This window comes from Streptomyces sp. cmx-4-9 (assembly GCF_046548835.1).
In the GTDB taxonomy this organism is placed as follows: Bacteria; Actinomycetota; Actinomycetes; order Streptomycetales; family Streptomycetaceae; genus Streptomyces.
In genome coordinates, this window is sequence record NZ_JAEBEE010000003.1 from 170,029 (window position 1) to 227,699 (window position 57,671).

Annotated in this window: 38 protein-coding genes, 1 rRNA gene and 1 pseudogene (1 of these 40 running past the window's edge); 20 read left to right on the plus strand and 20 right to left on the minus strand. The window is 72.6% G+C overall.

Features of this window, described 5'->3' with window-relative positions; all coding sequences use genetic code 11:
* From ACLJTM_RS11705 to ACLJTM_RS11725, 5 genes are all read left to right on the plus strand, one after another.
* On the plus strand, window positions 1–415 hold the end of the coding sequence (locus ACLJTM_RS11705) for an aKG-HExxH-type peptide beta-hydroxylase (protein ID WP_411103441.1). Its footprint begins 497 nt before the window's first position; 415 of the gene's 912 nt are visible here — the last part of the coding sequence; the start codon falls outside the window, past its left edge; it ends in the stop codon at window positions 413–415.
* Window positions 412–1,707, plus strand: coding sequence for a serine hydrolase domain-containing protein (locus ACLJTM_RS11710; RefSeq protein ID WP_411103442.1), 1,296 nt, complete (start codon window positions 412–414; stop codon window positions 1,705–1,707). The genes ACLJTM_RS11705 and ACLJTM_RS11710 overlap by 4 nt, the downstream gene beginning before the upstream one ends.
* Window positions 1,708–2,202: 495 nt before the next feature.
* Window positions 2,203–2,907, plus strand: a complete 705-nt coding sequence (locus ACLJTM_RS11715; RefSeq protein ID WP_411103785.1) for a creatininase family protein — start codon at window positions 2,203–2,205, stop codon at window positions 2,905–2,907.
* A 75-nt stretch (window positions 2,908–2,982) separates the two neighbouring features.
* Entirely contained in the window at window positions 2,983–4,542 is a 1,560-nt protein-coding gene (locus tag ACLJTM_RS11720; protein WP_411103443.1) for an Eco57I restriction-modification methylase domain-containing protein, read from the plus strand.
* A 154-nt stretch (window positions 4,543–4,696) separates the two neighbouring features.
* A complete protein-coding gene (locus tag ACLJTM_RS11725; RefSeq protein WP_411103444.1) occupies window positions 4,697–5,686 on the plus strand; it encodes a BsuBI/PstI family type II restriction endonuclease in 990 nt (329 codons plus the stop codon).
* Window positions 5,687–5,730: 44 nt separating this feature from the next.
* On the opposite strand, the gene rrf is transcribed toward ACLJTM_RS11725, so the two are convergent.
* Window positions 5,731–5,847: ribosomal RNA gene (gene rrf, locus ACLJTM_RS11730) — 5S ribosomal RNA — on the minus strand.
* 388 nt (window positions 5,848–6,235) lie between these two features.
* On the opposite strand from rrf, the gene ACLJTM_RS11735 reads away from it, so the two are divergent.
* The 9 genes and pseudogenes from ACLJTM_RS11735 (at window position 6,236) to ACLJTM_RS11775 (ending at window position 17,229) form a co-directional block, all read left to right on the plus strand.
* Window positions 6,236–8,302 (plus strand): sensor histidine kinase, encoded by a 2,067-nt coding sequence (locus tag ACLJTM_RS11735; RefSeq protein ID WP_411103445.1) that lies wholly within the window; start codon window positions 6,236–6,238, stop codon window positions 8,300–8,302.
* Between the two features lie 222 nt (window positions 8,303–8,524).
* Window positions 8,525–8,647, plus strand: a complete 123-nt coding sequence (locus ACLJTM_RS11740) for a hypothetical protein (protein WP_411103446.1) — start codon at window positions 8,525–8,527, stop codon at window positions 8,645–8,647.
* A 300-nt stretch (window positions 8,648–8,947) separates the two neighbouring features.
* Window positions 8,948–10,915, plus strand: coding sequence for an ATP-dependent nuclease (locus ACLJTM_RS11745; protein ID WP_411103447.1), 1,968 nt, complete (start codon window positions 8,948–8,950; stop codon window positions 10,913–10,915).
* 330 nt (window positions 10,916–11,245) lie between these two features.
* Window positions 11,246–11,995: a siderophore-interacting protein gene (locus ACLJTM_RS11750; protein ID WP_411103448.1), complete on the plus strand. Its 750-nt coding sequence runs from the start codon at window positions 11,246–11,248 to the stop codon at window positions 11,993–11,995.
* Window positions 11,996–12,068: 73 nt separating this feature from the next.
* On the plus strand, window positions 12,069–12,737 hold the full coding sequence (locus tag ACLJTM_RS11755) for an isochorismatase family protein (RefSeq protein WP_411103449.1): 669 nt from the start codon (window positions 12,069–12,071) through the stop codon (window positions 12,735–12,737).
* Window positions 12,738–12,812: 75 nt separating this feature from the next.
* On the plus strand, window positions 12,813–13,853 hold the full coding sequence (gene argC / locus ACLJTM_RS11760) for an N-acetyl-gamma-glutamyl-phosphate reductase (protein ID WP_411103450.1): 1,041 nt from the start codon (window positions 12,813–12,815) through the stop codon (window positions 13,851–13,853).
* Window positions 13,850–15,001 carry a bifunctional glutamate N-acetyltransferase/amino-acid acetyltransferase ArgJ gene (gene argJ, locus ACLJTM_RS11765; protein WP_411103451.1) on the plus strand — a complete coding sequence of 384 codons (1,152 nt, stop codon included), beginning with the start codon at window positions 13,850–13,852 and terminating at the stop codon, window positions 14,999–15,001. The genes argC and argJ overlap by 4 nt, the downstream gene beginning before the upstream one ends.
* A 32-nt stretch (window positions 15,002–15,033) precedes the next feature.
* Window positions 15,034–15,855, plus strand: a pseudogene (gene argB / locus ACLJTM_RS11770) (acetylglutamate kinase); the annotation flags it as partial.
* Between the two features lie 243 nt (window positions 15,856–16,098).
* Window positions 16,099–17,229, plus strand: coding sequence for an acetylornithine transaminase (locus tag ACLJTM_RS11775; RefSeq protein ID WP_411103786.1), 1,131 nt, complete (start codon window positions 16,099–16,101; stop codon window positions 17,227–17,229).
* 80 nt (window positions 17,230–17,309) lie between these two features.
* On the opposite strand, the gene ACLJTM_RS11780 is transcribed toward ACLJTM_RS11775, so the two are convergent.
* The 6 genes from ACLJTM_RS11780 to ACLJTM_RS11805 all read right to left on the minus strand — a co-directional run bounded on the left by ACLJTM_RS11780 (window position 17,310) and on the right by ACLJTM_RS11805 (window position 22,927).
* Window positions 17,310–17,744, minus strand: a complete 435-nt coding sequence (locus ACLJTM_RS11780; protein ID WP_411103452.1) for a GNAT family N-acetyltransferase — start codon at window positions 17,742–17,744, stop codon at window positions 17,310–17,312.
* Window positions 17,745–18,002: 258 nt separating this feature from the next.
* Window positions 18,003–18,275, minus strand: coding sequence for a hypothetical protein (locus ACLJTM_RS11785; RefSeq protein ID WP_411103453.1), 273 nt, complete (start codon window positions 18,273–18,275; stop codon window positions 18,003–18,005).
* Complete coding sequence (locus ACLJTM_RS11790) at window positions 18,272–19,849, minus strand: amidohydrolase (RefSeq protein ID WP_411103454.1); 1,578 nt, start codon at window positions 19,847–19,849, stop codon at window positions 18,272–18,274. The genes ACLJTM_RS11785 and ACLJTM_RS11790 overlap by 4 nt, the downstream gene beginning before the upstream one ends.
* A gap of 32 nt (window positions 19,850–19,881) precedes the next feature.
* Complete coding sequence (locus ACLJTM_RS11795; protein ID WP_411103455.1) at window positions 19,882–20,748, minus strand: ABC transporter ATP-binding protein; 867 nt, start codon at window positions 20,746–20,748, stop codon at window positions 19,882–19,884.
* Window positions 20,745–21,854, minus strand: a complete 1,110-nt coding sequence (locus tag ACLJTM_RS11800) for a FecCD family ABC transporter permease (RefSeq protein WP_411103456.1) — start codon at window positions 21,852–21,854, stop codon at window positions 20,745–20,747. Before ACLJTM_RS11800 ends, ACLJTM_RS11795 begins: the two co-directional genes overlap by 4 nt.
* Window positions 21,851–22,927: a FecCD family ABC transporter permease gene (locus tag ACLJTM_RS11805; RefSeq protein ID WP_411103457.1), complete on the minus strand. Its 1,077-nt coding sequence runs from the start codon at window positions 22,925–22,927 to the stop codon at window positions 21,851–21,853. The genes ACLJTM_RS11800 and ACLJTM_RS11805 overlap by 4 nt, the downstream gene beginning before the upstream one ends.
* A gap of 267 nt (window positions 22,928–23,194) precedes the next feature.
* Here ACLJTM_RS11805 and ACLJTM_RS11810 point away from each other — a divergent pair, with 267 nt between their 5' ends.
* Together ACLJTM_RS11810 and ACLJTM_RS11815 are read left to right on the plus strand one after the other, a co-directional pair.
* Window positions 23,195–24,892, plus strand: coding sequence for an ABC transporter ATP-binding protein (locus ACLJTM_RS11810; RefSeq protein WP_411103458.1), 1,698 nt, complete (start codon window positions 23,195–23,197; stop codon window positions 24,890–24,892).
* Window positions 24,893–24,993: 101 nt separating this feature from the next.
* Window positions 24,994–26,784: an ABC transporter ATP-binding protein gene (locus ACLJTM_RS11815; RefSeq protein ID WP_411103787.1), complete on the plus strand. Its 1,791-nt coding sequence runs from the start codon at window positions 24,994–24,996 to the stop codon at window positions 26,782–26,784.
* Between the two features lie 201 nt (window positions 26,785–26,985).
* On the opposite strand, the gene ACLJTM_RS11820 is transcribed toward ACLJTM_RS11815, so the two are convergent.
* The 4 genes from ACLJTM_RS11820 to ACLJTM_RS11835 form a co-directional block, all read right to left on the minus strand.
* Window positions 26,986–27,195, minus strand: coding sequence for an MbtH family protein (locus tag ACLJTM_RS11820; protein ID WP_411103459.1), 210 nt, complete (start codon window positions 27,193–27,195; stop codon window positions 26,986–26,988).
* Between the two features lie 6 nt (window positions 27,196–27,201).
* Window positions 27,202–41,451: an amino acid adenylation domain-containing protein gene (locus ACLJTM_RS11825; RefSeq protein WP_411103460.1), complete on the minus strand. Its 14,250-nt coding sequence runs from the start codon at window positions 41,449–41,451 to the stop codon at window positions 27,202–27,204.
* Window positions 41,452–41,579: 128 nt separating this feature from the next.
* Window positions 41,580–42,635, minus strand: a complete 1,056-nt coding sequence (locus ACLJTM_RS11830; protein ID WP_411103461.1) for an iron-siderophore ABC transporter substrate-binding protein — start codon at window positions 42,633–42,635, stop codon at window positions 41,580–41,582.
* Window positions 42,636–42,744: 109 nt separating this feature from the next.
* Window positions 42,745–44,100, minus strand: coding sequence for a lysine N(6)-hydroxylase/L-ornithine N(5)-oxygenase family protein (locus ACLJTM_RS11835; protein WP_411103462.1), 1,356 nt, complete (start codon window positions 44,098–44,100; stop codon window positions 42,745–42,747).
* Between the two features lie 257 nt (window positions 44,101–44,357).
* Here ACLJTM_RS11835 and ACLJTM_RS11840 point away from each other — a divergent pair, with 257 nt between their 5' ends.
* The gene (locus ACLJTM_RS11840) at window positions 44,358–45,305 is read left to right on the plus strand and encodes a methionyl-tRNA formyltransferase (protein WP_411103463.1); all 948 of its coding nucleotides are present in this window, start codon (window positions 44,358–44,360) and stop codon (window positions 45,303–45,305) included.
* A gap of 186 nt (window positions 45,306–45,491) precedes the next feature.
* On the opposite strand, the gene ACLJTM_RS11845 is transcribed toward ACLJTM_RS11840, so the two are convergent.
* Both ACLJTM_RS11845 and codA read right to left on the minus strand, forming a co-directional pair.
* Window positions 45,492–46,034 (minus strand): DUF5956 family protein, encoded by a 543-nt coding sequence (locus ACLJTM_RS11845; RefSeq protein WP_411103464.1) that lies wholly within the window; start codon window positions 46,032–46,034, stop codon window positions 45,492–45,494.
* A gap of 86 nt (window positions 46,035–46,120) precedes the next feature.
* Window positions 46,121–47,443: a cytosine deaminase gene (gene codA / locus ACLJTM_RS11850; RefSeq protein ID WP_411103465.1), complete on the minus strand. Its 1,323-nt coding sequence runs from the start codon at window positions 47,441–47,443 to the stop codon at window positions 46,121–46,123.
* 245 nt (window positions 47,444–47,688) lie between these two features.
* Here codA and ACLJTM_RS11855 point away from each other — a divergent pair, with 245 nt between their 5' ends.
* Complete coding sequence (locus ACLJTM_RS11855; RefSeq protein WP_411103466.1) at window positions 47,689–49,515, plus strand: prolyl oligopeptidase family serine peptidase; 1,827 nt, start codon at window positions 47,689–47,691, stop codon at window positions 49,513–49,515.
* A 51-nt stretch (window positions 49,516–49,566) separates the two neighbouring features.
* Entirely contained in the window at window positions 49,567–50,415 is an 849-nt protein-coding gene (locus ACLJTM_RS11860) for an SURF1 family protein (RefSeq protein WP_411103467.1), read from the plus strand.
* A 56-nt stretch (window positions 50,416–50,471) separates the two neighbouring features.
* Here ACLJTM_RS11860 and ACLJTM_RS11865 read toward each other — a convergent pair whose 3' ends face one another.
* The 7 genes from ACLJTM_RS11865 to ACLJTM_RS11895 all read right to left on the minus strand — a co-directional run bounded on the left by ACLJTM_RS11865 (window position 50,472) and on the right by ACLJTM_RS11895 (window position 56,628).
* Window positions 50,472–51,557 (minus strand): hypothetical protein, encoded by a 1,086-nt coding sequence (locus tag ACLJTM_RS11865; RefSeq protein ID WP_411103468.1) that lies wholly within the window; start codon window positions 51,555–51,557, stop codon window positions 50,472–50,474.
* Window positions 51,554–52,333 carry a SigE family RNA polymerase sigma factor gene (locus tag ACLJTM_RS11870; RefSeq protein WP_411103469.1) on the minus strand — a complete coding sequence of 260 codons (780 nt, stop codon included), beginning with the start codon at window positions 52,331–52,333 and terminating at the stop codon, window positions 51,554–51,556. The genes ACLJTM_RS11865 and ACLJTM_RS11870 overlap by 4 nt, the downstream gene beginning before the upstream one ends.
* Before the next feature lie 169 nt (window positions 52,334–52,502).
* Window positions 52,503–53,576, minus strand: coding sequence for an aspartate-semialdehyde dehydrogenase (locus ACLJTM_RS11875; RefSeq protein WP_411103470.1), 1,074 nt, complete (start codon window positions 53,574–53,576; stop codon window positions 52,503–52,505).
* Window positions 53,573–54,847, minus strand: coding sequence for an aspartate kinase (locus ACLJTM_RS11880; protein ID WP_411103471.1), 1,275 nt, complete (start codon window positions 54,845–54,847; stop codon window positions 53,573–53,575). Before ACLJTM_RS11880 ends, ACLJTM_RS11875 begins: the two co-directional genes overlap by 4 nt.
* Before the next feature lie 152 nt (window positions 54,848–54,999).
* Window positions 55,000–55,656 (minus strand): DUF5063 domain-containing protein, encoded by a 657-nt coding sequence (locus ACLJTM_RS11885; RefSeq protein WP_411103472.1) that lies wholly within the window; start codon window positions 55,654–55,656, stop codon window positions 55,000–55,002.
* Window positions 55,649–56,248, minus strand: coding sequence for a recombination mediator RecR (gene recR / locus ACLJTM_RS11890; protein ID WP_267088502.1), 600 nt, complete (start codon window positions 56,246–56,248; stop codon window positions 55,649–55,651). The genes ACLJTM_RS11885 and recR overlap by 8 nt, the downstream gene beginning before the upstream one ends.
* Before the next feature lie 35 nt (window positions 56,249–56,283).
* The gene (locus tag ACLJTM_RS11895; protein ID WP_411103473.1) at window positions 56,284–56,628 is read right to left on the minus strand and encodes a YbaB/EbfC family nucleoid-associated protein; all 345 of its coding nucleotides are present in this window, start codon (window positions 56,626–56,628) and stop codon (window positions 56,284–56,286) included.
* 255 nt (window positions 56,629–56,883) lie between these two features.
* On the opposite strand from ACLJTM_RS11895, the gene ACLJTM_RS11900 reads away from it, so the two are divergent.
* A complete protein-coding gene (locus ACLJTM_RS11900; protein ID WP_411103474.1) occupies window positions 56,884–57,639 on the plus strand; it encodes an SLATT domain-containing protein in 756 nt (251 codons plus the stop codon).
* Window positions 57,640–57,671 lie beyond the last annotated feature (32 nt).

The following is a 57,671-nucleotide window of genomic DNA, read 5'->3' on the forward strand; positions in this document are numbered from 1 at the left end:
GACGATCAGCCGCCTGCCCGGCACCGTCTTCATGGACCACGTCGACGACCCGGTCGTCCTGGCCCGCGACCTCATCCACGAGGCCGGGCACAACTGGCTGAACGACGCGCTCACGGCCACGGGATGCAAGATCAGCGACACCGCGCACTTCTACTCCCCGTGGAAGCAGACGAAGCGGCCGGCGTTCGGCTTCCTCCACGCCTGCTGGGCGTTCCCGCTCACCATGCTGTTCACCACGAACGCGCTGACCAGCACCATGGGAGACCTGCACCGGTTCTTGGCCGCCTACCTCGACCAGCAGCGAAGCCTCCTCGCCGACACCGCGCCCGATCATTCCCGCGCTCTGGAGCTGATCAGCGATGATGGTCTCCGCGACCGCCTCGCTGCCGCCCACCACCAGGCCCTCGCCCTATGAACGCGGCCCGCGACGAGGAGCCCGGCCTGTCCCTGCTGGTCCACCGCCCAGACGAAGAACCCACCCCTCTGCACACCGGTCTGGCCAGCCTCGAACACGGACTGCCCATCGGACCGGACACCAGCTTCAACGTCGGCTCGGTCGCGAAGCAAATCACCGCCCACCTGATCCTGATCGCCGCGCATGACAATCTCCTGCACCTGGATCAGCAGGCCGCGGACCTGCTGCCCCGACTCAAGATCAGCGACGTCACCATCGCGGACCTGGTCACCCACCGGTCGGGCATACGCGATGCCGAGTCCCTGCTCTCCCTCGTCGGCTTCCGGGACCTCGACCACTACACGGCCGACGACCTGCGAACCCTCGCCTACCGGCAGGACCTGCGCGCCGTCCCCGAAGGCCACTTCCTCTACAGCAACACCAACTACCTCCTCCTGGCAGAGATCCTCGAAACGGTCTACCGCACCACACTGCCCGACCTCGCCCGGCACCGCGTTTTCGGCCCGCTCGGCATGCACTCCACCCGCTTCAAGGAGGACCCGTGCCAGGTCATCCCCGGAGCCGCATCCGCCTACCAGGCCACCCACCACGGCTGGCGGCACACAGAGGTGCCGGTCACCCTGCCCGGCCCCGGATCCCTATGGACCACAGTCGGCGACCTCGACCGCTGGCTCACCCACCTCCACCAGCGCTGGCAGCACCCCCACCAGCTCCCCTGGCAAGAAGCTGTCGACTACGAGCCCAGCGACCACGAGCCCTACCTCTACGGCCCTGGGCTCTACGCCGACGCCCGCCCCGGCCGCACTGCCGTCTTCCACTACGGCCACGAACAGGGCTTCTCCGCCGTTACCCACCTAGAGGCATCGGGGCTGCGCGTGATCGCCCTGTCCAACAACGCCAGGCTCTCGGCCGACCGCGTCACCGCCGCCATCCTCCGGGACCTCCACCAGCAGCCGACGCTGGCCCAGAAGGAGGCCCTCGTCCGCGCAGCAGCGCGGGAGCGAGCCCCAAGCACTGGCATACAAGATCAGCCCACACCCGACCACGTCGGCCAGCACACAGAGCTCGGCACCTTCGCCTGCGACCAGGCCCCCGGCAGCCTTCGCCTCACCCGCAGAGCCGACACTCTCCACCTGTGGCGCCGAGGGACATGCGACCAGCTCACCCCCACGGGCTCGGGCATCTACGCCGGCAACGGCTACACCCTCAGCGTGCCCAGCAGCACGGACCAGGTCGACCGCTTCACCCTCGACCTCGACCGCGCCCCCAACCTCACGTACATCCGGCAGTAGTCACCGCCGCAAGGCGCCATCTGACTTCCCCACCCACAACCAGTGAAGACGCGAACCGAACTGGAGACTCCTGATGCTCAACCACCTGGTGATTCCCGGGATCGCGGCGTACGCCCACGAAGGTTTGCCCACGCCCGCCCAAACCGATGACTCGAACGCGTGGGTCGACGGTGTCTGCTGGCTGTACTGCGGCCAACGCCGGACACGCGTCTTATGGATAGGGCCAGCGAGCGTCGCGGGCATGCAGGCGCCGATGTTCGCCTGTGACCCCTGCATCTCCGAACTCCACGAGCGGGTATGGCAGTCCATCCGCCTCAGAGACGAGCCGCACCGAACCAGCCACACGCGAATCGAGGTCGACGATCCGCGAACCCGCCAAGGCCGCCACCGAGCCCGCAGCAGCTCCCTGCGTGCATGAAGCACAACACCTGCCTGATCAGCGATGGCGGATGATGATGGCCGAGCGATAGCGACCCAGGGAGTGCCGTGAACCTGATGCCGACCGCCACAACCACGGACGTCCATGACCAGCAGCCACGCGTCGCCGTGCTCCCCGTCGGCTCCTTCGAGCAGCATGGCCGCTACCTCCCCCTGATCACCGACACGGCAATCGCCTGCATCATCGGCCGGGAGATAGCCAGCAGCTACCCCGTACACCTGCTGCCGCCCATCACCATGTCATGCAGCCACGAACACGCCGCCTTCCCCGGCACCGTCAGCATCAGTGCCAAGACCCTCTACGCCGTGATCGACGACATCCGCGCGTCCCTTGCCCGCTCCGGCATCCACAAGCTGGTGATCGTCAACGGCCACGGCGGAAACTACGTCCTGTCCAACGTCGTCCAGGAGGCCAACGTCGACGGGCCGACGGTCTCGCTGTTCCCCCTTGGGGCGGACTGGGATCGAGCCCGCGACCACGCAGCCCTCAGTTCCGACCGCCACGCCGACATGCATGCCGGCGAAATCGAGACCTCCATCCTTCTCCATGCGGCCCCCGAGCTGGTCCGCGACGGATACAACGAGGCAGACCACGATGGCGGCCCGCGCCCGTTTCTCTTGGTCCAGGGAATGGAGGCGTACACCGAATCGGGGGTGATCGGCTTTCCAGCCCTCGGCACAGCAGAGAAGGGGAAGGCTGTACTCGCCAGTTTGACGGAAAGCTTCGCGCTGCACGTCGCGGCTCTCGGCGGGAGCCGGTGATCCCATTGGAAGAGTTCACCGACAGCGTTTTCCACAGGCTCATCAGCTCGCGGGCAATCTGGCTACGCTGTGCCCATGGCAGCAGAGGTAGCAGCAGCGGTATCGGACCTTGTGGCGCGCACGGAAGTGCGGCGTCAGGAGTCGTCTTCGGCCCTTGACCCCAAGGAGCGCGCGAAGCGCGGCCAGTACTTCACGCCTGCCCCTGCCGCTGACTTCATTGCCTCCTTGGCGAGACTGGCCAGCACAGGCCCGATCCGGATCCTGGACCCCGGCGCTGGGGCCGGCTCTCTGACCGCCTCGCTCGTGTCGCGCATCCTCCAAGGCCAGCCAGAAGTGCACCTCAGCGTGACGGCCTGCGAGAACGACCCCCAGCTACACGAGACCCTGTCCGCGACCCTGGAGGACTGCGCGCGCACGGCCGAAGCGCTCGGCGGACGGGTGGAGACCACCCTGGTGAAGGACGACTTCATCGCTTGGGCAACACAGGCGGAAGGGCTGTTCGGCGAAGCACGTGGGCCGTTCGACATCGTGATCATGAACCCCCCGTACAAGAAGCTCGCCGCTGGCTCCCGCGAGCGCATGGCCGTCACAACGGCATGCACAGAAACTTCCAACCTGTACTCCGCGTTCATGGCACTTGGGATCCACCTTCTCGCCCCCGGTGGGCAGCTCGTCGCAATCACCCCGAGGAGCTTCGCGAACGGCCCTTACTTCCGACCGTTCCGCAAGTACCTCCTTGACCGGATGCATATCGACCGAGTGCACCTGTTCGAGGCGCGGAACAAGGTGTTCGCGGACACAGACGTCCTCCAGGAAAACGTGATCTTCTCCGCGACACGCACCGACGCTCCCGACCGAGGGCCAATCGTCATGTCCTCCAGCCACAGCTACGGCGGCGAAACACGCAGCCGTGCGGTGGAGTACCAGGAGATGGTGCAGCCAGAAGACAGAGAGCATTTCATCCACATCAGCGCCGACGAGGAAGACGCACAGCTCGCGGCGACTCATGCAAGCCTTCCGGCCACCCTCGCCACGATCGAGTGCCAGGTTTCGACCGGCCGAGTTGTGGACTTCCGCTCCAAGGAACACCTGCGGCCCGATCCGGAGGCAGGTGCAGTTCCGCTGATCTACCCGTTGCACATGCGCGATGGCGGAATCCGCTGGCCAGTTCCTGGCGCTAAGAAGAACAACGCAATCGCGCTTAACCCAGACACCGAAAAGATGACGTTCCCCTCTGGGTACTACGTCGTCGTGAAGCGTCTGTCCTCCAAAGAGGAAAAGCGTCGTGTGGTTGCCACTGTATTCGACCCCGATGTGACACCTTGCGCGCGAATCGGCTTCGAAAACCACGTCAACGTGTTCCACAGCGCAGGTGCCGGCCTCCCCAAGGAACTCGCCCGCGGCCTTTGCCTCTGGCTCAACTCTACGTTGCTGGACCGACTCATCCGACGATTCAGCGGCCACACCCAGGTCAACGCAACAGACCTGCGGAACCTGCGCTACCCAAGCAAGGACCAGCTTCAAGCCATTGGCGGCGAGTGGATAGAGGGTGGATGGCCCGACCAGGAGAAGCTCGATGACCTAGTCGAACGCCACCTGGAGTCGGCCGATCCCCCGTCGCCCGGCGAGGCATAGTTCGGCGAGCACGGCTGCCGACCGGCTGATTACCGACGTCCTGGCGGAAGCATCCCGTTAGAAGCCGCCGCCCAGCAGGGCAACAGCACCCGCTCGGACGCCCTGTAGCCTGACCCTCACTCACTGCATCGATGTGGCTGGGGAGGCCCAGGGAGTGACGAAGGCACAGCAAGAAAAGAAGCTCGACGAGGCGAAGGAAATTCTCGCTGCGATAGGGATGCCCCCGAGGCAGCAGAACACCCGGACCGCACTCGTGCTGCTCTCGATGTTCAACCTCGGCCCGACGCAGGAATGGGCGGAGGTGAGCTCGAACACCCTCGGGATCACCGAGTGCATGGATTGGATGGCCATCCACTACCCGGACATCCCAAAGGGAACGAAGGACCCGAGCAGGTACGCCCCGAACAGCCGCGAGTCCGTGCGTAAGGAGTCGGTCCACCAGCTCATCGACGCCGGAATCCTCGTCAAGAACTCTGACGCGCCAGGCCGAGCAACGAACGACAAGAATAATCGATACCACCCCAGCGAGTTGGCCATAAAGGCACTGGCGAACTTCGACACGTCGACGTGGCGGAATTCCCTGGACGAATTTCATGCCGAGTGGGAAAAATTGACCGAGGTATGGGCCGCCGAAAGGTCGGTCCATCGAGTCCCCGTCAAGCTTCCCGATGGGACCGAGGTCAAGCTCAGCCCTGGGGAACACAGCGAACTTATCGGAGCTGTCGTCGAGCGCTTCGCATCGCAGTTCACGCCCGGGGGCACCATCGTCTACCTGGGCGACACGGGCTCCAAGTGGATCGTGAACAAGCCGAAGTACCTCGCTGACCTCGGCGTCGTGGTAGATGCTCACGGCAAGATGCCTGACGTAGTGATCCACTACACCGAGCGGGACTGGCTTGTCCTCGTGGAGGCGGTCACGTCCACCGGACCGGTCAACGGCCTGCGGGTCGCCCAGCTGAAGGAACTCTTCGCGGGAGCGCGCCCGGGCCTGGTCTTCGTTACCGCCTTCCAGACAAAGAGGATGTTCCGGAAGTTCGCTTCCGAGATCGCCTGGGAGACGGAGGCTTGGGTCGCAGAAGAAGAGACGCACATGGTGCACTTCAACGGCGAGCGCTTCCTCGGGCCATACGACAAGGCCGAATAAGCAACGAGGGCCGCCCCACAAGGTGGGGCGGCCTTCAAAGAAGATATCGGCGACGACCTACTCTCCCACGAGGTCCCCCTCGCAGTACCATCGGCGCTGGCAGGCTTAGCTTCCGGGTTCGGAATGTTGCCGGGCGTTTCCCCACCGCTATGGTCACCGAAAACTGGTGAGCGCCTCCTAGCGGAGAAGCGCTTTCGAGAAGCAAGCATACAGGGTCAACGTTTGACCGAGCCCGCTGGTACGGAGAGCCACCCGCGATGCCCGCCCTCGTATCGGGCGGCGGGAGTCATGGTCACGGGAGCAAGGGCCACGAGCCACGAACTTGCTGCTCCGACACCTGTATGACCCACTTGCCGAGTCACCGGGCGCCACAGCAGGTCTCCCAGCCAAGCCACAGCACCGGCAGGTGCGTGGGTGCGAACCAGCCAAGATTGGCCCCCACGAAGGCAATCATCCAGCCACTGGCCATGTACCGCTCTTGCGCGTAGCTACGCTGGCGGACCTCCAGAGATCTTGTGACACAGGCGGATCTGACCCGAAGGAGGACGCTTGAGCACTCATCTGCGCTTTGCACCGGAGATCCTGATCCGCCTGGGTGAGGAGCTGATCCCCCATCCAGACCTCGGAGTGATCGAGCTGGTCCGCAACGCGTACGACGCGGACGCGACGAAGAGCATCGTCCGGCTACACAACGCCACACAGCCCGGTGGCACCCTCGTCGTCGAGGATGACGGTGACGGCATGACGGCTGAAGAGATCCGTGAGGGTTTCCTCCTCATCGGGAGGTCGTCGAAGCCGGGAACTCCGGATAGCACGTCCAACCGCCGTCGGATTGGAGAGAAGGGCCTGGGCCGGCTGGCGGCGCTACGCCTCGGACGCCGAGTAGAGGTGGTGTCGCGCCCTCGAAGCGAGCCTGGCGTAGAGCACACGCTCGTCATCGACTGGTCTGACTACGACACGGTTCGGTCCGTTGAGGAGGTCGAGCTCACGATTGTCAGCCGGCCAACCACAAAGGCCCCGGGTACGTCGTTGACTGTTCACCGCTTGAAGCAGGGCTTCGACAAGGACCAGATGGAGCGTCTCGCCCGAGCCATGCGACTGCTCACGGGCTTCTTCGACGACGAGGACACAGGTTTCACCGCGACCCTTGTCGCCCCGCAATTCGAGCAGGTTTCCGACGCGGTGAACCGGAGCTTCTTCGATGAGTACGAATACAGGCTCGAAGCCCACCTTGATGAACAGGGCTATGCGAGCGCGGTCCTCTACGACTGGAAGGGTCAGGTAATCACGCGCGGCGATCACATCGACGTAGCACCAGATGACCGCGGCGGTCGCTTGCAATCCCCTCTCCGATATCAGGCGCCGGCTGCATCCTTCGAGCTGTGCATGTTCCTACTGAACAAGCGTTCGTTCGAACTGCGCAAGTCGAAGCGGAGGTTTACTGACCTTCGGCCCTGGCTGCGCGTAGTCGGAGGAGTTCACCTGTTCCACCGGGGGTTGCGTGTGCATCCTTATGGGGACCAGGGTTTCGATTGGCTAGACCTGAACCTCCTCCGAGCACGGAGCCCGGAGCTGCGCCCTTCGACCAACACAAGCGTCGGGCGGGTGTCAGTCGAGGACCCGGAGGGCTTGCTCATCCCCAAGACCGACCGGATGGGGTTCCAGGAGAACGCTGCGTTCATCGAACTTCGAGAGTTTGCCCGAAGCGCCACAGACTGGGCGGCGAGGGAACGGAAGCGGATTCGCGACGGCGAGCGACTGGTCAAGCCTGCACCAACTCGGCGCATTGGACCCGTCCCTACCGTTGAACCCGCCAAGGCACCCAGGGACCCCGACCCCTCAGGCGACGATGGGGTCGTCGAGCTAGTGGCCCAGCCGGAACTGCCGACTTTGACAACTAGTTTGCCCGCCCAGCGCCATGAAGCCAGCTTGCCGCTGGTGCCGAAGGAGCGTCTTCTCTACCGGGCGCTCGCCACAACCGGGATCCTTGCCACCGCCTTCGCGTATGAGACAGCAGCCGTAGGCGAGGGCGGCGAGGCTGGTTTCAGGGCCGGCGAGCTTGCAGGAATCGCGGCTCGCGCCACCCAGGCAGAACGCTGCCTAGTTACGGTTCTGGATCTGAACGACGTGGTCGGGAGTGCCTTGAACGTCGTGCGGCCCCACCTAGAGCGGCGTGGCATCGCCCTCAATGAGGAGCTCTGGGGCGACCCGATCCGCGTAGCGGGTGCAGTTTCGGACCTGGAGGCGATCGTTTTCAACCTGGCTGCCAACGCCATGAGCTCGTTGGCAGATGCTGGTGACCTCTTGGGGGAGCGAGCGGTACTGGTTCGCACTCGGGTGAATGACGGCCACGCACTGGTCGACTTCTCGGACTCGGGCCCCGGAATCGTTGACGTCGACATCGTGCAGATGTGGCGTCCGGGCGTGAGTGGCGGAAGGTCCAGGGGCGCTGGGCTCGGGCTGACAGTTGTCCGGGATGCAGTGGCCGACATGCGCGAAATGCAGGCTGGCGTTGACGAGGGCGGCGTCTCAGTAGATGCCTACGGGGAGCTCGGAGGCGCTTCCTTCCACATCCGCCTGCCATTGCGGCACGCTGACGAGCAGGCGTTCGGATAACGTCGGCTGCTGGAGGCAATCTGGGAGCCGACCAGCTCCCAGAGCCCCTTCCGGACCACGCCGGCACGCCGTGGCTGGCACGCCGACCAAGGTTCTCCGGCGACCTGGGCGTCGGCGCCCACGACGCCTGCTCAGCAAGGTCGATCGGCCCCAACTCCGTCGCCTCGATGCCTTGACCGCCCACGGCGCCGGCTGACGTATCTCCCCCGCCAGGTCGCCGAAATGAAGGCGCTCCTCGACAACACGCAGTCCGAGCAGCGCAAGCAGGCCGCATGGCGCAGCTTGCGTACTGAGGCCAGCACCCTGCCCGGCTGCCCCGAAGAATGGCTCATCAACACCAGGTGAGCCCGAGCACCAGTGCCGACGGCGGGCTCCCCTTCACTTTCAGCTTCCGGGGTCTACGGGCGAGCGTGTCATGCACGGACTGCTCCCGGATCGACGCGGCCTCCACCAGCACCGCCACCTCCGGTCTCTGCAAGACGGCCAGCTCCTCCGGCACAGGCGACCGTAGATCGAAGGCCTTTCACGTGTGGCTGATACCGACCGCTGGGAAAATGCCCTGATGGGGAATCAGCACTACCGCTAGCATCGCCATCGTCACTTGGGGATCAGCACCCCCTTCCGAACCGCGTTTTCAGGACGACCGTGAAGATCAAGCGAGTACGCATCGAGAACTTCTGCTGTCTGCACAAAGTGGACGTCTCCTTCGAGGAGATAACCTCCTTCATCGGCCCGACTGGTGTCGGCAAGTCCACTGTGCTGCGCGCCCTCGACTGGTTCTTCAACGGCGAAAAGTCCCTCTCCCTGAGCGCCGACGACGTCCACTCGGCTACGGAGGGTGGCCGCATCTCTGTCGAGGTCGAGTTCGACGGCCTCACCAGCCATGACCGCGAGATCCTCGGCCGATACGCTCCAGACGGCGCTGAGAGCGTGAGCATCTGGCGGACCTGGCAGGACGGCGACGACAAGATCACCGGCAAGGCTCTCGCGTATGCCCCGTTCGAGGAGGTCCGCCGGCACCAGAAGGCAACTCCGCTACGGGCTGCCTACAAAGACCTCATGGAGAGCGACCCGAGCCTCGACCTTCCTCACGCTGGCAGCGCGCCTGCAGCACAGGAAGCGATGCGGAACTGGGAGCTGGCACACCGCGACAAGCTCACCAAATCTGAGGTCGAGGACACGCACTTCTTCGGCTTCGCCGGACAGAGCGTCCTGGCCCAGCTGATCGACTTCGTATTCATCTCCGCTGATTTGCGAGCCTACGAGGAGGCGGACGACCAGAAGGCGACGGCACTCGGCCGCATTCTCGACCACGCAGTGGACCGGACCGAGGCGAACGAGCAGCTTGATCAGGTCGAGGAGAACGCGCACCAAGCCCGCCAAGAGATCCACGCCAAGGTGTATGGTCCCCGGCTCGACGACATTGCCGCAGCGCTCTCCTCGGAAGTCGCCAAGTTCACGACCGGACGCCAGGTGGTGGTGACCCCCACAGTGCAGGCACCAAGGCCTGCCCGGACCGCGTTCCAGGTCAGCATCCGAGACGGTGCCGCCGAGACTTCGGTGTACCGGCAAGGGCACGGGTTTCAGCGTGCCCTCATCATCGCTGCGTTGAAGTACCTGGCAGATCGCCGACGCCCGGAGGATGGCACGCGGACCCTGTGTCTGGCGATCGAGGAGCCCGAGCTGTTTCAGCACCCTCCGCAGGCACGGACCTTCGCAAAGGTGCTGCGCGAGCTGGTGGCCACCTCCCCGGAGGGGCGCACCCAGGTTATGTACGCCACGCACAGTCCCGTCTTCATCGATCCCAGCGGCTACCACCAGATCCGACGTCTGTCCCGCGCTACTGATCAGGCGCATCCCGTTACCCAGGTCTGGCAAGCGACCGAGGACAAGCTGTGCGAGTCCCTTGAGGAGTTGATCAATGCAGACACAATCAAGCGGCGGACAGTCGGCAAGCTGACCAGCTCGTTCGCGGAGGGGTTCTTCGCCAATGCCGTAGTGCTGGTCGAGGGCGCAGGGGACGAGGCTGTCCTTGTGGGCTGCGCGGAGCGAGTGGGCATCAGCTTCGGCGCCGAGGGCATTTCCATTGTCGAGGTCAACGGGAAGGACAACCTGATGATCTCCCATGCGATCTTCAGCTGCTTGGGGGTGCCTTGCCACGTGGTGTTTGATGGTGACGCCCGCCAGGAGGACGCCAGGCTGCAATCGGTTCAGCACCTGCTCCCGGACCAGCGCCGGCAGCAAGAGCTGAAGTTCGAACGCGAGGCCCAACAGACTCGGAAGAAGAACGCTGATCTTCTCCGGTACCTCGGCGCCTCCGCCGTTCCCCAGCCCTCCGACGAGTCTTCTGCTTGGTACACGGTCTTCGAGGACAACCTGGAGGTCCACCTCGCCGAGCACTGGCCCGCCTGGGACGTACGCCGGCAGGAATTGATCGATGAAGGCCAGGGCACGGACGGCAAGAACGCAGCGACCTACCTGGAAGCGGCTCGCACCGCCGTCGCGGACCCGCCGTTCCTACTGCATGCCTTGCTAGAGAACGTGCTGGCCTTGACCGGACACCAGTGGGGACGCCCATCGCAGCACGTCCTCGCGCAGGGCACGATCAGCTGAGCAGCCTTCTCTCTTGGGAGCCAGCTGGGAGCCGCTCTGCTCCCCGAGGCGCCTTGAGACTGCCCCAGACCGTCCGAGGCCACGGCGCTGACCAGGAGAAACGTGCTTTGTGCTGGTGGGGATCTTGGGTGGACCTCGTTCGGGGCGAAGAGGTCGTGGGTTCAAATCCCGCCACCTCGACGCTGTGTAAGAGACCGGCCAGACCGCTCAGTGAGCGGTCTGGCCGGTCTTTTTTGTGCCCTGCCGGGATGGGGTGGCCTCGTCGGCCGGTGCGGGGGCCGCGACACTGGTGGTCCGCGGCGGGTTCGTATGCGACGACCAGGGGGGACCATGGGACACGGCTGGCACGGGGTCGCGCTCAGGCTTTTGCGTGGCAAGGACTTCACCTTCACCGTGCGGTCCAACGAGCGGGTGTCCCCGCAGCTGCACCGGCTGGGGTTCGCCGACGGGGGCATGCTGGAGGCGTCGGGGGTGCATCCGACGATGTGGGTGCGGCTCTGGTTCGAGCACCGGGGGCGCCCGCACCAGCGCGGGTACACGCTGGTGGACCCGGATCCGGGCGCGGGGACCTTCGCCATCGAGTTCGTGCTGCACCCCGGGGCGGCCAGCGACTGGGCGCGGACGGCGCGGCCCGGTGACACGATCGAGGCGACGCTCCAGGGAACGGGCTTCAGCCTGCCGCAGCCGCTGCCCTCGCGGCTGCTGATCGTCGGCGGTCCCGCCTCCCGACCGGCCGTCAACTCCCTGCTGGAGTCGATGCCCTCGGTGCCGGCGACCGTGTGGTTCGAAGGCGCGGACCCGGCGCAGGACGGCGGCGACCCGCGCCGCGCCGCCCCCGGGTACGAGGTCGTCCGCGTGCCGGGGCGGGGTGACGGGGCGCTGCTGGTCGAGGCGGTGCGCTCGGGGCTGCCCGGACTACTGGACGAGGGGGCGTACGTGTGGATCGCCTGTGACACCGCGACGACCCGGACGCTGGCGGCCTTCGTGCGCAAGGACCTCGGCGTTCCCAAGGAGCGGCTGCACGCGTTCGGGTACTGGCGGGTGGAGCAGGCGCAGCGTGCTGCTGCTGGCCGAACGTAGGCAACTTAGGTTAGGCTAAGCTAAATCCCGATCGGGATGCGGCGCACGGGCGTCTTCAGGGGGAGGGGACACCATGGGCATGCCGGCCATCGGCACCTACCCCATGCCCGACCGCACCGCCCTCCCCGACTCCTGGGCTTCCTGGTCCGTCGACCCCGGCCGCGCAGCCCTGCTGATCCACGACATGCAGAACCACTTCGTGGGCCCGCTCCCGGCCGGCCGCTCCCCGGTCACCGAACTCGTGGACAACGTCACCGCGTTGCGCGCCCTCGCCGGGACCCTGGGCATCCCGGTGGTCTTCAGCGCCGAGCCGGCCGCCCAACCGCCGGGCCAGCGCGGCCTGATGGCGGACGTCTGGGGCCCCGGCATCGCCGACGGGCCGGATGCCGCCGCCATCATCGCCCCGCTCGCCCCGCGTCCGGGCGAGCACCTGTTGGCGAACGTGCGGCACAACGCCTTCCTCCGCAGCCACCTCGGCCGGCTCCTGCGCTCCGAAGGGCGCGACCAGCTGATCGTCTGCGGGGTCCACGCCCACCTCGGCATCCTCCTGACCGCCGCCGACGCCTTCATGAACGACATCCAGCCCTTCGTCGTCGCCGACGCGGTCGCCGACTTCTCCGCGGAGGAGCACGTCATGGCCCTGCGCTGGGCGGCGCGCAGCGCCGTGGTGTGCACGACCGAAGCCATGCTGCGCGACCTGCTGCTCGCAAGGGCGGCGCGAGACGTTCACCGGGACGCCTGAGCGCGTACCCGGGACGGGAACCCCGGGGGCGGAGCATGATGCCGCCCCCGCACTGATCGAGAGAGACGGAAGAACATGACCGTACGGGTCGCGGTGGCCGGTGCCAGCGGCTACGCGGGCGGGGAGATCCTGCGCCTGCTGGCGGCGCATCCCGGTGTGGAGGTCGGCGCGGTGACGGCCCACACCCGTGCCGGCCTGCTGCTGGGCTCCGTACAGCCGCAGCTGTCGGCCTTCGCCGACCGGGAGCTGCTGGAGACCTCCGCGGCCTCCCTGGCCGGCCACGACGTGGTGTTCCTGGCCCTGCCGCACGGACAGTCGGCCGCGCTGGCGCGGGAGCTGGACCCCGGCACGCTGGTCGTGGACTGCGGCGCGGACTTCCGGCTGCGCGAGGCCGCCGAGTGGGAGCGGTTCTACGGGTCCCCGCACGCCGGGACCTGGCCCTACGGGCTGCCGGAGCTGCCGGGTGCCCGGGACGAGCTGAAGGGCGCCGCGCGGATCGCCGTCCCCGGCTGCTACCCGACCGCGGTCACCCTCGCGCTGTACCCCGCCTACGCGGCCGGCCTGGTCGAACCCGAGGCCGTGGTGGTGGCGGCCAGCGGCACCTCGGGCGCCGGGAAGGCCCTCCGGGCGAACCTGCTGGGCTCCGAGGTGATGGGCTCCATGAGTCCGTACGGGGTCGGCGGCGGCCACCGGCACACCCCCGAGCTGACCCAGAACCTGTCCCGGGTGGCGGGTGAGCGCGTGAGCGTCTCCTTCACCCCGACGCTGGCGCCCATGCCCCGCGGCATCCTGGCGACCTGCTCGGCGCGGCTGCGCCCGGAGCGGGCCGCGCCCGACGCGGAGCGGCAGGCGCGGGCCGCGTACGAGGAGGCGTACGGCGACGAGCCGTTCGTGCGGCTGCTGCCGCCCGGGCAGTGGCCCTCCACCGCCTCGGTGCTCGGCTCCAACACCGTCCACGTGCAGCTCGCCGTGGACCCCGGCGCCCGCAGGCTGATCTGCGTGAGCGCCGTCGACAACCTGACGAAGGGCACCGCCGGTGGTGCGGTGCAGAGCATGAACGTCGCCCTCGGCCTGCCGGAACGGCTGGGCCTGCCCATGAATGGAGTGGCTCCGTGAGCGTGACCGCCGCCCGGGGATTCCTGGCAGCCGGTGTGGCCGCCGGGATCAAGGAATCCGGTGATCCCGACCTGGCCCTGGTGGTGAACCGGGGGCCGTCCCGCGCCGCCGCCGGCGTCTTCACCTCGAACCGCGTGCAGGCGGCGCCCGTGCGCTGGTCCCGGCGGGTGCTGGCCGACGGCCGCATCACGGCCGTCGTCCTCAACTCCGGCGGCGCCAACGCCTGTACGGGACCTTCCGGAGCCGAGGACACCCGGCTGATGGCGCAACGCACCGCGCTGGCCGCGGACACCGTCCCGGACGAGGTCGCGGTCTGCTCCACCGGACTGATCGGCGTCCGGCTGCCGATGGACCGCGTCACCGCCGGCATCGGGGCCGCCGCCGGACGGCTGTCCGCCGAGGGCGGCGAGGACGCGGCCGTCGCGATCAAGACGACGGACTCCGTGCACAAGACCGCGACCCGCACCCGGCAGGGCTGGACCGTGGGCGGCATGGCCAAGGGCGCGGGCATGCTCGCCCCCGGGCTGGCCACCATGCTGGTCGTCCTGACCACGGACGCCGACGTGAGCGCCGGGGCCCTGGACGCGGCGCTGCGCGGCGCCGTGCGCACCACCTTCGACCGGGTGGACTCGGACGGCTGCATGTCCACCAACGACACGGTGCTGCTGCTGGCCTCCGGCGCCTCGGGCCGGACCCCGGAGAGCGGGGAGTTCGCCGAGGCGGTACGGGCCGTGTGCGCGGACCTGGCCCGGCAGCTGGTCGCCGACGCCGAGGGCGCGTCCAAGGAGATCGAGGTGGTGGTCACCGGCGCGGCCTCGGAGCAGGACGCGGTCGAGGTGGGCCGGTCGATCGCCCGCAACAACCTCCTCAAGTGCGCGCTGCACGGCGAGGACCCGAACTGGGGCCGGGTGCTGTCCGCGATCGGGACCACCTCCGCCGCCTTCGACCCCGACCGGCTGGACGTGGCGATCAACGGGGTCTGGGTCTGCCGCGACGGGGCCGGGGGCGAGGCCCGGGAGAAGGTGGACCTGTCGGGCCGCACCGTCGCCGTCACCGTGGACCTGCGCTCCGGCACGGAGACCGCGACGATCTGGACCAACGACCTCACGGCCGAGTACGTCCACGAGAACAGCGCGTACAGCTCGTGAACGGGCCGGGGAGGACGGGCACGGGGACGGTCGTGGGACCGCGCGGCACCGCCGGGGAGCCGGCGGCCGGCGCCGCTGCTGCCGCGGCGGCGGCCGGGCCCGCCGCGGCGGACCTGCCCTGGCGGGAGGAGCTCCAGGGGCGGACCGTCGTCGTCAAGTTCGGCGGCAACGCCATGGTGGACCCGGCCCTGCACCGGACCTTCGCCCAGGACGTCGTGGAGCTGTGGCAGGCGGGCCTGCGGCCCGTCGTGGTGCACGGCGGCGGCCCGCAGATCAGCGCCATGCTCGACCGGCTCGACCTGGAGGTGCGCTTCGAGGCGGGCCTGCGGGTGACCACCCCGGAGACCATGGACGTGGTCCGGATGGTGCTCACCGGACAGGTGCAGCGGGAGCTGGTGGGCGCGCTCAACGCGCACGGCCCCTTCGCGGTCGGCCTGTCGGGCGAGGACGCGCACACCATGACCGCCGTACGGCGCCCCGCGTGGGTGGACGGCCGGCCGGTGGACATCGGCCTCGTCGGGGAGGTCGTGGACGTGGACCCCGGCACGGTCCGCGCCCTGCTGGAGCAGGGCCGCATCCCGGTCGTCTCGCCGATCGCCCGGGGCGCGGACGGTGAGGTCTACAACGTCAACGCGGACCTCGCGGCCTCGGCGCTGGCCGTGGCCCTGGGCGCGGAGCGGCTGGTGGTGCTGACCGACGTGGAGGGGCTGTACGCGGACTGGCCGCGCAGCACCGAGGTGATCGGGCGCCTGACGGCAGGAGAACTGGACGGCCTGCTGCCGGACCTGGCCAGCGGCATGCTCCCCAAGATGGAGGGCTGCCTGCGGGCCGTCCGGGCGGGCGTGGGCCGGGCCCGGGTCATCGACGGCCGGGTCCCGCACGCCCTGCTGAGCGCGGTCCTCGCCGAGGACGGCCCGGGGACCACGGTGGTCCCGGACGGGGAGCACACCGCCGCGGACCCGGCCGGGCACGGCGCCCCGCCGGCTTCCGAGCATGCGCACGAGCAGCCGGAGCCCCGGCCGGAGCAGCGGCACGGCCGCCGGGCACAGCGGCCGGCGCGGACCGCCGCACGGCTCGCGGACCGCTGGCAGGCGGTGATGATGGACACCTACGGCACTCCCCCGCTGGCCCTGGTCAGGGGTGAGGGCTGCACGGTGTGGGACGAGTCCGGGCGGGCCTACACGGACTTCACCGGCGGGATCGCGGTGAACACCCTGGGCCACGCGCACCCGGCGTTCGCCGCGGCCGTCCGGGCACAGACCGCCACGCTCGGCCATGTGTCGAACCTGTTCGTCTCCGAGCCGCCCGTCGTCCTGGCCGAACGCCTGCTGGGACTGCTGGGACGGCCGGGGCGGGTGTTCTTCTCCAACTCGGGCGCGGAGGCCGTCGAGGCGGCCTTCAAGATCACCAGACGGACCGGCCGGACCCATCTGGTCGCCGCCGAGGGCGGGTTCCACGGGCGCACCCTGGGCGCGCTGGCGCTCACCGGCCAGCCGGCGAAACGCGACCCGTTCCTGCCGCTGCCGCCCGAGGTGACGCATGTGCCCTTCGGGGACGTGGAGGCGCTGCGCGCGGCCGTCACCGAGCGGACCGCGGCGGTCTTCCTGGAGCCGGTCCAGGGGGAGGCCGGGGTGGTCCCGGCGCCGGCGGGCTACCTGCGGGCCGCGCGGGAGCTGACCCGGGCCACGGGCACCCTGCTGGTGCTGGACGAGGTGCAGACCGGGATCGGCCGCACCGGCCGCTGGTTCGCGCACCAGGCGGAGCCGGGGATCGACCCCGACGTGGTGACGCTCGCCAAGGGGCTGGGCGGCGGACTGCCCATCGGCGCCACGGTGGCCTTCGGCCCCGCCGCCGATCTGCTGACGCCCGGGCAGCACGGCACCACCTTCGGCGGCAACCCGATCGCCTGCGCGGCCGGACTCGCCGTACTGGAGACCATCAGGGCCGAGGGGCTGCTCGCACACGTCGTACGGGTGGGCGAGCGGCTGCGGCGCGGCATAGAGGGCCTGCGGCACCCCCTGGTCCGTGAGGTGCGGGGGGCGGGGCTGCTGTGGGGGCTGGTCCTCGCCGAGCCGGTGGCGGCGCGGGTGCAACGCGCCGCGCAGGACGCCGGGTTCCTCGTCAACGCGGCGGGCCCGGCCGTCGTCCGGCTGGCGCCCTCGCTGACGCTGGCCGGCCGGCAGGCCGACGCACTGGTGGCGGCCCTGCCCGCGATCCTCGACGCCTGAACGGCCGGAGCCCGGAGAGGGGCGGATCCCGTACGGGGTCCGCCCTTCTCGCCGTGCGGACGGGCCGGTCCCGAGCGGGCCTACACGGTGCGGGACAGCACCCGTGCGCCGCGGCGGGGATCCAGCGAGTCCGCCCAGGCGGCCGGAGCCAGGCTCGGGGAGGCCGGGCGGAACCCGTGGCTCAGGAACAGCCGGCCGCTGCCGGTGGTCGCGGTGAACAGCGTGGTCAGGGAGCGGCTGCGGGCAGTGCAGAGGGCCGCCTGGAGCAGCCGGGCGCCCATGCCCGAGCCCTGGCGGTGCCGGGCCACGCAGAAGTTGTAGAGGACTCCGGCGGCGGGGTGCACGCGGATGCCGAGGCAGGCTTCCAGGGTGCCGTCAGGGGCCTGCGCGACGAGGAAGTCGGCGGCCTGGGCGAGGTAGAGGGACAGCGGGCGCTCGCGGAGCGCCCCCGCCAGGACGAACGGCCGGGAGAGCGCGGCGAGCGCGGCGCCGTCCTCGGGGCGGGCGGGGCGCACGGAGAAGGCGGGGACCGCGGGCGGTCGGACAGCGGGAGACCGGCCAGCCGGCGGTCGGCCAGCCGGCGGTCGGGGTGTGCGGGGCGCCGGCGTGGCGAGCGCGGCAGGGCGCGGCATGGCCGTGATCAAGGCGTTCCTTCCTCGGGTTCCGCCGGGCGGGCAGAACGGCTGGATCGCCGCGCACCCGGGAGAACAGTCGAAGTAAGGGTACCCTAACTCGACCAAGTCGGCGCTTTTGTCACCGGGTTCGGCCGCCCGTCAGCCCCCGCACGCCCGGCCCGGGTAGTCGGCGCTCTCCGGGGCGCCGGCCTCGCGCATCCGGCGCAGGACCTCCTCCAGGGCCGCGCCGTCGACGTCCACGGGGATGTTGTACGCGCGGTCGAAGACCATGACCTCGTCCTCGCCCGCCCGCCAGATGACCCATCGGGGCGGCAGTTCGGGCTCCTGCCACAGCGGAAGCAGCCGCTCCAGGGGGTCCTCCAGGGGGTCCTTCAACGGGTCCTTCAACGGGTCCCTCAGGGAGGTGCTCACAGCGTGCCGCCTTCCGTTGCAGGGCGACCGTCCACATAGGTCGCCACGACCTCGATGCCGCCGATCCGGGACGGGTCCACGCCGCACGGATCGTCCCCCAGCACGACGAAGTCGGCGCGTTTGCCCGGGGTGAGGCTGCCTGCGCTGTCGTCCCACCGGCAGGCGTACGCACCGGCGACCGTGTAGGCGTGCAGCGCCTCCTTCACGGTGACGGCCTCGTCCGGCCCGATCGGGGTGCCGCTGGAGGAGGCCCGCTCCACCATGAACTGGACGGCGCGCAGCGGCGCCCCGTCCGTGACGGGCCGGTCCGAACTGCCGACGAGGGTGACCCCGTGGTCCAGGAAGCCCCGGCCCCGGTACATCCAGGGCGCCCGCTCCGGGCCCATCACCCGCGCGTAGTCGTCGCCGAAGGAGTAGAGGAACGTCGGCTGGACCACGGCGCCGACCCCCAGCCGTGCGAAGCGCGGCAGCTGGTCGGGGCGGATGAGGCCCGCGTGCTCGATGCGGTGCCGGGCGTCCGGGCGGGGCCGCAGCGCCTGGGCCCGCTCCAGTGCGTCGAGCGCCAGGTCGGCGGCGCGGTCCCCGATGGCGTGCACCGCGAGCTGCCAGCCTGCGAGATGGCCGTCGACGATCAGTGCGGCCAGCTGCTCGGGGTCGTCCTGGAGCCGGCCGGTCCCGTCCGTGCCCGCGTACGGCTCGGTGAGCGCGGCGGTACGGGCCATCATGCCGCCGTCGGTGTAGATCTTCAGGGCGCCCAGGGACAGCCAGTCGTCGCCGAACCCGGTGCGCAGGCCCAGGTCCAGGGCTCGCGGGATGCCGTCGTCCGCGTGCCCGGCGAGCGGGCGCAGCGTGTCCCCGGCCGCCATCAGCTGGACCCGCAGGGGCAGCCGCCCCTGGTCGCGCAGCAGTTGGTAGGCGCCCAGCTCCACCGGGCTGTTGCCCAGCAGGCCTCCGCCGATGCCCGCCTCGGCGACCGCGGTCACGCCCTCGGACAGGCAGACGCGCGCCGTGTGCTCGACGGCGTCGGCGATCTCCGCCTGGGAGTACGGCAGGCGCAGCCGGCGCGCGGCGGCCATGGCTCCCTCGACCAGGAACCCGTCCTCGTGCGGGACTTCGGCGGGCAGCAGGTCCAGTACGGCGCTGCCCACGACGGCGCCGTGCCCCGAGTCGTGCATCAGGAAGACCTTGCGGCCGTGGCTGACGCGATCGAGTTCGGCGGCGGTCAGGTGGCGGCCCAGCGCCCGCTGGTCGTAGCCCATGACGTCCACCCAGGAGCCGGCGGGCCGGGCGAGGGCGGCGGCTTCGACGACCGCCAGCACCTCGGCGGCCCGCAGGCAGGGCGCGACGTCCGCACTGGCGGCCTTGAGCCCGGTCCAGGTGAGGTGGACGTGGCTGTCGATGAAGCCCGGCAGCACGGTGGCGCCCTGCAGGTCGATGACCTCGCGGGCCGGCAGGGCGGTCACGGCCTCGTCCAGGCCCACGATCCGGCCCCGCCAGATGCCCAGGTCGCGGGCGACCGGGTGGTCCGGGTCCATGGTCAGGATCCGGGCGTTCGTCAGCCTTGTGCACAGCATGGGGAGTCCGTCGTCAGGAGGGGTCCGGCCGGTCAGGCGCGTTCGGCGAGGACGGCGTCGTGGGGGACGGCCCGGGAGGGCTCGGGCGCGAACCGCTTCGGGGCGGCGGGGACCATCAGCGGGGTACCGGTCTCCGGGTCCTCGATGATCCGGCAGGGCAGCCCGAACACGTCCTCCACCAGCTCGGCGGTCATGATGCTCGCCGGGTCCCCCTCGGCGGCGATGGCGCCGCCGGGCCGCATCACGATGAGGTGGGTGGCGTAGCGGCAGGCCTGGTTGAGGTCGTGCAGGACCGCGACGACCGTGTGCCCCTTGCGGGCGTGCAGTTCGGCGCACAGGTCCAGCACCTCGACCTGGTGGGCGATGTCGAGGAAGGTGGTGGGCTCGTCCAGCAGCAGGATGGACGTCTGCTGGGCGAGGACCATCGACAGCCAGACGCGCTGGCGCTGGCCGCCGGAGAGGTCGTCCACGGGCCGGTCGGCGAGTTCGAGCACGCCGGTCTGGCGCATCGACTCGGTGACGGCCTCCTCGTCCTCGACGGACCACTGCTTGAGCAGCCGCTGGTGCGGGTAGCGGCCGCGCGCCACCAGGTCGCCCACGGTGATGCCGCCGGGGGCGTTCGAGGACTGCGGGAGCAGTCCGAGGCGGCGGGCCACCTCGCGGGAGCGGTACGAGGCGATGGCGGCCCCGTCCAGGTAGACCTGGCCCGCCTTCGGCTTCAGCATCCGCGCCAGGGCCGTGAGCAGCGTCGACTTGCCGCAGGCGTTCGGGCCGATGATCACCGTGAAGGACCGGTCGGGGATGTCGACGCTCAGTGACGCGGCCACCGTCCGCTGGTCGTAGGACAGCGTGAGGTCCTCGGCGCGCAGCCGGGGCTGCGGCGAGTGGGTTCCAGTCATGCGCGGCTCTTTCGCGATTCGGTGATCAGCAGCCAGATGAGGTACAGCCCGCCGATGGCGCCGGTCGCCGTGCCGACCGGGAGCAGCGCGGGCGCGAAGGCCCGCTGGACGACGAGGTCGCTCAGGAGCAGGAGGAAGGCGCCCATGAGGGCGGACGGCAGCAGGACGGGGCCGCAGGACCGGGTGAGCCTGCGGACCACCTGGGGCGCGGCGAGGGCGATGAACCAGATGGGGCCGGTGACGGCGGTGGCGAAGGCGGCGAGGGCGACGCTGATGACGAGGAGGACCGTACGGGTGCGCGCGACGTCGACGCCGAGCGCCCCGGCGGCGGTGTCGCCCATCTCGACCACGGCGAGGCGGCGGGAGAGCAGGAAGGCCGGCGGCAGCAGGACGGCGAGGGCGAGGCCGATGGCATTGGCGTGCGTCCACTGCCGGTTGCCCAGGCTGCCGATCAGCCAGGCCTGCGCTTCCAGCGCTTCCTGGAAGGTCGCCCGGGTGATCAGGTAGGAGTTGACGGCGAGCAGCAGCGCGCTGACGCCGATGCCGATGACGACCAGCCGGAAGCCCTGGATCCCGCGGCCGATCATGAGGAGGTGGACGGCGAGGGCCGTGGCGAGGCCGCCGGCCAGGGCGCCCAGCGCGGTCTGGGTCATGCTGCCGTGCATCACGATGATCACGACGAGCGCGCCGGCGGCGGAGCCGTTGGTGAAGCCGATGATGTCGGGGCTGCCCAGGGAGTTGCGGGTCAGGCTCTGCAGGATCGCCCCGCTGACCGCGAGGGCCGCGCCGACGAACACCGCGGTCAGGATGCGCGGCATGCGCAGGGTGTTGACGACGAAGTCCGCGGCGCCGGAGCCGTTGCCGGTCAGCGCCTGGAAGACCTCGCCGACGGAGAGCTTGAAGTCGCCCGTGGTCAGGGTGATGCCGATGAGCACGACCAGGGCGGCGAGCAGGAGGGCGGTCACGGCGGTGGTGCGGCCCTGCAGCCGCACCGAGACGCCGCCCACCCGTACGATCCGGCCGCTGACGACGCGCCGGGCGGCGGCGGGGGCGGTGGGGGCGGAGGAGGCGGGGGCGGAGGCCTTCGCCTCCGGTGCGGCGCTCACAGCATGACCAGCTTTCGACGGCGGCACAGCGCGATGAACAGGGGCGCGCCGATGAGGGCGGTGACGATGCCGACCTGCACCTCGCCCGGGGAGCCGAGCACCCGGCCGAGGACGTCCGAGCCGACGAGCAGCACGGGGGCCAGCAGCATCGAGTACGCGAACACCCAGCGCTGGTCGGCGCCGACGAGGAACCGGGCGACGTGCGGGACGGCCAGGCCCACGAAGCTGACCGGCCCGACGGCCGCGGTCGCGGCGCCGCACAGCAGCATCACGGCGACGGCCGCCAGCAGGCGGGTGCGGCCGACGTTCACGCCGAGGGAGCGCCCCATCTGGTCGCCCATGGCGAGGGCGTTGAGGGAGGGCGCGAGGAGGAAGGCGACGAGCAGGCCGACGAGGGTGAACGGCAGCACGAGCAGGACGATGTCGTAGTACCGGCCCGCGAGGGAGCCCACCGTCCAGAACCGGAACTGGTCGAAGGCCTCCGGGTCGAAGAGCAGCACACCCCAGTTGAAGGCGTACAGCACGGCGGTGACCGCCGCTCCGGCGACCACGAGCCGGTCGGGGGTGGCCAGCTTGCGCCCGGAGGAGCCGAGGAGGTAGACGCCGACCGAGGCGAGGGCGGCTCCGGCGAGGGCGAACCACACGTAGCCCAGCGGCGTGCCCACGCCCATGAAGGCGATGGCGACGACGACGCCCGAGGAGGCGCCCAGGTTGACCCCGAGGAGTCCGGGGTCGGCGAGCGGATTGCGCGTCAGGGCCTGCATCAGGGCGCCGGACAGGCCGAGGGCCACCCCGACGAGGACGCCGAGCAGGGTGCGGGGTATCCGGTACTCGTGGACGATGACGGAGGCCTGCGAGCCGTCGGGGTTCCACAGCAGGTCCCAGGTCGAGGCGAAGGGGATCCCGCGGGAGCCGACCCAGACGCTGACGAGCGAGACGAGGACGAGGACGCCGAGCGTCACGAGGAGGCCGAGGCCGCGCAGTGCCGCGGTCGCCGGACGGGTCGTGGGGACGAGGGGCTCGACGGGGTCACCGGTCCTGCTTGCGGACGCCGTCTGGGCTTCGACGGACAACGACCACTCCCCTGGCGGCGGTTTCGGTGCCCCGCGAGCCGCGCGAAGCGTGGGCGAGAACATGGCTATGCCGCAGGCGACATGACATGCAATCATGGAACTTAGGTGAGCCTAACCGCACATCCGCCACGGGGTCAACGCGGCGGCCCGACCCCGCCCGACGCCCCGGTCGCGGGGGTCCGCGGGGCCCCACGAGCACCCTTGGCAGCCGCTTTATTTAAGGTAGCCTAACCTAACTATCCAGCCCTGTTCTTGTGGAGGCGTCGCATGCCCGCTGGAGAACCAACGGGAGGCCACGTCCTCCGGAGGGCGCTGTCCGACCAGCGCCGCCGTGTCACCGGGGCCTCGCTCCTCGGCATGGCGCACCAAGCCTGCGAAGCACTCGTCCCGGTCGTCATCGGCCTGGTCATCGACGAGGCGGTGGCGACCGGTTCCTCCGGCGCCCTGCTGCGCTGGCTGCTGGTGCTCGCCGCCCTCTTCCTCATCCTGTCCACCTGCTACCGCAACTCCGCCCGGCTCGCGGAGGGTGCGGGCGAGAGCGCCGCGCACCGGATCCGGCAGGACCTCGCCGCCCGGGTCCTCGACCCGCGCGGCGGCGCCGACAGCGGCCGGCTGCCCGGCGCCCTGACGGCCGTTGCCACCGGGGACGCCCGGCGCGTCGGCTCGGTCGCCTCCGCGCTGCCCTACACCCTGTCCGCCGTAGCCGGTCTGGCCATCAGCGCCGTCGCCCTGCTGCGGATCTCCGTACCGCTGGGCCTGCTCGTCCTCCTCGGCGTACCGCCGATGCTGTGGCTCGGCCACGTCATCAGCCGCCCGCTGGAGCGGCGCAGCGAGGCCGAGCAGGAGCACGCCGCCCACGCATCGGGCGTGGCCGCCGACCTGGTCGCCGGCCTGCGCGTGCTCAAGGGCATCGGCGCCGAGGCCGCGGCGGTCTCCCGCTACCGCGAGACCAGCCGCAGCTCGCTGGCCTCCGCCCTGCGGGCGGCCACCAGCCGGGCCTGGCACGACGGTGCGATCCTCGCCCTGACCGGCATCTTCATCGCGGCCATCGGGCTCGTCGGCGCCCACCTGGCGATGCGCGGCGACATTACCGTGGGCGAGCTGGTGGCGGCCGTCGGCCTCGCCCAATACCTCCTCGGCCCCTTCCAGCTCCTCACCTACGTCAACGGCGAGTTCGCCCAGGGCCGGGCGTCGGCCGACCGGATCGCCGAGGTCCTCGGGTCGCCGCCCGCCGTCGCGGCGGGCACCGCCCCGCTGCCCGACCCGGTCGCCGGGGGGCTGCGGCTGCGCGGCCTCACCCAGGGCGTGCTGCGCGGCGTCGACCTGGACATCGCGCCCGGCAGCCTCGTCGGCATCGTCGCCCGCGACGCGGCCGCCGCGAACGACCTGCTGCTCTGCCTGGGCCGCGAACTCGACCCGGCCGGGGGCACCGTCGAACTCGACGGCGTACCGCTGACCGCACTCGACCCCGACGACACCCGCCGGGCGATCCTGGTCGCCCACCACGACGCGGACCTCTTCGAGGACAGCCTGCTCGCCAACGTGCGCGCCGCCGTGCCCGCCGGACCGGCGGACGTGGCCCCGGCGCTGGCCGCCGCGACGGCGGACGACGTCGCCCAGGCGCTGCCCGAGGGCGTCGACACCCTCCTCACCGAGCGCGGCCGGTCGCTGTCCGGCGGTCAGCGCCAGCGCGTCGCGCTCGCCCGCGCCCTGGCCGCGGACCCGGCGGTGCTCGTCGTCCACGACCCGACCACCGCCGTCGACACGGTCACCGAGGCCCGGATCGCCGCCCGGCTGCGGGACCTTCGCCGGGGCCGCACCACGGTGCTCGTCACCACCAGCCCCGCCCTGCTCGCCGGAACCGACGTCGTGGTCATGCTCGACGACGGCCGGGTGGCCGCCGAGGGCAGCCACCCGGAGCTCGTCGCCGCCCACGCGGCGTACCGCGCGACGGTGCTGGCATGACCGCCGCCCCGGACCGGGACGCCCCGGCCCCGCAGCCGCCGGCCACCCGACCGGCCGACCCCCCGCCCCTGGACCGAGACGCGAAGGACGAAGGACCGACGATGAGCGGACCCGGCACACCCGAACGCGAGCTGCTGCCCACCGCCTCCGGCGCCCGGACCTTCGCCGTCGTCCGCGAACTGCTGCGCCGGCACCGGCTGCTGGCCTGCGCGGCGCTCGGCGTCCTGGTCCTCGGCACGGGCATCGGGCTGCTGACCGCTCCGCTGCTCGGCCGGATCGTGGACCTGGTGGTGGAACGGCGGGGCGAGTCGGCGCTGACCGTGCCGATGGTCCTCCTCCTGGTCGTCGCCGTCGCCCGCGGCGTCGCCACGGCCATCGGCAAGGCACTGGTGGCCAGGCTCGGCGAGACGATCCTCGCCGACCTGCGGGAACGCTTCATCGCCCGGGCGCTGCGGCTGCCGCTCGAACGGGTCGAGAAGGCCGGCTCGGGCGACCTGACCTCCCGCGTGACGGGCGACGTCACCCTGATCGCCCGCGCGGTGCGCCAGGCCCTGCCCGAGTTCGCCGGCGCCTTCCTCACCATCGTGCTGACGATGGCGGGGCTGGCCGTCCTCGACTGGCGCTTCCTGGCCGCCGTCCTGCTGGCCGTCCCGGTGCACGTCCTCACGGTGCGCTGGTACATCCCGCGCGCCGCCAGCATCTACGCCGACCACCGGGTGGCGACCGGGGCCCTCCAGCACCAGCTGCTCGACAGCGTCGGCGGGGTACGCACCGTGCGGGCCTTCCGCCTCGGCGGCCGCCACGAGGAGCTGGTGGCGCAGCGCTCGCAGTCCGCCGTCGACCTCGCCGCGCGCGGCATGCGGCTGGTCTCGGGCTTCTTCTCCCGGCTGAACATCGCCGAGTTCATCGGGATGACGGCGATCCTCGTCACCGGCTTCTTCCTGGTCGACAACGGCACGGCGAGCATCGGCACGGCCACCGCGGCCGCGCTCTACTTCCACGGCCTGTTCAACCCGATCAACGCCGCCCTGTTCCTCATCGACGACGCCCAGTCCGCCGGGGCGAGCCTGGCCCGCCTCGTCGGCGTCTCCAGCCTGCCCGCCGAACGGGAGCCCGACGTCCGGGCCGCCGCACCGGCCGACGGCTCCGTCACGGTGTCCGGCCTCGGCCACGCCTACGTGGACGGCCACCCGGTGCTCGGCGGGGTCGACCTGGAGGTCCGCGACGGCGAGCGGGTCGCCCTGGTGGGCGCCAGCGGCGCCGGGAAGACCACCCTCGCGAAGCTGATCGCGGGCGTCCACGACCCGGCGGCCGGGGCGGTCTGCCTCGGCGGCGTGGACTCCCGAGAGCTGGGCCCCGCCGGAATCCGGCAGGCGGTCACCCTGATCAGCCAGGAGGTCCACGTCTTCGCGGGCCCGCTCTCCGAGGACCTGCGGCTGGCCCGCCCCGGGGCGACGGACGAGGAACTGCGCGCCGCACTGGCCCGCGTCGACGCCCTGGAGTGGGTGGACGCACTGCCCGACGGGCCGGCCACGGTCGTCGGCGAGGGCGGCCACCGGCTCACCGTGACCCAGGCCCAGCACCTCGCGCTCGCCCGCCTCGTCCTCACGGACCCGCCCATCGCGATCCTGGACGAGGCCACGGCCGACGCCGGCAGCGCGGGCGCCCGGGTACTGGAGAGCGCCGCACTGCGCGCCCTCGAAGGCCGCACCGGCCTGATGGTCGCCCACCGGCTCCCGCAGGCGGCGACCGCGGACCGCGTCGTCGTCCTGGACCGGGGGCGGGTCGTCGAGACGGGCACCCACGCGGAACTCGTCGCCGCGGGCGGCCGCTACGCCGAGCTGTGGTCGGCGTGGTCCGACAGCCGCCGCGAACCGGCCGTCAAGGCCTGACCCGCACGTCCCCTTCTCCCGCACGGAAGGCTCTCGGAAGGCTCCCGCCCCGGTACTCCGGGTGGGAGCCTTCTGCCGTACCCGGTGCGGGGGTCCGGCGCAGCCGAGCCCCGCCCCGCCGCGCCCCGGTCCGGACGTGCGGACGCCGCCGTCCGTGGAGCGTGCTCCACGGACGGCGGCGCGCGCCGTACCTGCTGCCGGTCAGCCCTGCCGGGCGGCCAGGCTCGCCGGACGCAGGTCCGTCCAGTTCTGCTCGACGTACGTCAGGCACGCCTCACGCGTGTCCTCGCCGAAGGCGGTCCGCCAGCCGGCGGGGACCTCGGCGAAGGACGGCCACAGCGAGTGCTGCATCTCGTCGTTGACCAGGACAAGGAAGCGGCCCTGCGGGTCCTCGAACGGGTTGGTGGTCATACGTGGTCACTCCTTGTGGGACAGGGCGGTGAACAGCTCCGAGAGCGGCTGTTCCGGGTCGGCTGCCACGGTGCGCAGCAGCCTCTGGAGTTCGTCGGCGAGCCGCCGTGCCGTGGCGGTGCCGATGAGGTCGGTCGCGTGGATCAGGCCGCAGTGGACGGGGCCGTCCCCCTGCGGTTCGTAGAAGCTGAGGGTCAGCTGCGCCCGGGTCGAACCGGTCGGCACGGCGTCGAGGGAGCCGATGCCGCCCTCCAGCTGCTCCAGGTCCGCCTGCTCATGGTGGATCACCATGACCTGCGGGCCCTGCGGGGGCAGTCCGGCCGCCCGGACGACCTCCTCGAAGGGGACGTCCTGCCGGTCGAGGGCGCTGAGCACGGTCTCCCGCACCCGGGACAGCAGGTGCGCGAAGGTCGGGTCGCCCGCCGTGTCGGTGCGCAGCACGACCGTGTTGAAGAAGCAGCCCACCAGGTCGGCGAGCCGGTCGTCCGTACGGCCGGCGACCATCGTGGCGATGGGCAGGTCCGTGCCCGCGCCGTGGGCGGTGAGCACGGTCGACAGGGCGGCGTGCAGCACCATGAACATGCTCGTGCCGGTCGCCCGGGCCAGGTCGTCCACGGCCGCGTGCAGCTGCTCGTCGAGGACGAAGCCGACGTGGTCCGCGCCCCCGGAGGCGGCGCGCGGCCCGTCCGTCGGAAGGGCCAGGGCCCGCGGTGCGTCCTTCAGCGTCTCGCGCCACCAGGCGAGCTGCCGGCCGCCCCGGCTGGCCGGGTCGTCCAGGTCGCCGAGGACCTCGCGGGCCCACCCGGCGTAGTCGGCGTACGAGACCGGCAGCGGCTGCCAGGCGGGTGCCCGGCCGTCCGTCCGGGCCGCGTACGCCGCGGTCAGGTCGCGGAACAGGGGCACGACCGACCACTCGTCGACCACCAGGTAGTGCATCGTCAGCAGCAGGGTCTGGCGGCCGTCGGCCGCCGTCAGCAGGTGGGCGGCGAACGGCGCCGCACGCTCCGGCTCCGGTGTCCCGGCGGCCAGTTCCGCCAGGCGCGCCTCCAGGTCGTCGCACGTCTCGCGGACCAGGGCGGGGGCCCCGGCGGGCCGGTGCTGCAGCACGCCGTCTGCTTCCGCGAAGGACGTGCGGAGCGGCTCGTGGCGGGCCGCCACGTCGGCGAGGGCCGCGGACAGGGCGTCCGCGTCCAGGCCGCCGGGCGAGCGCAGCACCAGGGCGTGGTCGAAGCCGCCGTGGCGGCGGAAGGCATCCCAGTGCCAGCGCTGGACGGGCGCCGCAGCCGGCTCCTGCGGGTGCCCGGCAGCCGCCTCCAGGGCCGGCCGGGCCGACGCCGCGCCCTTCAGCTTGGCCTCGATGCCGGCGACGGTCAGCGCGTCGAAGACGTCGCGGATGCTCAGCTCGGCCCCGAACTCGGCCCGGATGCGGCCCAGGAGCCGCATCGAGGCCATGGAGTGGCCGCCGAGTGCGAAGAAGTTGTCGTGGACGCCGACCTCCTCCAGCTTGAGGATCTCGCAGAACAGCGCGGCGAGACGGGCCTGCGTCTCGTTGGCCGGGACCGCGTCGCCGGTCATCGCGGCCCAGTCCGGCGCGGGCAGCGCCTTGCGGTCCAGCTTGCCGTTGGGCGTCAGCGGCAGCGGGCCGTCCAGCGGGACGACCAGGGCCGGCACCATGTACTCGGGCAGCAGACCGGCCACATGGGCGCGCAGCGCCTGCGGGTCGAGCTCCTTGCCCGCCTCAGGCACGGCGTAGCCGACCAGGCGGACGATGTCGCCGTCGCGGTCGGGGACCACGGCGGCCTGCGCGAGCGCCGGATGGCCGGCGAGGGCCGCCTCGATCTCGCCCAGCTCGATGCGGAAGCCTCGGACCTTGACCTGGGTGTCGACGCGCCCGAGGAAGTCCAGGTTGCCGTCGGCGCGCCAGCGGGCGCGGTCGCCGGTGCGGTACATCCGGCTGCCGGGCGGGCCGTACGGGTCGGCGACGAACCGCTCCGACGTCAGCCCGGCCTTGCCGAGGTAGCCGCGGGCGAGGCCGCGTCCGGAGACGTACAGCTCGCCGGAGACGCCGGGCGGTACCGGCCGCAGGTGGTCGTCGAGGACGTAGCAGCGGGTGTTCGGGTCGGGCCGGCCGATGGGCACGCGGCCCGAGGGGCGGCCGCCGTACTCGCGGGCGGGCCACAGCGTGGAGTTGACCGTCGCCTCCGTGAGCCCGTACGCGCAGATCAGATGGGCCGTGGCGCCGAACCGCTCGAACAGGTCCGGTGGCACCGTCTCCGTGCCGACCAGGACGGTCGAGCCCTCGGGCAGCTCGCAGCCGGGCGGCAGGGCCGAGACGAGGGACGGCGGCAGGATCATGTGGGTGATCCGCTGCGCGGCGAGGAAGTCGGTGAGCTCGGGTCCGGCGACCCGGGCCTCGTCGGTGATCAGGACGAGCCGGCCGCCGTGGCACAGGGCCATCGCCAGCTCGAACGCGAAGACGTCGAAGCCGATGGACGCGAACTGCAGGACGTGGCTGTCGCGCTGCAGGCCCATCCGGTCGACGGCGGTGGCGACGAGGCTGGCGATGCCCTCGTGCGGTACGGCCACGCCCTTGGGGCGGCCCGTGGAGCCGGAGGTGTAGATGACGTACGCGGCCTGGTCGAGGCCGACGGGTGCGCCGTCGAGCGCGCTCTGCGCGAGGGTGTCCAGCTCGGCCGCCACCGCGGGCTCGTCGAGGAGCACCACCGGGACGCCCGCGACCTCGGGGATCTTGCCCGCGACGGGCTCGGTGGCGACCACGAGCGCGGCGCGCGAGTCCTCGATCATGTAGGTGAGGCGGTCGGCCGGGTGGACCAGGTCCAGCGGCAGGAACGCCGCGCCGAGCTTGAGCGCCGCGAGCACCGTGGCCACCATGTCGGCGGAGCGGGGCACGGCCACGCCGACCACGCTCTCGGTGCGCACGCCGCGCGCGGCCATCAGCCGGGCGAGGCGGTTCGCGCGGGCGTCGAGCTGCGCGTAGGTGACCGGGCGGTCCCGGTCGACGACGGCGACGGCGTCGGGGCGTTCGGCCAGGCGCCGGGCGAAGAGGGCCGGGAAGGACTCCTCCTCGACCTCGCGGGGGCTGCCGTTGAAGCCCTCCAGGACCAGCCGGCGTTCGTCGTCGCCGAGGAGCTGCGCCCGGGAGAGGGGCTCCTGCGGTGCGGCGACCACGGCCGCGACGAGCGTCCGCAGACGCTCGCCGAGGCGTTCGGCGGTCGCGTGGTCGAAGAGCTCGGTGGCGAACTCCAGGCGGCAGCCCAGGGAGCCCGGGCCGCCGTCGGCGGGGAGGTGCTCGGTGAAGCTGAACACCAGGTCGAACTTGGCCGAGCTGATCCGGAACGGCACGTACTCGGCGCGCAGTTCGGGCAGTTCCAGGCCGTCGCCGGTACGGGCGTGGTAGCCGACCATCACCTGGAACAGCGGGTTCCGGGACAGTGAGCGGGTCGGGTTGAGCTTCTCCACGACCGCCTCGAAGGGCACGTCGGCGTGCGAGAACGCCGCGAGGTCGGTCTCCCGGACCCGGCCGAGCAGCTCGGTGAAACCGGGGTCGCCGCTCAGGTCGGTGCGCAGCACCAGGGTGTTGACGAAGAAGCCGACCAGGTCGTCCAGGGCTTCCTCGCCGCGGCCCGCGATGGGCGAGCCGAGGGGGATGTCCGTACCGGCGCCCATGCGGTGGAGCAGGGCCGCGACGGCCGCGTGCACCACCATGAACATGCTGGCGCCGCTCTCGCGGGCGAGCCGCTTGAGGCCCTCGTGGACCTCGCCGTCGAAGGCGATGTCCAGCTCGGCCCCGGTGAAGGCCGGCCGGGCCGGACGCGGCCGGTCCGTGGGCAGTTCCAGTTCCTCGGGGGCGCCGTCCAGGGTGGTGGCCCAGAACTCCAGCTGCCGGGCGGCCAGGCTGTCCGCGTCCGCCGGGTCGCCGAGCAGGCGCTGCTGCCACAGGGCGTAGTCGGCGTACTGGACGGGCAGCGGCTCCCACTGCGGCGCGGCCCCGCCGGCGCGGGCCGCGTAGGCGGCCGCCAGGTCGCGCAGGAACGGGCGGTCCGACCACTCGTCGGTGGTGATGTGGTGCAGCAGCAGGACGGCGACGTGCTCGCGCGGCGACAGTTCCACGAGGGTGGCGCGCAACGGGAGTTCGGCGGCCAGGTCGAACGGCCGGTTGACGGCCGCGTCGACGACGGCGGGCACCTGGTCCTCGGTGGCGCGCAGCCGCTCCACGACGGGACGGGCCTCCTCCGCGGGCAGCACCCGCTGGACGGTCTGGCCCGCGCCCTCCACGAACACGGTCCGCAGGGCTTCGTGCCGCCCCGTGACGTCGGCGAGGGCAGCTTCCCACGCGTCGGCGTCGAGGTCCCCGTGCAGGCGCATGACCAGCGGGAAGTTGTACGCGGCGGAGGTGCACTCGATCTGCTGCACGACCCACAGCCGCTGCTGGGCGTGGGAGAGCGGCAGCTCGTCGGGCCGTTCCCCGGCGGTCAGCGCCGGGCGGGCGGGACCCCCGGAGCGGGCCGCGCGCTCGACCAGCTCGGCGACGGTGGGCGCCTCGAACAGGTCGCGGATGGCCAGTTCGGCGTCGAGCGCGGTACGGGCCCGGCTGACCAGCCGGGTCGCCAGCAGCGAGTGGCCGCCCAGCTCGAAGAAGTCGCTGTCGATGCCGACGCTGCCCTCGGGCAGGCCCAGCACCTCGGCGTACAGGGCGCAGAGCAGCTCCTCCCGCGGGGTGCGGGGGGCGCGGCTCGTGCCCGTCCCGGCGAAGTCGGGCGCGGGCAGGGCCCGGACGTCCAGCTTGCCGTTGACGGTGAGCGGCAGGGTGGCGACGGGGACGAGCGCCGACGGGACCATGTAGTCGGGCAGGTGCGCCTTCAGGTGCTCGCGCAGCCGCCGGAGCAGGTCCTCCCCGGCCGCCGCGGCACGTGCGCCGTCCTCGGGTGCGAAGTAGCCGACCAGGCGCTTGGTGCCGGTGCTCTCGTTGACCACGACGGCCGCGTGGGCGACCTCGGGGTGCGCGGAGAGGGCGGCGGCGATCTCGCCGAGCTCGATGCGGTAACCGCGGATCTTCACCTGGTCGTCGGTGCGGCCGAGGAAGTCGATCAGCCCGTCGGGCCGCTGCCGGACGAGGTCGCCGGTGCGGTACATCCGCTCGCCGGGCTCGCCGAAGGGGTCGGCGACGAACCGCTCGGCGCTCAGCGCGGGGCGGTCGTGGTAGCCGCGGGCCAGGCCGGTGCCGGCGATGTACAGCTCGCCGGGGCAGCCGGGCGGGACCGGGCGCAGCATGGCGTCCAGGACGTACGCCCGGGTGTTGCGGATGGGCCGGCCGACCGTGGGGGAGGCGCTGTCCGCCGTGGAGCCGCCGAGGGTGTTGATGGTGTACTCGGTCGGGCCGTACAGGTTGTAGCCGTAGGTGTCCTCGGTGCGGCGCAGTGTCGTCCACACGGTGTCGGAGACCGCTTCGCCGCCGAGCAGGACCAGCGCGGGGCGGTGCCTGCCGGCCTGCTCGTCCCGGTCGAGGAGGCCCTCCTCGATGAGCAGCTGGGCGTACGTCGGGGTCACGTTGACCACGTCGACGCGGTGCCGGTCGCAGTAGGCGACCAGGGCCTGCGCGTCACGGCGCAGCTCCTCGTCGCAGACGTGCACCTCGTGGCCCTCGACGAGCCACAGCAGCTCCTCCCACGACATGTCGAAGGCGAAGGACACGGTGTGCGCGATGCGCAGCCGGCGCCCGCCGGCCGAGGCGATGGCCGGGTCGAAGATCTCCTTCTGGTGGTTGAGCTGCATGTTCGTCAGCCCCCGGTAGGGGGTGACGACGCCCTTGGGCCGGCCGGTGGAGCCGGAGGTGTAGATGACGTACGCCGGGTGCTCCAGGCGGCCCGGAACGCCGCGGGCGAAGTCCGGGCGCTCGGCGTCGGTGACTTCGCCGCCGGGCATCGCGGCCAGTTCGGCGGCGACGGCCTCGTCGTCCAGCAGGAGCTCGGGGGCCACCGGGCCGCCGGGGCCGCGCAGGGTCGGGGCGACGGCCGCGGTGGACACCAGGCACAGCGGGCCGGTGTCCTCGGCCATCAGGCGCAGCCGGTCGGCCGGGTGGTCCAGGTCGAGCGGCAGGTAGGCGGCGCCGGTCCGCAGGACGGCGAACAGCGCGGCGACCATGTCGATGGACCGGGGCAGGGCCAGCGCGACGACCTTCTCCGGGCCGGCGCCGCGGGCCAGCAGCAGGCGGGCGATCCGGTTGATGTGCGCGTCCAGCTCGGCGTACGTCAGGGCGCGCTCGCCGAAGACCAGCGCGACCGCGTCCGGGGTGCGGGCCACCTGCGCCGTCAGCAGGTCGGCGATGGTCTCGTCCGGTACGGGCTCGCGGCCGGCGGCCCGGGCGGCGGTCAGGGCGGCGCGCTCCGGCGGGAGCAGCAGGTCCACGGCGGCGGTGCGGGCGGACGCGGCGTCCGGGCCGGCGAGCAGCTCGCCGAGCCGCTCCAGGACGGCCGTGAACCGGCCCAGGATCGTCGCCGCGGCCGCACCGTCGAACAGGTCGGGCCGGGCCGCCAGGGTCACCCGCAGCCGGGTCTCGGGCGTGACGATCAGCGTGAGCGGGAAGTGCGTGCCGTCGACGTTGGAGACGTCGGTGATGCCGTGGCGCCCGCGCAGCGCCGCCGCGCGGTCCTCGCCGTCGGCGGAGCGGAGCACGAAGAGCGTGTCGAACAGCCGGCGGTGGCCGCTCTCCTGCTGGAGGGTGCCGAGGCCGACGTACTCGTACGGCATGACGCCGGCGCGTTCGGACTGCATGCGGCGCAGCAGGGCGAGCAGCGGCTCGTCCGGGGAGAAGGCGACGCGGGCCGGGATGGTGTTGAGGAACATGCCGATGATGCCCGCGACGTTCGGGACGTCCGCGGGGCGGCCGGCGACGGCCGTGCCGAAGGCGACGTCGCCGCGGCCGGTCATCGCGGACAGGACCAGGCCCCAGGCGGCGTTGAGCACCGTGTTCAGGGTGAGGCCGTGCTGCCGGGCCAGGGCCCGCAGCCGCTCGCTGGACTCCCGGCTCAGTACGGCGTCGTGGTCGGCGGGGATGACCGGGCCCGCGTCGCGGCCCGCGGGAGCGACGAGGGTGGGCTCGTCGAAGCCCGCGAGCGCCTCGCGCCACGCACCGAGGGCCTCGGAGGTGTCCTGCCGGTCCAGCCACTCCAGGTAGTCGCGGTAGGAGCCGGGCGCGGGCAGGCCCGCGCTCTCGCCGGACCGTTCGTACAGCGTGAACAGCTCCTCCAGGAACAGCCATGCGGACCAGCCGTCCCACAGGATGAGGTGGTGGGTGACGACGAGCCGGTCCCGGCCGTCGGCGAGCCGCACCAGCCGCAGCCGGCACAGGGGCGGCGCCGAGAGGTCGAAGCGCTCGCGGCGGTCTGCGGCGAGCAGCTCCTCCATCCGGGAGCGCTGCGCGTCGGCGGGCAGCGCCGACAGGTCGGTCTCCAGGACGGGGATCTCCGCGCCGTCCGCGATGAACTGCACGGGCCGGGGCAGGCCGTCGCTGGTGAAGCCGGCGCGGAGGCTGGCGTTGCGCTCCAGGATGCCCCGGCAGGCGGCGCGCAGCCGGTCCGCGTCCAGGCGGCGGTCGAAGTCCAGGGTCTCCTGGGACAGGTAGACGTCGAGGGCGTCGCCCGCGTCGTAGGTGGCGTGGAAGTACATGCCCTCCTGGAGCGGGGAGAGCGGCCAGACATCGGCGACGGGCAGCCCGGCGGCGGCCTCGACGCGGGCGCGCTCCTCGGCGGTGAGCTCCAGCCCGCCGAGCGGGGCGGGCGGTGCCGGCTCCCCGGCCGGCTCCCCGGCCGGCGCTCCGGCCGTCAGCTGGGCCAGCAGTGCCTGCAGCGCCGGGTCGACGGCGGCGCCGGACTGCTGCTGGAGGGCGAGCACGGCCTGGAGGGCCGCGGCGGCCTGCCCGGCTTCCGCGGCGGACACGGTCACGCCGGCGGCGGGCGCCGCGGGGGCGGCCGGTGCGGCGGGGGCGGTCTCCTCGGTCAGGTGCGCGGCCGCCGCGGCGAGCGCGGCGGGCGTGCGGTGCTCGAACACCTCGCGCGGGCTGATGGCCAGTCCCCTTTCACGGGCCCGGGTGGCGACGGAGATCGAGGTGAGGCTGTCGCCGCCGAGCACGAAGAAGTCGTCGTCGGCGCCGATGCCGGCCAGGCCGAGGACGTCGGTGAAGATTTCGCACAGGGCGCTCTCCCGCTCGCCCCGGGGGGCGCGGCCGCCGGCCCGGGGGGCCGCCGACGGCGAGGGCAGGGCGTTCTGGTCGAGCTTGCCGCTGGGCGTCAGCGGGATCTCCGCCAGGGCGGTGAGGGCGGCCGGGACCATCGCCGCGGGCAGCGCCGCCGCGAGTTCCCCGTGCAGGGCCCCGGTGTCCAGGGCCGTGCCCGGGGCGGGCACGGCGTAGCCGAGGAGGGCCCCGTCGCGGACGATCACGGCGGCGCGGGCGACGCCGGGCAGGGCGGCCACGGCCGCCTCGATCTCGCCGAGTTCGACGCGGTTGCCGCGGATCTTGACCTGCCGGTCGGTGCGGCCGAGGTACTCGACGGCGCCGTCGGCGCGGCGGCACACCAGGTCGCCGGTGCGGTACATGCGCTCACCGGGCCCGCCGAACGGGTCCGCGACGAACCGCTCGGCGGTCAGGCCGTGCCGGTCGTGGTAGCCGCGGGCCAGCTGCACGCCGGCGAGGTACAGCTCGCCCGGCACCCCCTCGGGGGCGGGGCGCAGGAAGGAGTCCAGCACGTACAGCCGGGTGTTCCACACGGGTCGGCCGATCGGCACGGCCCGTTCGGTGCCGCCCTCGTAGGGGAAGTACGTCACGTCGACGGCCGCCTCGGTGGGACCGTACAGGTTGTGCAGCGGTACGGGGGCGCCCGCACGGGAGGTCAGCTCGTGCCAGCGGCGGGCGTCCGGGCCGGTGAGGGCTTCGCCGCTGCAGAACACGCGGCGCAGGCTCGCCGCCCAGTCGGCGCCGGGGGCGGCTTCCAGGACCTGGACGAACGCCCCGAGCATCGACGGCACGAAGTGCAGGGTGGTGATCCGCCGGGTGCGGACCAGCTCGGCGAGGTAGGCCGGGTCGCGGTGGCCGTCGGGCCGGGCCAGGACGACGGCCGCGCCTTCGACGAGGGCCCAGAAGAACTCCCAGACGGACACGTCGAAGCTCGACGGGGTCTTCTGCAGCACGCGGTCGTCGGCGGTGAGCCCGTACTCGCCCTGCATCCAGGCCAGCCGGTTGACGATCGCGCGGTGGGTGACGGCGACGCCCTTCGGGCGGCCGGTGGAGCCGGAGGTGTAGATCAGGTAGGCGGGATGGTCGGGCAGGGCGGCCGCCGGGGCGGCTGCGGCCGCGGGGGTGTCCGCCGCCTCGGGGCCGTCCATCAGGACCTGCGTGAGACCGGGCACGGCGGGCAGCCGGCCGGCCGCGCCGGCGGTGGTCACGACGGTGCGGGCGCCCGAGTCGGCGAGCATGGACGCGACCCGGTCGGCCGGGTAGTCGAGGTCCAGCGGCAGGTAGGCGGCGCCCGCCTTGTGCACGCCGAGCAGGGCGACCATCAGCTCCGCGGAGCGGGGCACCGCGACGGCCACGAACTGCTCGGGGCCGGCGCCCAGGGCCCGCAGCCGGCGGGCCAGCGCCTCGGCGCGGCGGTCGAGTTCGGCGTAGTCGAGCGTGGTGTCCTCGAAGACGACGGCCGGGGCGCCGGGGGTGCGCGCCACCTGGGCGGCGAACAGCGAGGCGAGGGTGGCCTCGGCGTCGGGCAGGGCCCGCGCGGTGGCGTTCAGCGCGGCCAGCTGCTCCTGCTCACGGCCGGAGAGCGCCGCCAGGCGGGCGACCGGACGGGCGGGGTCGGACACGAAGGCCTGGAGCAGCGCCTGGAAGCGGTGGGCGACGGCCTCGACGGCGGGCTGGTCGAGCCGGGACGCGTCGTACTTGAACCGCAGGGACAGCCGTCCGGCGCCGGGCTCCACGATCAGCGCCAGCGGGTAGTGCACGGAGTCGAGGACCTCGGCGCCGGTGATCCGCAACGCCTGGTCGTCCGGTCCGGAGGCCGGGTCGCGGGCCGGGTGGTTCTCGAAGACCACGAGCGTGTCGAAGAGGTCCCCCTCGCCGACGATCCGCTGGATCTCGGCGAGCCCGAGGTGCTGGTGGTCGAGCAGGGCGGCGTGCTCGTCCTGGACCCGCAGCAGCAGATCGGCGAGGGCCTCGTCCGGGCGCAGGCACACCCGGACGGGGACGGTGTTGATGAACAGGCCCACGGCCGCGTCCAGGCCCTCGACCTCGGTGGTGCGGCCGGAGACGGTGGTGCCGAAGACGAGGTCGCGGCTGCCGGTCAGGGCGCCCAGCAGCAGGGCCCAGGCGCCGTGCACGACGGTGCTGAGGGTCAGGCCGCGGCTGCGGGCGCCGGCGGTCAGGCCCGCGGTGAGCGTCTCGGGCAACCGCAGGTCCACGTCCTTCGAGGCGGCGGCGGGCGCCGTCCCCCCGCCCGCCGCGGCGGGGGCGAGCAGCCGGGTGGGCTCCTCCAGACCGGCCAGCGCCTGCTGCCACGCGCTGCGCGCGGCGTCGCGGTCCCGGCCGGCCAGCCACGCCAGGTACGGCTGCGGGGCGGGCGGCTCGGGCAGCGCCTCGCCCTGGTAGGCGGCGGTCAGCTCACGCAGCAGGACGGACACCGACCAGCCGTCGGCGATGATGTGGTGGAGGGTCAGCAGCAGCCGGCTGCGCTCCCCGTCCTTGACCAGGGTGGCGCGCATCAGCGGCGGCCGGCCGAAGTCGAAGCGCTCGGCCCGGTCCTGCCGCAGGACCTCCTCCAGCGGGGTGCGGGCCGTGTCGGCCTCGCGCCAGGGCAGGGCCGCGGTCTGTGCGATCCGCTGGACGACCCGGCCGCCGGGCAGCTGGCGGAACGAGGCGCGCAGCAGCGGGTGCCGGTCGATCAGCAGTTGCAGCGAGCTGCGCAGCCGCCCGGGGTCGACGGTGCCCGCCAGGTCCAGGACCTCCTGGACGACGTACAGGTCGCCGGCCTCCTGGTCGAACTCCGCGTGGAAGAAGAAGCCCTCCTGCAGCGGCGAGACGGGCAGGGCGTCCTCGTCGAGCTGCACCGACGCGGCCGCCGGGGCGGTGGCCGGGGCCTCGCCCGCCGTCCGCGCCAGCGCGGCGACGGTACGCAGCCGGAACACGTCGCGCGGGGTGATCGCCAGTCCGGCCTCGCGGGCGCGGTTGACCATCTGGATGGCGATGATGCTGTCGCCGCCCAGCTCGAAGAAGCTGTCGTGGACGCCGACCGACGGCAGGCCCAGCACCTCGGCGAAGAGCCCGGCGAGCGCGGACTCGGCGGGGGTGGTGGGCGCGTCGCCGCCGGCGGCCGCGGCCCACTGGGGCTCGGGCAGGGCCCGGGTGTCGAGCTTGCCGTTGGGTGTCAGCGGCAGCGGCCCGTCGAGGCGGACGACGGCGGACGGCACCATGTGGTCGGGCAGCGCCCCGGCGATCCGGGTGCGGGCCTGCGCCACGGAGGCGTCGGCGTCCGCGCCGGCCTCGGCGACGAGGTAGGCCACGAGCCGCTTGGCGCTGCGGTGGTCCTCGCGGACCAGCACCGCGGCCTGGGCGATGCCCGGGCAGGCCATCAGGAAGCTCTCGACCTCGCCGGGCTCGATCCGATGGCCGCGGATCTTGATCTGGCCGTCGGAGCGGCCGAGGAATTCCAGGTTTCCGTCGGCGGCCCAGCGGACGCGGTCGCCCGTACGGTACATGCGCGCGCCGGGCTCGGCGGCGTACGGATCGGCGACGAACCGCTCGGAGGTCAGCGCGTGGCGGCCGAGGTAGCCGCGGGCCAGGCCGCGGCCGGCGACGTACAGCTCGCCCTCGGCGCCGACGGGCACCGGGCGAAGCGCCGCGTCGAGCACGTAGGCGCGGGTGTTGGGGTCGGGTTCGCCGATGGGGGCGGGGCCCGGCCGGTCCGCGTCGGCGCGCCACAGGGTGGAGTTGACCGTGGCCTCGGTGAGGCCGTAGGCCACGACCACCTGGAGGCGGCCGGCCCAGCGGGCGATGAGCTCGCCGGGCACCGCTTCGGTGCCGACGATCAGCACGGCGCCGTCGGGCAGTTCGCAGTCCTGCGGCAGCGCCGAGACGAGCGAGGGCGGCAGGATCATGTGGGTGGCGCGGTGGCGCGCGATGTAGTCGGTGAGGGCGGTCCCGGCGACGCGGCGCTCGGTGGGGACGACGATGATCCGGCCGCCGACGCACAGCGACATGACCAGGTCCCACACCGTCACGTCGAAGCCGACGGAGGCGAACTGCACGACGCGGCTGTCGGCGGTGATGCCGATGCGGTCGGTGGCCGTGGCGATGAGGCTGCCGACGCCGTCGTGGGAGACGACGACGCCCTTGGGCCGGCCGGTGGAGCCGGAGGTGTAGATGACGTACGCGGCCTGGTCGAGCGCGACGGGCAGGCCCGGGTCGCCGGCGTCGAACGCGGCGCACTCGGCCGCCACGGCCGGGTCGTCGAGCAGCAGGCGGGTGGTGCCGGGGGCGTCCGGCAGGGCGGCGGCGAGCTCGCGGGTGGTCAGGACGGTGCGGGCGCCGGCGTCGTCGAGCATGTACAGGATGCGGTCCTGCGGGTGGTCGGCGTCCAGCGGCAGGTAGGCCGCGCCCGCCTTCATCACGGCGAGCAGGGACACGACGAGTTCGGGCGAGCGCGGGACGGCCACGGCGACGACGTCCTCGGTGCCCGCGCCGCGGGCGGTGAGGAGGCGGGCGAGCCGGTTGGCCGCGGCGTTCAGCTCCGCGTAGGTGAGCTCGCGCTCCTCGCAGACCAGGGCGACGGCGTCGGGGGTGCGCCGCACCTGCTCCTCGAAGGCGGCGGGCCAGGACAGGTCGGCGCTGTCGCGGGGGGAGACGCCGAACTCCTCCAGCAGCTGCCGTCGTTCGGCGGCGGAGGTGAGTTCGATGCGGCCGACGGGGCGGTCCGGGTCGTCGGCGAGGGAGCCGAGCACGGCCAGGAAGCGCCGCTCGTGGTCGCGCAGCGCCTGCTCGTCGCAGACCCCGGCGTCGGCGTCGAGGTGGATCCGGATGCCGAGTCCGCCCTCGCACTCGACGAAGCTGACCGCGAGGTCGCTGACGGGACCGAGCCAGACGGCGTCGAGTTCGCTGCCGAGGTCGCCGAAGCGCAGGTCTTCGGGGCGGGGCAGGATGTTGACGGTGGGCCCGACGAGTTCCGGTACGCCGTCGGCCAGGCCCAGTTCGCGGGCGAGGTCCTCGGCGCGGTGGCAGCCGTGGTCGACGGCGCCGGCGACGGCCGTGCGGACCTCGGTGAGGAGTTCGGTGCCGGTCGTGCCGGGGCGGACGGTCAGCCGCAGCGGGACGATGTTCGACACCATGCCGGGGATGTCGGCCGACGCGGCGTCCCGGCGGGCGGCGACCGGCAGCCCGAGGACGAGGTCCTGCTCGCCGCTGACCCGGTGCAGGTAGGCGGCGACGGCGGCGATCAGCAGCCGCGACGGGCGGGTGCCGGCGCGCCGGGCGGCGGCGTGCAGCCGGCGGGTGTCGGCGGCGGACAGCTGCGAGGTGCGGCGCAGCCGGCGCGTCATGGGCGTCGCGGCGCGCTCGACGAGTCGCACGGGTTCGGGCATGCCGGCCATCCGCGCGAGCCAGTAGGCGCGGTCCTCCTGGTGGCGGTCCGAGGCGCGGTAGGCCTGGTCGGCCTCGACGAGGCGGGAGATCCGGCGGTCGCGGGGCGCGCAGCCGGCGCCGCCCGCGGTGTAGAGCTCACCGGCGCGGCGGGTGATCAGGGCGACGCCCATGCCGTCGGTGACGATGTGGTGGTAGCGCTGGTACCAGCGGACGCGGTCGTCCGCGAGGCGCAGCAGCGCCTGGGCGAAGAGCGGGCCGCGGGCCAGGTCCGCGGGGCGGTCGCGCTCGGTCTCGGTCCACTCGGCTGCGGCCGCCTCGGGGTCGGCGCTGCCGCGCAGGTCCACCACGGGCACGTCGAAGGCCGCGGGGGCGGGCGTCTGCCGGGGGCCGCCTTCGCCGGCGGTGATCCGCACGTGCAGGCTTTCGGCTTCCTCAACGGCCTGGCGCACGGATGCGGCGAGCAGGCCGAGGTCGACGTCGCCGCGCAGGTCCAGGGCGAACACGATGTTGTAGGCGGAGCTGTCCGGGTCGATCTGCTGGGCCAGCCAGATACCGGACTGCCCGCCCGTGACGGGTATGCCGGAAGCGGACGTCCGGTCCGACGCGACGTCAAACATCGTTCGAGTGGGCCTTTCCCTGGTGGTGCGTCAATGAGGTGTGCCCCGGCCGGCCGGGACCGGGGCGCAGCGGGCCCGCCCGTCCGCCGAGGTGGTCGGCGGACGGGCGGGCGCCGGGGGGCCGGCGGTTACTTGACGGCCGCGATGAGCGGCTCGACCTGGTCGATGGCGTACGGGATCGACAGGACGGTGTTGAAGGAGAACGCGGCGCCGATGTCCGGGTTCTGGTAGGGCACGAACAGGTCGCGCTTCTCCTGGTGGACCTTCAGCTTGCTGTACAGCGGCTCCGCCTTGATGCGGTCGTTGGCGGCGGTGCTGGAGGTGACCCACACCAGGCGGTCGACGTCGAGGACGTCGAGCTTCTCGGCGCTCAGCTCGGCGACGTTGAAGCCGGGCTGGGCGACCATGGCGTCGATCTCGGGCTTCAGCTTGAAGCCGAGCTCGGAGAAGAAGATCGCCTTCGGGTCGGTCTTGGTGAAGGCCGAGTACTTGCCGGCCTCGAAGCTGTCGGCGACGGCGAGGGTCTTCGTGGCGAAGTCGGGGTGCTTCTCGCGGACGGCCTTGAAGCGGCCGTCGATGTCCGAGATCAGCTTCTCGGTCTCCGCGTCCTTGCCGAGGGACTTGCCGATCTGGCGGGTCATGACCTGCCAGGAGGCACCGTAGTCGGGCAGGTCCTTGGGCTGGGCGACGACCTTGGTGAACTTCGAGAGGGTGTCGTACTGCTCCTTCTTCATCCCCGAGTACTGGGCGATGACCAGGTCGGGCTTGAGCGCCGCGATCTTCTCGATGTTGTACTCGTCGCGCTCACCGACGATCTCCGGCTTGACCGAGCCCCACTTGTCCTTCGCCCACGGCCAGTTGCCGTACGGGGTCTCCTTGAACCAGTCCACGGCGCCGACGGGCTTGATGCCGAGGGCGAGTACGGCGTCCTGGTCGGAGAGGCCGAGCGTGACGATCCGCTTCGGCTCCGCGTCGATCTTCGTGCTGCCGTACTTGTGCTCGACGGTGACCGGGAAGGCGCCCGCCGACGTGCCGGCGGCGGAGCCGGAGGGGGCGGCGACGTCGTCCTTCTTGTCCGCGCCCGAGCCGCAGGCGGCGAGGGCGAGGGCGGCGGCAGCCGCGACGGCGATGCGGGGGACGGTTCTGCCGAAGCGGGTCAGCGCGGAGCGCGTACCAGTGGACACGGTTGTTCCTTTCACGGGGGTTTCACAGTGCGGGCCGGACCGCCGGGCAGGGCGGGGCTGCCTGGCGGGCCGGACCACGTCGTGCAGGGGGAGGGGTGGGGCGGGTGCCTCAGTGGGCGGAGGGCACCCCGTCGGCGACCGGACGGACGGCGTCCGAGACGGTCTTGAGGTCGCGGTCGAGGATGGAGTCCAGGATCTCGCCGACGCGGATGGCGGTGTTGGACAGCAGGGAGGACGTGATGCCGTGGGTGTGCTCGGTGCCGCCCTGCAGGTAGATGCCGCAGCGCACGTCCGCGTCGGTGGTGATGCGGTAGTCGCGCTCTACGCTCACCCGGCCCTGCCCGTCGCGCCGGCAGCGCTCGGCGACCTCGCCGAGGATGCCGAGGGCGTCGGCCTGCCGGTACCCGGTGGCGCAGACGACCACGTCGGCGTCCAGCGCTGCTTCCTCGCCGGTGACCAGGGACTTGATGGTGGCGCGGACCCCGTCCCCGGTCTCCTCGACGCCCGTCAGGCGCGAGACGTTCAGGAAGCGCAGGCGCTCGGTGCCGAGCACCTTCTCCTGGTACGACTGGCGGTACAGGTCGTCGATCAGGTCGATGTCCACCACGGAGTAGTTGGTGTTGCCGTGGTAGTCCATCAGCTTCTGCTTGATGGAGTCCGGGGCCGTGTAGAACTCGTCGACGGCCTGCGGGTCGAAGATGCGGTTGGCGAAGCTGCTGTCGTCCGCGGGGCTGTAGCCATAGCGGGAGAAGACCGCGCAGATCTCGGCCTCGGGGAAGCGCCGGTGCAGGTAGGCCACGTTCTCGGCGGCGCTCTGGCCGGCGCCGACGACGATGAAGCGGGAGGGGTCCGTGCCCTCCAGGCCCTCCACCTTCGCCAGCAGGTCGGAGTTGTGCCACACGCGGTCGGTGCGCTCGGCGCCCTCGGGCATGACCGGGCGCAGGCCCGTGCCGATGACGAGGTTGCGGGCGCGGTGGGTGACCACCTCGTCGCCGGACCGGGCCGTCACGTCCAGGTACTCCACGACGCCGTCCCGCACGACGGGCGTGACGGCCGTGACCTGGTGGCCGTAGGAGACCATGTCGTCGACCTTGGCCGCGGCCCACTCGAAGTACTCGTGGAATTCGATCCGCAGCGGGAAGAGGTTCTTGTGGTTGACGAAGTCGATCAGGCGGCCCTTGCTCTGCAGGAAGCGCAGGAAGGTGTACTCGCTGCTCGGGTTCCGGAGCGTCACCAGGTCCTTGAGGAAGGAGACCTGCATGGTGGCGTCGTCGATGAGCATGCCGCGGTGCCAGCCGAAGCGCGGCTGCTGCTCGAAGAAGTGTGCGGTGACCGCCCCTTGCCTTCCGACGCGCGCGTTGTGCTCGCTCAGCGCGATCGCCATGGCCACGTTCGACGGCCCGAAGCCGATGCCGATCAGATCGTGGATCAGTGGTGCGTCGTCGCCAGGAAGAGCCTGAGACATGTCACTCCCATCGTGCGGGACAGCCGCCTGCGAGGTTTCGGTCAGGCGAGGGGGGAAACGGAAGTCCAGGCACACCGATGACCGGCAGCCGAGCGAACTTAGGTAAAGCTAACCTGATCTGGCCAAGCTGTCGACGGGACAAAACGGACAACTGGTCGATCATCGGGTCAACAGGCCCTAGGATTACGGCTCGTTGCACCCTTAGGTAAGCCTTGCTTTACTTGTCCCGGTCAATCGCTCTTCTGAGGAGGAACCCCATGCGGGTCGTCATGTTCGGTTATCAGACCTGGGGCCATCGCACCCTGCAGGCCCTCCTGGACTCCGAGCACGACGTGGTGATGGTCGTGACCCACCCGAAGAGCGACCACGCCTACGAGAAGATCTGGAGCGACTCGGTCGCGGACCTCGCGCAGGAGCACGGCGTACCCGTGGTCATACGCAACCGGCCGGACGACGAGGAGCTGTTCCAGCTCCTGAAGGAGGCCGACCCGGACATCCTCGTCGCCAACAACTGGCGCACCTGGATCCCCCCGCGCATCTACAACCTCCCCGAGCACGGCACCCTGAACGTCCACGACTCCCTGCTCCCCAAGTACGCCGGGTTCTCCCCGCTGATCTGGGCGCTCATCAACGGCGAGCAGGAAGTCGGCGTCACCGCCCACATGATGGACGAGGTGCTCGACGCCGGCGACATCGTCCTGCAGAAGGCCGTCGCCGTCGGCCCGACCGACACCACCACCGACCTGTTCCACAAGACCGTGGACCTCATCGGCCCCGTCACCATCGGCGCCCTGGACCTCATCGCGTCCGGCCGCACCGAGTTCACCAAGCAGGACCGCTCCCAGGCCAGCTTCTTCCACAAGCGTGCCGAAGAGGACATCCGCATCGACTGGAACTGGCCCGCCCAGGACCTGGAGCGCCTGGTCCGCGCCCAGAGCGCCCCCTACCCGAGCGCCTTCGCCTTCCACAAGGGCAAGCGCCTGGAGATCGTGAAGGCCGTCGTCTCCGAGGGCCGCTACGGCGGCACCCCCGGCCGGATCTTCTACCGCGAGGGCGAGGGCGTGGTCATCGTCGCCGGCGCCGACGCCCGAACCGGCCGCAACCACGGCCTGGCCGTCACCCGCGTACGGACCGAGGACGGCCGCGAACTGCCCGCCTGCGACTACTTCACCTCCATGGGCGGGTACCTGACGAGCCGTCCCTGAGGCGGCCGGCGGCCACCGTTGCCCCCTGAACCGCCGCTCCCCCGCCCCGGACGGTCCCGGCGCGGGCCGGAGCGGCGCCCACCGCCGCGTGGATTCCCCCGGTCCGCGCGGCGGTGCCGGCCCCGTGCGCACGGGGCCGGATGCCACCCCTGCGGGCCAGTGGCCCGCGGCGGGCGACAGCCGGCCTCAGGCCCCCCGGGAAGGCTCCGCGCCGCCTTCGGCACGGGTCTGCGCCAGTGCGGCGAGTTCGGCCCGGACCAGGTCCAGGAACTCCGCCGAGGGCTGCTGCGCCACGCCCCGGGCGGCGGCCTGCGCCCGCAGGTGCGCCAGCATCGCGTCCACCGCGGGCAGGGAGCCGACCGGGCGCAGCAGCCACAGCCGCCCCCGGGGCCGCGGCGGCAGGCCCAGGCCGGCGAGGACGGCGTCGGCCTCCGCTTCGAGGAGTTCCACGTCGCCCCCGGGCAGCGGGGCGCACTCCACCGCGGTGATGCGTCCGTGCCCGTCGAGGCCGGTCTCCACCGCCCAGCGGGTGGAGCGGTCCGGGATCCAGGTGCGGTCCTGCGGCGGCCACACGTACGGCAGGAACGCCCACAGTGCGGCCTCCGGCGCCGGCTCCCAGCCGAGCACCTCCAACTCCCGCACCTCGGGCAGCCGGTCCGGCTCCTGCTCACTGCGGCCGGTGCGGCGCTGTGCGAACGGGTGCGGCGTTCCGTCCTCGTCCCACGACATGCGGGCACGCTATCCGACCGGTCGGCGGATGCCGCGGAACGCGGCCCGCGCAGCAGCGCGGCGACGTCCCCGCCCGGACCCGGACGTCAGCGGGGCCGCGGGGTGAAGTCGACCTCCGACGGGTCCTCGCCGGGCCAGTGGAGCACGGTCGGGGCCGGCGGGCTCTGAGCGATCACGGTGCCGTGCGCGACCACGTACCGGGCCCGGACCTGGCGGCGGATCGCCTCCTCGGGCGTCGGGGCGGGCAGCAGCACGAAGCTGGCGGGGGCCCCCTCGGCGATGCCGTACTCGCCGTCGTCCAGGCCGAGGACGCGGGCCGCCCGGTCCGTCACCATCGAGAAGGCGGCGGGCAGGTCGTCGGCGCCGGTGAGCTGCGCGGCGTACAGGCCGACGAGGGCGGTCTGGAGCGGGTTTGCGGTGCCGAGTGCGTTCCAGGGGTCCATCACGTCGTCGTGGCCGAAGGCCACGTTCACCCCCGCCGCGAGCATCTCCTTGACCTGGGTCAGGCCGCGCCGCTTGGGATAGGCGTCGAAACGGCCCTGGAGGTTGAGGTTCGCGAAGGGGTTGGCCACCAGGTTGATGCCGGAACGGACCAGCAGGCGCTGCAGCTTGTTGCTGTAGGCCCCGTTGTAGGAGCCCATGGCCGTGGTGTGCGAGGCGGTGGCCCGCTCGCGCAGGCCCGAACGCAGCGCCAGCGCGGCCAGCACCTCCACGAAGCGGGACTGCTCGTCGTCGATCTCGTCGCAGTGGGCGTCCACACGCAGCCCGAACTCCTCGGCCAGGGCGAAGGCGGCGCCCAGCGACGCGACTCCGTCCTCGCGGGTGTCCTCGAAGTGCGGGATGGCGCCGACCACGTCCGCACCGCGGACCAGCGCCTCGCGCAGCAGCGACGGACCGCCGGGGAAGGAGACGATGCCCTCCTGCGGGAAGGCCACGATCTGGAGCGTCATGAACGCGCGCACCCGGTCGCGCACTTCGAGCAGCGCGTCCAGCGCGGTGAGGGAGGGGTCGGTGACGTCGCAGTGCGTGCGCACGTGCAGCACGCCCTGCGCCGCCTGCCAGCGCAGCACCTCCGTGGCCCGTGCGACCACGTCCTCGTGCGTGAGGGTCCGCTTGCGCTCGCTCCAGCAGGCGATGCCCTCCCAGAGGGTGCCGGAGGCGTTCGGCCGCGGCTCCCCGGCGGTCAGGGCGGTGTCCAGGTGGATGTGCGGCTCCACGAAGGGCGCCGAGAGCAGGCAGCCGTGCGCCTCGATGAGGACACCGGTGGCGGGGGGCTCCTTCTGGTCGTCGTGCGGCAGGACCCGGGCGATCCGCCCGTCCTCGCCGACCTCGACGTCGGACAGGCCGTGTGGGTCGGCGGCGTGCTCCCGGCCGCTCGGCAGCCGGGCACCCCGGACGATCATCCGCATGGGAGCAGACTAGGCCGTCCCTTTCGGGTCTCGTGGGCTTCGCCCGGGCGTCCGGTCCGGTGTCGCGCAGGGCGCAGCGGCTCCCGGGTACCGGAGGTGGCCCCCGGCCGTCCGCACCACCCCTTCGCCCGGGCGCGCTGCGCGTGGCGGCGGCGGTGCCGGTGCGGCCGGGCTTCCCGTGTGCGCCCGTACGCAGCCGTCGGCATCCCGCGGGCCACCGCCCCGCCACCGGCAAGAATGGGCCCATGACGAGCGACAGCAGTGAGACCTCCGCAACACCGACGGAACCCGGGGAGATGCCGGACTGGGAGAGGCGGTTCCGGGCCCCGCGGGTCGGGCTGCCCGAGTGGGCCGAGGACGCCCCGGACCGTTCGCTCTTCGTCTCCAATGCGACCGGGACCTACGAGCTCTACGCCTGGGACCGCGCCACCGGCACCCAGCGGCAGGCCACCGACCGCCCCAACGGCACCACCGACGGCACCCTCTCCCCCGACGGGGAGTGGATCTGGTGGTTCTCCGACACCGACGGCGACGAGTTCGGCACCTGGGTGCGCCAGCCCTTCGCCGGCGGCCCCGACGAGCCGGCCACCCCCGGCCTGGAGCCCTCGTACCCGGCCGGCCTGGCCCTCGGCCGGGACGGGACGGCGGTCGTGGGCCGCTCCACCGACGAGGACGGTTCGACCGTCCACGTCGTCCGGCCGGACGGCTCCGCGCCCACCGTGATCTACCGGCACCGGGAGTCCGCGGGCGTCGGCGACCTGTCCCGCGACGGGACGCTCGTCGCCGTCGAGCACACCGAGCACGGCGACGCGATGCACTCGGCGCTGCGCGTGCTCACCCTGGACGGCGCGGCCGTCGCCGAACTGGACGACACCCGGGGCGCGACCGTGGAGCTGGGCCTGTCGGTCCTCGGTTTCGCGCCGGTCGCGGGCGACACCCGGCTCCTGGTCGGCCACCAGCGGCGGGGCCGCTGGGAGCCGATGGTGTGGGACGTGGCCACCGGGGCCGAGGAGGACCTGGCCGTGGACCTGCCGGGCGACGTGGGCGCCGAGTGGTACCCGGACGGCACCGCCCTGCTGATCGTGCACAGCTTCGAAGCCCGCAGCGAGCTGTGGCGGTACGACCTCGCCACGCGGGAGCTGATCCGCGTGGACACCCCGCCGGGGACGGTGTCGGGGGCGACCGCCCGGCCCGACGGGACGGTGGAGTACCAGTGGTCCTCGGCCGCCGAGCCCTCCACCGTACGGTCCACCTCGGGCGCGGTCGTCCTGGACCCGCCCGGTTTCCGGCCGCCCGGCTCGGTGCCGGTGGAGGACGTGTGGGTGGAGGGCCCGGGCGGCCGGATCCATGCGCTGGCGCAGCGGCCCGCGGGCCACGGGCCGGGACCCTTCCCGACGGTCTTCGAGATCCACGGCGGCCCGACCTGGCACGACAGCGACGCCTTCGCCGCGGCTCCGGCGGCCTGGCTGGACCACGGCTTCGCGGTGGTCCGGGTCAACTACCGCGGCTCGACCGGCTACGGCCGGGCCTGGACCGACGCCCTCAAGCACCGGGTCGGCCTGATCGAGCTGGAGGACATCGCGGCGGTACGGGAGTGGGCGGTCCGCTCCGGCCTGGCCGACCCGGACCGCCTGGTCCTGTCGGGCGGCTCCTGGGGCGGGTACCTGACGCTGCTGGGTCTCGGGACGCAGCCGCAGGACTGGGCGGTGGGCCTGGCCGCCGTCCCGGTGGCGGACTACGTGACGGCCTACCACGACGAGATGGAGGCCCTCAAGGCCCTGGACCGCACCCTCTTCGGCGGGACGCCGCAGGAGGTCCCGGACCGTTTCGCCGCCTCCTCCCCGCTGACCTACGTGGACGCGGTGCGGGCGCCCGTGCACATCGCGGCCGGAGTCAACGATCCGCGCTGCCCGATCCGCCAGATCGACAACTACGTGGAGCGGCTGGCGGCGCGCGGCGCGGTGCACGAGGTGTACCGGTACGACGCCGGGCACGGCTCCCTCGTGGTGGAGGAGCGCATCAAGCAGGTCAGGATGGAACTGGACTTCGCCCTGAAGCACCTGCCGCGCTGACAGCGCCGCCCCGGCGGCGGGATCACCGGTGCACCCCCGTACCGTGGTGGGGTGCACCGGTTTCTCCTGACCCCGCGCTGGTGGGGGATCAACGTCTTCGTCGCGCTCGGCGTCCCCGTCTGCCTGTTCATGGGGTCCTGGCAGCTCGGCCGGTTCGAGGACCGGGTGGACACCCACCGGGAGGCGAGCGCCCGGCGGCCCGCCGACCGGGCCGCCGCGCCCCTGGACTCCCTCCTCCCGGTGGACAAGGCGACCTCCGGCAGGACGGCCACCGCCGCCGGGGAGTACGCCGACCAGCTGCTGGTGCCCGAACGGCAGCTGGACGGGGCACCGGGTTTCTACGTCCTGACCCTGCTGAAGACCGATTCGGGCAAGGCCGTCCCCGTGGTCCGGGGCTGGCTCCCGGGGCCCGTGGACCCGGCGAAGGCCCCGGCCGCGCCGCACGGCCGGGTGGAGGTGACGGGCGCCCTGCAGGCCTCGGAGAACTCCGGCACCAAGGGCGTGCACGCGCAGGGCGGCCTGCCCGCCGGGCAGCTCGGGGTGATCGGTGCGGCCTCGCTGGTCAACCTGGTGCCCTACGACCTGTACGACGCCTGGCTGACGGTGCAGACCCCCTCCGACGGGATGCTCCCGGTGCCCGCGAAGGCCCCGGCCAACACCGGGCTCGACCTGAAGGCCTTCCAGAACCTCGGCTACACCGGCGAGTGGTTCGTCTTCGCCGCTTTCGTGCTCTTCATGTGGGTCCGGCTCTACCGGCGCGAGGTCGAGATGATCCGCGACGCGGAGGCCGGCCTGGTCCCGGCCGACACCGCCGGCAGGGGCGACGGCACCGGCGCTGCGCCCGGCACGGCCGGGCAGCCGCCCGCGGCGGCCGCCGAGGCCCCCGTCCCGCGGCCCTGACGCACCGCTCCCCGCGGCCCCGACGCACCGCCCCCGGCGTCCCTGACCCGGCTCCCTCAGGGTTTCGGCTGCTCCACCGGGATCGGGCCCGTGCGGTACACCGTCCCGCCGCAGGCCTCGGGGATGGTGGTCCGCGTGGTCGGGGTGCCCGTCTGGGGCGTGTGCGTCACCGCGACGCCCCCCGGCTCCTCGGCGGTGGAGCCCGCCGGCGGCTCGGCGGCCGGTGCCCCGCCCGTCCCGTCCGGGGCGCCCGCGGACCCGCCCTGCGGCGGCTTCGCGCCCCCGCCCGCGCTGCTCTGCACCGGACAGGGCTCCGCCGGGGGCACCCAGGCGAACCGGACCTCGTACGCCGTGTTGGGCTCCAGCGTCAGGACCCGCGCCTGCGCCGACGGGTCGGGCAGCAGCCCGCTCGCCGGGTCGCCCGCCGTGTGCCCGACCACCGCGACCCCCGCGCCCTGCGCGGCCGGCGCCCCGGAGACGGGCGCGGCGCGCACCGTGTCGGGGCCGCTGACGGTGCAGCCCTGCGCCGACACGTTGGTGACCTTGAAGCTGCCGTACACCTTGCCGTCCGCCTCCGGCGCCCGCGCCGAGCCCACCACTCCCAGCTGGTCGGCGGAGCACCCGGCCGCTCCCGGGGCCGCCACGGGCGGCAGCGGGCCCGAGCCCGCGGTCGATCCGGCCGGGGAGCCGGCTCCCGAGGGCCCGGCGCTCTGCCCCCCGGCCGGGTTGCCGCTCGCCGCGGGCGTCGGGGAGGCGCCGGTGGCGGCCGCGTCCGGGGTGGCTCCTGCGGAGCGGCCCGCCCGCGGAGGGGCGCCGGCGCCGTTCTGGTGCGGCTGCGAGGCGGTGGCGCCGGACGTGGCGCCCCGCTGCTCGCCGTGGCCCGCGATCGCCGAGTGCTCGCCGGTGTCGCCCGCGCCGCCGTCCGCGTAGAGGGCCGCCGGGATCCCGGTGCCCAGCAGGGCGACCGCCGCGGCCCCCACGAAGGCCCGGCGCCGGCGGGCGGTCCGGCGGGCCGGTACGGCGTGCCGCAGCCGCTCCAGCGCGTCCGCCGAGGGCTCCAGGCCCCCGACGGCTCCGTGCAGCAGGCCCCGGAGCGCCTGTTCGTCGCTCGCCCCGCCCGGCGGGGTGTGGTCGTCCCTCATGACTGCGCAGCCTCCATCGCCACCCGCAGCGCGGCAATGCCCCGCGATCCGTACGCCTTGACCGAGCCGATCGATATGCCGAGCGCCTCGGCGACCTGGGCCTCCGTCATGTCCGCGAAGTACCGCAGCACGAGCACCTCGCGCTGCCTGCGCTGGAGCCCGCGCATCGACGTGATCAGGTCGTCGCGCTCCAGCTGGTCGTACGCCCCCTCCTCGGCGCTCGCCATGTCCGGCATCGGCTTCGGCAGCAGCTTGAGTCCGAGGATGCGCCGGCGCAGTGCGGAACGGGAGAGGTTGACCACGGTCTGGCGCAGGTAGGCCAGGGTCTTGTCGCGGTCGCGGACCCGGTTGCGCGCCGAGTGCACCCGGATGAAGGCCTCCTGGACCACGTCCTCGCAGGAGGCGGTGTCGTCGAGGAGCAGCGCGGCCAGGCCCAGGAGCGAGCGGTAGTGCGCCTGGTAGGTCTCGGTGAGGTGGTCGACGGTGGTGCCGGCCACGACGGCCGGCGCCTGCGCGGCCCCCGCCCCCTGCCCGGCCCCTGCCCCCGGTGCGTCCGGTGCGTCCGCGCCGGTCCCGGCGGCCTGCTCCCCGTCGCGCGGTCCCGGCAGCCGGGCGCCGCGGGGCACCCCCGCGTGCACGGGCAGGTCGGAGCCGCCCGCGGGGGGCACGGGAACGATCACCGGGAGACCGCCGCCCGGCGGGCGGGAGCCGCGGCGCGGGGGAAGGATCCCGGTGCGTGCCGGTACGACGCCGAATTCGAGGAGTGCCTCTGCCACGCCTGTAGGACGCGCGTCCCCCCGTCAGGGTTGTACGCGCGGGGCGGCCTCACCAGCAACATCCCCAACGCCCTCATGCGAACCTGCTCTTCCCGAGTGCCCCGTCCATCGAGACGGCAGTCGGGCCATCACCTTGATCAAGGGATCAGCACCGATCCTACAAAGCGAATTACGCACCTTCACCTGCCACCAGTTCCGCGATCCGTGCCGCGTTGAGGGCGACGCCCCGGCGGAGATTGTCGGCGCACACGAAGAATTCCAGCGCGCGCGGGTCGTCGAGCGAGACCCGCACCCGCCCCACCCAGGCGGGATCGGTCCCGGCGGCGTCCACCGGCGTCGGGAACTCCCCCGCCGCCGGGTCGTCGACGAGCACCACGCCGGGCGCGCCCTCCAGGATCTCCCGGGCGTGCGCGGCGTCCACCGTGCGCTCGAACCGGGCCCGCACGGTCAGGGAGTGCCCGGTCACCACCGGCACCTGCACGCAGGTCACCGCGACCGGGAGCTTCTCCAGCTGGAGGATCCGGCGGGTCTGCGCCCGTACCGCCAGCTCGTGCGAGGACCAGCCGTCCTCGCGCAACTCCCCGGACCAGGGCACCACGTTGAGGGCCAGCGGGGCCGCGAAGGGGCCGGTGTCCTCGCCCACGGCGCGGCGCACGTCTCCGGTCTGCTCCCCCAGGGAGGTCCCGGCGACCACGGACAGCTGGCGCCGCAGGGACGCGGATCCGGCCCGGCCCGCGGCGCTCGCCGCCTGGTAGGTGGACACGGCCAGCTCGGCCAGCGCGTACTCGGCGTGCAGCGCGCCCAGGGCGGCGGCCATCGCGGCGGTCACGCAGTCGGGGCCGGCGACGATCCCGCGCGGCCTGTTCCGTGCGCAGTGCCCGTTGACCTCGGGCACCACCAGCGGCACGCCGGGGTCCTCGCGGAAGGCGGCGGACTGGTCCACGACGACGGCGCCGCGCGCGGTGACGGCCGGCGCCCACCGGGCCGAGACCTCGGCCGGAGTGAGGAACAGCACCACGTCGCCCTCCCCGAAGCCGTCGAAGGCGTCCTCGGAGAGGGCGAGCACCTCGCTCTCCCGGGCGCGGACGGCCAGCATGCGGCCGGCCGAGCGCGGGGAGGCGATCAGGCGGATGTCGCCCCAGACGTCAGCCCGCTGGGACAGGATCTGGAGCAGGACGGAGCCGACTGCTCCGGTCGCCCCGACCACGGCGAGCGCCGGGGCGGGGGACCGGGCCGCGGTCATCGTCCGGTGCCTCCGTAGACGACGGCTTCGTCGCTCTCGGTGTCGAGTCCGAAGGCCGTGTGCACGGCGCGGACGGCCTCGTTGACGTCGTCCTGGCGGGTGACGACCGAGATCCGGATCTCCGAGGTGGAGATCAGCTCGATGTTCACGCCCGCGTCGGACAGCGCCTGGAAGAAGGAGGCGGTGACGCCCGGGTTCGTCTTCATGCCCGCGCCGACCAGGGAGATCTTGCCGATCTGGTCGTCGTAGCGCAGGGAGTCGAAGCCGATCTGGCCCTTCGCCTTCTCCAGGGCGTCGATGGCCTTGTGGCCCTCGGCCTTGGGGAGCGTGAAGGAGATGTCGGTCAGGCCCGTGGAGGCCGCCGACACGTTCTGCACGATCATGTCGATGTTGATCTCGGCGTCCGCGATGGCGCGGAAGATCGCCGCGGCCTCGCCCGGCTTGTCCGGGACGCCGACGACCGTGATCTTTGCTTCGGAGACGTCGTGGGCGACTCCGGAGATGATGGCGTGCTCCACCTGCTCGTCCCCTTGCGGATTCTCGTTGCTGACCCAGGTGCCCGGCAGTCCCGAGAAGGACGACCGGACGTGGATCGGGATGTCGTATCGGCGTGCGTACTCGACGCAGCGGTGCAGCAGCACCTTGGAACCGGAGGCCGCCAGCTCCAGCATGTCCTCGGAGGAGATCCAGTCGATCTTCTTGGCCTTCTTCACGACGCGGGGGTCCGCGGTGAAGACGCCGTCGACGTCGGTGTAGATCTCGCAGACCTCGGCGTCGAGGGCCGCGGCCAGGGCGACGGCGGTGGTGTCCGAGCCGCCGCGGCCGAGGGTGGTGATGTCCTTGGAGTCCGCGGAGACGCCTTGGAAGCCGGCGACGATGGCGATGTTGCCCGTGTCCAGCGCGGTGCGGATGCGGCCCGGCGTGACATCGATGATGCGCGCTTTGTTGTGGACCGAGTCGGTGATCACGCCTGCCTGGCTGCCCGTGAACGACTGGGCCTCGTGGCCCAGGTTTTTGATCGCCATGGCCAGCAGGGCCATGGAGATCCGCTCTCCGGCGGTCAGCAGCATGTCGAACTCGCGTCCGGCGGGCATCGGGGACACCTGCTCGGCGAGATCGATCAACTCGTCCGTCGTGTCGCCCATCGCGGAAACCACGACGACCACCTGGTGGCCGTTCTTCTTGGCGTCCACGATCCTCTTGGCGACCCGCTTGATGCCTTCGGCATCGGCTACGGAGGAGCCTCCGTACTTCTGCACGACAAGGCCCACGTGCGCTCCTCGCTCATATCCGGTCCTGCGGTCAGTGACGCAGTCTAACGAGTGCCCGCGATCCGACCGCCATGTACCACATCATGAGACGTTGCGTTGATCACTTCGGTCGGCCGCGGAGAGGGGCGCCGGGCGCCTCTCGCGCCGGGGTGTCAGGCGGGGCCGGGGCGGCCCAGGCCGCCCAGCTCCTCGGCCATCACCAGGCCGGCCTGCTCGGCGAGGTCGTCCTCCGTCAGGTCCTCGTCCGTGTCCAGGCCGTCCAGGGCCGCCAGCGGCTGGTCCAGGCGGACGTGCGCGATGAGGGACTGGAGGGCCCGCAGGGTGGCCGAGGCGGTCGGGCCCCAGTTGGTGAAGTACGAGAACTGCCACCACCACAGCGCTTCGGTGATCCGTCCCGCATGGTGGTGGATCAGCCCGTGCCGCAGGTCCGCGACCACGTCCGCCAGGTCGTCGGAGATCCGGTGCGCGACCGGGGCCTTGCGGGGCTCGTACGGGTCGAAGACCTCGGAGTAGACGTCGACCGGCTCCAGCATCACCGCGAACCGCTCGCGCAGGTCGTCGACGTCCGGTTCGGGGCCGAGGTCGGGCTCGTAGCGCTCCTCGGGCAGGACGTCCTGGTACGCGCCCAGCCGGCCGCCCGCGAGGAGCAGCTGGGAGACCTCCAGCAGGAGGAACGGCACGGCACTGTCCGGGTCCTCGCCCTTGGCCACCTCGGTGACGGCGACGATGAACGACTCGATCTGGTCCGCGATCGAGGCGGCGAAGTCGTCCGGGTCCGGGTAGAGGGCGTGCAGCGTTGCGTCAGACATCGAGAAGTCGCCTTCCTTCAAAGGCCCGCCCGAGCGTGACCTCGTCCGCGTACTCCAGATCTCCCCCGACGGGGAGTCCGCTGGCCAGGCGGGTGACCTTCAGGCCCATGGGCTTGATCATGCGGGCGAGGTAGGTCGCGGTCGCCTCGCCCTCCAGGTTCGGGTCGGTGGCCAGGATCAGCTCGGTCACCGTCCCGTCCGCGAGGCGCGTCAGCAGCTCGCGGATGCGCAGGTCGTCCGGGCCGACGCCCTCGATCGGGCTGATCGCGCCGCCCAGGACGTGGTACCTGCCCCGGAATTCACGCGTCCGCTCGATGGCGACCACGTCCTTGGGCTCCTCCACCACGCAGATGACCGTGGTGTCGCGGCGCGGGTCGCGGCAGATCCCGCACCGCTCCTCCTGCGCCACGTTCCCGCACACCGCGCAGAAGCGGACCTTGTCCTTCACTTCGAGCAGCGCGTGCGCGAGGCGGCGGACGTCGGTGGGTTCGGCCTGCAGGATGTGGAAGGCGATCCGCTGCGCGCTCTTGGGCCCGACGCCGGGCAGCCTGCCCAGTTCGTCGATCAGGTCCTGGACCACGCCTTCGTACACGGACTGCCTTCTTTCGCTCGGGTGGGTCGGGACTGCTAGAAGGGGAGGCCGGGGATGCCGCTGCCGCCGCCCAGGCCCTGGGCCAGCGGCCCGAGGGCCTGCTGCTGGAGCGCCTGCGCGTTCTCGTTGGCCGCCTGCACCGCAGCGACCACCAGGTCGGCGAGGGTCTCGGTGTCCTCGGGATCCACGGCGCCCGGGTCGATCACCAGGGCGAGCAGGTCGCCGGAGCCCGTCACGGTCGCCTTGACCAGGCCGCCGCCGGCCTGGCCCTCGACCTCGGTCCGCGCCAGCTCCTCCTGGGCCGCGGCGAGGTCCTGCTGCATCTTCTGGGCCTGCTGGAGCAGCTGCTGCATGTCGGGCTGGCCACCACCGGGATTCACAGGGACTCACTCCACCTCGTCGAAAGCTCTTGGTCAATCCGAGCCTACGTGCTCCCCGGGCGGTGCGCCCTACGCCGTGAGGACCAACTCTTTCGAGTGAGAGTCGGGGCGCGCGCGTACCTGCTGGAGACCTCCTTGCGGGCGGAAAACCGGGGATTCGTCGTCCGCCGCCCGTCATTCGAAGGTAGGAAGAGCATGCGCACCATTGCGCACACGCGCACCACCACACGTCAGCGCAGGCAGAGGGAGTGCCGGGTGAGCCAGCCGGAGATGCAGCCCGAGGGGCCACCCCGGGATCCCCGGGACCCCCGGGAGGAGGGCGGCGGACCCTGGGCTGCGGGCGACCTGACCGGGCGGCCGTTCCCGCTCGGGGACTGGGGCGAGCCCGCGGAGCGGCTCGACGAGCTCTACCGGCGGGTCGAGGCCGACGCCCTGCGCACCGCCGAGTGGTACCTGTCCGACCGGGCGCGCAAGCGGCGGGGCGCCCGTGTGCTGCGCGCCGCGGCGGCCGCGGGCGCGGTCACCGGCGCCGCGCTGCCCCTGCTGGAACTGACCGGCTCGGTGCCGGGCGCCGCCGCGTACGGGTACCTCGCCCTGCTCCTCGGTGCGGCGGCGCTGGCCTGCGACCGGTTCTTCGGGCTCACCTCCGGGTGGATGCGCAACGTGGCGACCGCGCAGGCGGTGCAGCGCCGGCTCCAGACGCTCCAGTTCGACTGGGCCTCGGAGAACGTGCGCGAGGTGCTGGGGCCCACCGAGGGCACGGCCAGCGAGGCCGCCGAGCGCTGCCTGACCGTGCTGCGGCGGTTCTCCGAGGACGTCACCGAGCTGGTGCGCTCGGAGACGGCGGACTGGATGGTGGAGTTCCGGGCCGGGCCCGCGCCGCTGGTCATGCAGTCCCTGGGCGGTTCCGGGGGCCGCACGGACGCGGGCGTCCCGCCGGCCCGCTTCCCGCTGCCGCCCGGGACCCGCCCGAACATGCCCCGCCAGCGCCCGCCGGAGCAGCCCCGGTAGCAGCGGCTGCGGCGGGCGGCGGCTCCGGCGGG

Bases quoted from the DNA above. Each gene is read 5' to 3' on its own strand.
- ACLJTM_RS11710 (WP_411103442.1), top strand. From the start codon at position 412: ATGAACGCGGCCCGCGACGAGGAGCCCGGCCTGTCCCTGCTGGTCCAC.
- ACLJTM_RS11715 (WP_411103785.1), top strand. From the start codon at position 2,203: ATGCCGACCGCCACAACCACGGACGTCCATGACCAGCAGCCACGCGTC.
- ACLJTM_RS11720 (WP_411103443.1), top strand. From the start codon at position 2,983: ATGGCAGCAGAGGTAGCAGCAGCGGTATCGGACCTTGTGGCGCGCACG.
- ACLJTM_RS11740 (WP_411103446.1), top strand. From the start codon at position 8,525: ATGAAGGCGCTCCTCGACAACACGCAGTCCGAGCAGCGCAAGCAGGCC.
- ACLJTM_RS11750 (WP_411103448.1), top strand. From the start codon at position 11,246: ATGGGACACGGCTGGCACGGGGTCGCGCTCAGGCTTTTGCGTGGCAAG.
- ACLJTM_RS11755 (WP_411103449.1), top strand. From the start codon at position 12,069: ATGGGCATGCCGGCCATCGGCACCTACCCCATGCCCGACCGCACCGCC.
- argC (WP_411103450.1), top strand. From the start codon at position 12,813: ATGACCGTACGGGTCGCGGTGGCCGGTGCCAGCGGCTACGCGGGCGGG.
- ACLJTM_RS11775 (WP_411103786.1), top strand. From the start codon at position 16,099: ATGATGGACACCTACGGCACTCCCCCGCTGGCCCTGGTCAGGGGTGAG.
- ACLJTM_RS11790 (WP_411103454.1), bottom strand. From the start codon at position 19,849: ATGCTGTGCACAAGGCTGACGAACGCCCGGATCCTGACCATGGACCCG.
- ACLJTM_RS11795 (WP_411103455.1), bottom strand. From the start codon at position 20,748: ATGACTGGAACCCACTCGCCGCAGCCCCGGCTGCGCGCCGAGGACCTC.
- ACLJTM_RS11810 (WP_411103458.1), top strand. From the start codon at position 23,195: ATGCCCGCTGGAGAACCAACGGGAGGCCACGTCCTCCGGAGGGCGCTG.
- ACLJTM_RS11815 (WP_411103787.1), top strand. From the start codon at position 24,994: ATGAGCGGACCCGGCACACCCGAACGCGAGCTGCTGCCCACCGCCTCC.
- ACLJTM_RS11820 (WP_411103459.1), bottom strand. From the start codon at position 27,195: ATGACCACCAACCCGTTCGAGGACCCGCAGGGCCGCTTCCTTGTCCTG.
- ACLJTM_RS11825 (WP_411103460.1), bottom strand. From the start codon at position 41,451: ATGTTTGACGTCGCGTCGGACCGGACGTCCGCTTCCGGCATACCCGTC.
- ACLJTM_RS11835 (WP_411103462.1), bottom strand. From the start codon at position 44,100: ATGTCTCAGGCTCTTCCTGGCGACGACGCACCACTGATCCACGATCTG.
- ACLJTM_RS11840 (WP_411103463.1), top strand. From the start codon at position 44,358: ATGCGGGTCGTCATGTTCGGTTATCAGACCTGGGGCCATCGCACCCTG.
- ACLJTM_RS11845 (WP_411103464.1), bottom strand. From the start codon at position 46,034: ATGTCGTGGGACGAGGACGGAACGCCGCACCCGTTCGCACAGCGCCGC.
- codA (WP_411103465.1), bottom strand. From the start codon at position 47,443: ATGCGGATGATCGTCCGGGGTGCCCGGCTGCCGAGCGGCCGGGAGCAC.
- ACLJTM_RS11855 (WP_411103466.1), top strand. From the start codon at position 47,689: ATGACGAGCGACAGCAGTGAGACCTCCGCAACACCGACGGAACCCGGG.
- ACLJTM_RS11865 (WP_411103468.1), bottom strand. From the start codon at position 51,557: ATGAGGGACGACCACACCCCGCCGGGCGGGGCGAGCGACGAACAGGCG.
- ACLJTM_RS11875 (WP_411103470.1), bottom strand. From the start codon at position 53,576: ATGACCGCGGCCCGGTCCCCCGCCCCGGCGCTCGCCGTGGTCGGGGCG.
- ACLJTM_RS11885 (WP_411103472.1), bottom strand. From the start codon at position 55,656: ATGTCTGACGCAACGCTGCACGCCCTCTACCCGGACCCGGACGACTTC.